The sequence below is a fragment of the Patescibacteria group bacterium genome (genome assembly GCA_028715115.1).
GTDB lineage: Bacteria > Patescibacteriota > Patescibacteriia > UBA2591 > UBA4787 > JAQUSN01.
The window spans coordinates 345,115-401,533 of the sequence record JAQUSN010000001.1; the positions used below are offsets into that span (position 1 = coordinate 345,115).

62 protein-coding genes and 3 tRNA genes (2 of these 65 running past the window's edge) are annotated in these 56,419 nt (G+C 39.6%); 52 read left to right on the plus strand and 13 right to left on the minus strand.

Annotation, left to right across the window (positions count from 1 at the left end):
* Positions 1-303 carry the end of a tRNA (adenosine(37)-N6)-threonylcarbamoyltransferase complex transferase subunit TsaD gene (gene tsaD, locus PHV78_01825; protein ID MDD5395969.1) on the plus strand. It extends 783 nt beyond the left edge of the window, so 303 of the gene's 1,086 nt are visible here — the last part of the coding sequence; the start codon falls outside the window, past its left edge; it ends in the stop codon at positions 301-303.
* Between the two features lie 19 nt (positions 304-322).
* Here the strand turns inward: tsaD and PHV78_01830 are convergent, their stop codons facing one another.
* Positions 323-1,927, minus strand: a complete 1,605-nt coding sequence (locus tag PHV78_01830; protein ID MDD5395970.1) for a hypothetical protein — start codon at positions 1,925-1,927, stop codon at positions 323-325.
* A 147-nt stretch (positions 1,928-2,074) separates the two neighbouring features.
* Between PHV78_01830 and tsaE the strand changes: the two genes are divergently transcribed.
* From tsaE to PHV78_01885, 11 genes are all read left to right on the plus strand, one after another.
* A complete protein-coding gene (tsaE, locus tag PHV78_01835; GenBank protein MDD5395971.1) occupies positions 2,075-2,521 on the plus strand; it encodes a tRNA (adenosine(37)-N6)-threonylcarbamoyltransferase complex ATPase subunit type 1 TsaE in 447 nt (148 codons plus the stop codon).
* Positions 2,522-2,536: 15 nt separating this feature from the next.
* Positions 2,537-4,882, plus strand: a complete 2,346-nt coding sequence (locus tag PHV78_01840; GenBank protein ID MDD5395972.1) for a valine--tRNA ligase — start codon at positions 2,537-2,539, stop codon at positions 4,880-4,882.
* The gene (gene ligA, locus PHV78_01845) at positions 4,875-6,932 is read left to right on the plus strand and encodes an NAD-dependent DNA ligase LigA (protein MDD5395973.1); all 2,058 of its coding nucleotides are present in this window, start codon (positions 4,875-4,877) and stop codon (positions 6,930-6,932) included. The genes PHV78_01840 and ligA overlap by 8 nt, the downstream gene beginning before the upstream one ends.
* A gap of 242 nt (positions 6,933-7,174) precedes the next feature.
* Positions 7,175-7,423 (plus strand): hypothetical protein, encoded by a 249-nt coding sequence (locus PHV78_01850; protein ID MDD5395974.1) that lies wholly within the window; start codon positions 7,175-7,177, stop codon positions 7,421-7,423.
* Between the two features lie 259 nt (positions 7,424-7,682).
* The gene (gatC, locus tag PHV78_01855) at positions 7,683-7,967 is read left to right on the plus strand and encodes an Asp-tRNA(Asn)/Glu-tRNA(Gln) amidotransferase subunit GatC (GenBank protein ID MDD5395975.1); all 285 of its coding nucleotides are present in this window, start codon (positions 7,683-7,685) and stop codon (positions 7,965-7,967) included.
* A 227-nt stretch (positions 7,968-8,194) separates the two neighbouring features.
* Entirely contained in the window at positions 8,195-9,622 is a 1,428-nt protein-coding gene (gene gatA, locus PHV78_01860; protein ID MDD5395976.1) for an Asp-tRNA(Asn)/Glu-tRNA(Gln) amidotransferase subunit GatA, read from the plus strand.
* Between the two features lie 68 nt (positions 9,623-9,690).
* Complete coding sequence (locus PHV78_01865) at positions 9,691-10,320, plus strand: thioredoxin family protein (GenBank protein ID MDD5395977.1); 630 nt, start codon at positions 9,691-9,693, stop codon at positions 10,318-10,320.
* 69 nt (positions 10,321-10,389) lie between these two features.
* On the plus strand, positions 10,390-11,208 hold the full coding sequence (gene lgt / locus PHV78_01870) for a prolipoprotein diacylglyceryl transferase (GenBank protein ID MDD5395978.1): 819 nt from the start codon (positions 10,390-10,392) through the stop codon (positions 11,206-11,208).
* A 167-nt stretch (positions 11,209-11,375) separates the two neighbouring features.
* Entirely contained in the window at positions 11,376-12,737 is a 1,362-nt protein-coding gene (gene dnaA / locus PHV78_01875) for a chromosomal replication initiator protein DnaA (GenBank protein ID MDD5395979.1), read from the plus strand.
* 5 nt (positions 12,738-12,742) lie between these two features.
* Positions 12,743-13,039, plus strand: a complete 297-nt coding sequence (locus PHV78_01880; GenBank protein ID MDD5395980.1) for a GIY-YIG nuclease family protein — start codon at positions 12,743-12,745, stop codon at positions 13,037-13,039.
* A 17-nt stretch (positions 13,040-13,056) separates the two neighbouring features.
* A complete protein-coding gene (locus tag PHV78_01885; protein MDD5395981.1) occupies positions 13,057-14,754 on the plus strand; it encodes a GspE/PulE family protein in 1,698 nt (565 codons plus the stop codon).
* A 52-nt stretch (positions 14,755-14,806) separates the two neighbouring features.
* On the opposite strand, the gene murD is transcribed toward PHV78_01885, so the two are convergent.
* The 10 genes from murD to PHV78_01935 all read right to left on the minus strand — a co-directional run bounded on the left by murD (position 14,807) and on the right by PHV78_01935 (position 23,735).
* Entirely contained in the window at positions 14,807-16,189 is a 1,383-nt protein-coding gene (murD, locus tag PHV78_01890; GenBank protein MDD5395982.1) for a UDP-N-acetylmuramoyl-L-alanine--D-glutamate ligase, read from the minus strand.
* 99 nt (positions 16,190-16,288) lie between these two features.
* A complete protein-coding gene (locus PHV78_01895) occupies positions 16,289-16,636 on the minus strand; it encodes an HPF/RaiA family ribosome-associated protein (protein ID MDD5395983.1) in 348 nt (115 codons plus the stop codon).
* A 71-nt stretch (positions 16,637-16,707) separates the two neighbouring features.
* Positions 16,708-17,982, minus strand: a complete 1,275-nt coding sequence (locus PHV78_01900) for a S1C family serine protease (protein MDD5395984.1) — start codon at positions 17,980-17,982, stop codon at positions 16,708-16,710.
* A complete protein-coding gene (locus PHV78_01905) occupies positions 17,925-18,641 on the minus strand; it encodes a hypothetical protein (protein MDD5395985.1) in 717 nt (238 codons plus the stop codon). Before PHV78_01905 ends, PHV78_01900 begins: the two co-directional genes overlap by 58 nt.
* A gap of 4 nt (positions 18,642-18,645) precedes the next feature.
* Positions 18,646-18,987, minus strand: coding sequence for a hypothetical protein (locus PHV78_01910; protein MDD5395986.1), 342 nt, complete (start codon positions 18,985-18,987; stop codon positions 18,646-18,648).
* A gap of 5 nt (positions 18,988-18,992) precedes the next feature.
* Positions 18,993-19,631: a DUF5667 domain-containing protein gene (locus PHV78_01915; protein MDD5395987.1), complete on the minus strand. Its 639-nt coding sequence runs from the start codon at positions 19,629-19,631 to the stop codon at positions 18,993-18,995.
* Positions 19,632-19,673: 42 nt separating this feature from the next.
* Positions 19,674-20,255 carry an epoxyqueuosine reductase QueH gene (locus PHV78_01920; GenBank protein ID MDD5395988.1) on the minus strand — a complete coding sequence of 194 codons (582 nt, stop codon included), beginning with the start codon at positions 20,253-20,255 and terminating at the stop codon, positions 19,674-19,676.
* A gap of 3 nt (positions 20,256-20,258) precedes the next feature.
* Positions 20,259-21,167, minus strand: a complete 909-nt coding sequence (locus tag PHV78_01925) for an EamA family transporter (GenBank protein ID MDD5395989.1) — start codon at positions 21,165-21,167, stop codon at positions 20,259-20,261.
* A gap of 2 nt (positions 21,168-21,169) precedes the next feature.
* A complete protein-coding gene (locus PHV78_01930) occupies positions 21,170-22,357 on the minus strand; it encodes an MFS transporter (protein MDD5395990.1) in 1,188 nt (395 codons plus the stop codon).
* Positions 22,358-22,451: 94 nt separating this feature from the next.
* Positions 22,452-23,735 carry a replication-associated recombination protein A gene (locus PHV78_01935; protein ID MDD5395991.1) on the minus strand — a complete coding sequence of 428 codons (1,284 nt, stop codon included), beginning with the start codon at positions 23,733-23,735 and terminating at the stop codon, positions 22,452-22,454.
* A gap of 144 nt (positions 23,736-23,879) precedes the next feature.
* Here PHV78_01935 and PHV78_01940 point away from each other — a divergent pair, with 144 nt between their 5' ends.
* From PHV78_01940 to PHV78_02080, 29 genes are all read left to right on the plus strand, one after another.
* Complete coding sequence (locus PHV78_01940; GenBank protein MDD5395992.1) at positions 23,880-25,187, plus strand: hypothetical protein; 1,308 nt, start codon at positions 23,880-23,882, stop codon at positions 25,185-25,187.
* A 128-nt stretch (positions 25,188-25,315) separates the two neighbouring features.
* Complete coding sequence (gene clpP, locus PHV78_01945; GenBank protein ID MDD5395993.1) at positions 25,316-25,894, plus strand: ATP-dependent Clp endopeptidase proteolytic subunit ClpP; 579 nt, start codon at positions 25,316-25,318, stop codon at positions 25,892-25,894.
* A gap of 155 nt (positions 25,895-26,049) precedes the next feature.
* The gene (gene rny, locus PHV78_01950; GenBank protein MDD5395994.1) at positions 26,050-27,567 is read left to right on the plus strand and encodes a ribonuclease Y; all 1,518 of its coding nucleotides are present in this window, start codon (positions 26,050-26,052) and stop codon (positions 27,565-27,567) included.
* 123 nt (positions 27,568-27,690) lie between these two features.
* Positions 27,691-28,554: a TIGR00282 family metallophosphoesterase gene (locus tag PHV78_01955; protein ID MDD5395995.1), complete on the plus strand. Its 864-nt coding sequence runs from the start codon at positions 27,691-27,693 to the stop codon at positions 28,552-28,554.
* 13 nt (positions 28,555-28,567) lie between these two features.
* Complete coding sequence (gene rpmH / locus PHV78_01960; protein MDD5395996.1) at positions 28,568-28,705, plus strand: 50S ribosomal protein L34; 138 nt, start codon at positions 28,568-28,570, stop codon at positions 28,703-28,705.
* Positions 28,706-28,805: 100 nt separating this feature from the next.
* Positions 28,806-29,144: a ribonuclease P protein component gene (rnpA, locus tag PHV78_01965; protein ID MDD5395997.1), complete on the plus strand. Its 339-nt coding sequence runs from the start codon at positions 28,806-28,808 to the stop codon at positions 29,142-29,144.
* A gap of 39 nt (positions 29,145-29,183) precedes the next feature.
* Positions 29,184-29,936, plus strand: coding sequence for a YidC/Oxa1 family membrane protein insertase (locus tag PHV78_01970; protein MDD5395998.1), 753 nt, complete (start codon positions 29,184-29,186; stop codon positions 29,934-29,936).
* Between the two features lie 3 nt (positions 29,937-29,939).
* Entirely contained in the window at positions 29,940-30,200 is a 261-nt protein-coding gene (locus tag PHV78_01975; GenBank protein ID MDD5395999.1) for a PRC-barrel domain-containing protein, read from the plus strand.
* A 76-nt stretch (positions 30,201-30,276) separates the two neighbouring features.
* The gene (gene lepA / locus PHV78_01980; GenBank protein ID MDD5396000.1) at positions 30,277-32,112 is read left to right on the plus strand and encodes a translation elongation factor 4; all 1,836 of its coding nucleotides are present in this window, start codon (positions 30,277-30,279) and stop codon (positions 32,110-32,112) included.
* A 55-nt stretch (positions 32,113-32,167) separates the two neighbouring features.
* Positions 32,168-32,749 carry a PH domain-containing protein gene (locus PHV78_01985; protein MDD5396001.1) on the plus strand — a complete coding sequence of 194 codons (582 nt, stop codon included), beginning with the start codon at positions 32,168-32,170 and terminating at the stop codon, positions 32,747-32,749.
* Between the two features lie 119 nt (positions 32,750-32,868).
* Positions 32,869-33,237 (plus strand): 50S ribosomal protein L21, encoded by a 369-nt coding sequence (rplU, locus tag PHV78_01990; GenBank protein MDD5396002.1) that lies wholly within the window; start codon positions 32,869-32,871, stop codon positions 33,235-33,237.
* A 1,265-nt stretch (positions 33,238-34,502) separates the two neighbouring features.
* Positions 34,503-35,345 (plus strand): DNA-formamidopyrimidine glycosylase, encoded by an 843-nt coding sequence (gene mutM / locus PHV78_01995; GenBank protein ID MDD5396003.1) that lies wholly within the window; start codon positions 34,503-34,505, stop codon positions 35,343-35,345.
* Positions 35,346-35,413: 68 nt separating this feature from the next.
* Positions 35,414-35,486 (plus strand) — tRNA-Pro (locus PHV78_02000).
* Positions 35,487-35,585: 99 nt separating this feature from the next.
* Positions 35,586-35,831: a hypothetical protein gene (locus PHV78_02005; GenBank protein ID MDD5396004.1), complete on the plus strand. Its 246-nt coding sequence runs from the start codon at positions 35,586-35,588 to the stop codon at positions 35,829-35,831.
* A 1-nt stretch (position 35,832) separates the two neighbouring features.
* Entirely contained in the window at positions 35,833-36,126 is a 294-nt protein-coding gene (locus PHV78_02010) for a hypothetical protein (GenBank protein MDD5396005.1), read from the plus strand.
* 19 nt (positions 36,127-36,145) lie between these two features.
* Positions 36,146-36,219, plus strand: a tRNA-Glu gene (locus PHV78_02015).
* A 16-nt stretch (positions 36,220-36,235) separates the two neighbouring features.
* Positions 36,236-36,781 carry a hypothetical protein gene (locus tag PHV78_02020; protein ID MDD5396006.1) on the plus strand — a complete coding sequence of 182 codons (546 nt, stop codon included), beginning with the start codon at positions 36,236-36,238 and terminating at the stop codon, positions 36,779-36,781.
* A gap of 520 nt (positions 36,782-37,301) precedes the next feature.
* A complete protein-coding gene (locus tag PHV78_02025; protein ID MDD5396007.1) occupies positions 37,302-37,964 on the plus strand; it encodes an HD domain-containing protein in 663 nt (220 codons plus the stop codon).
* Positions 37,961-38,512 carry an HDIG domain-containing protein gene (locus PHV78_02030; GenBank protein ID MDD5396008.1) on the plus strand — a complete coding sequence of 184 codons (552 nt, stop codon included), beginning with the start codon at positions 37,961-37,963 and terminating at the stop codon, positions 38,510-38,512. The genes PHV78_02025 and PHV78_02030 overlap by 4 nt, the downstream gene beginning before the upstream one ends.
* 1 nt (position 38,513) lies before the next feature.
* On the plus strand, positions 38,514-38,702 hold the full coding sequence (locus PHV78_02035; GenBank protein MDD5396009.1) for a hypothetical protein: 189 nt from the start codon (positions 38,514-38,516) through the stop codon (positions 38,700-38,702).
* Between the two features lie 23 nt (positions 38,703-38,725).
* Complete coding sequence (locus PHV78_02040; protein MDD5396010.1) at positions 38,726-39,019, plus strand: DUF5652 family protein; 294 nt, start codon at positions 38,726-38,728, stop codon at positions 39,017-39,019.
* A gap of 4 nt (positions 39,020-39,023) precedes the next feature.
* Positions 39,024-39,734, plus strand: coding sequence for an anaerobic ribonucleoside-triphosphate reductase activating protein (locus PHV78_02045; GenBank protein ID MDD5396011.1), 711 nt, complete (start codon positions 39,024-39,026; stop codon positions 39,732-39,734).
* A gap of 51 nt (positions 39,735-39,785) precedes the next feature.
* On the plus strand, positions 39,786-40,091 hold the full coding sequence (locus PHV78_02050) for an MGMT family protein (GenBank protein ID MDD5396012.1): 306 nt from the start codon (positions 39,786-39,788) through the stop codon (positions 40,089-40,091).
* A gap of 6 nt (positions 40,092-40,097) precedes the next feature.
* Positions 40,098-41,354 (plus strand): trypsin-like peptidase domain-containing protein, encoded by a 1,257-nt coding sequence (locus tag PHV78_02055; protein ID MDD5396013.1) that lies wholly within the window; start codon positions 40,098-40,100, stop codon positions 41,352-41,354.
* Positions 41,355-41,434: 80 nt separating this feature from the next.
* Complete coding sequence (gene prfB, locus PHV78_02060) at positions 41,435-42,199, plus strand: peptide chain release factor 2 (protein MDD5396014.1); 765 nt, start codon at positions 41,435-41,437, stop codon at positions 42,197-42,199.
* Positions 42,196-42,771: a hypothetical protein gene (locus tag PHV78_02065; protein MDD5396015.1), complete on the plus strand. Its 576-nt coding sequence runs from the start codon at positions 42,196-42,198 to the stop codon at positions 42,769-42,771. The genes prfB and PHV78_02065 overlap by 4 nt, the downstream gene beginning before the upstream one ends.
* Positions 42,772-42,781: 10 nt before the next feature.
* Positions 42,782-44,269: a ComEC/Rec2 family competence protein gene (locus PHV78_02070; protein ID MDD5396016.1), complete on the plus strand. Its 1,488-nt coding sequence runs from the start codon at positions 42,782-42,784 to the stop codon at positions 44,267-44,269.
* Positions 44,270-44,374: 105 nt separating this feature from the next.
* Positions 44,375-45,157, plus strand: a complete 783-nt coding sequence (locus PHV78_02075; protein ID MDD5396017.1) for an MBL fold metallo-hydrolase — start codon at positions 44,375-44,377, stop codon at positions 45,155-45,157.
* Between the two features lie 16 nt (positions 45,158-45,173).
* The gene (locus PHV78_02080) at positions 45,174-46,247 is read left to right on the plus strand and encodes an AAA family ATPase (protein ID MDD5396018.1); all 1,074 of its coding nucleotides are present in this window, start codon (positions 45,174-45,176) and stop codon (positions 46,245-46,247) included.
* 925 nt (positions 46,248-47,172) lie between these two features.
* Here the strand turns inward: PHV78_02080 and PHV78_02085 are convergent.
* Positions 47,173-47,243 (minus strand) — tRNA-Pro (locus PHV78_02085).
* A gap of 87 nt (positions 47,244-47,330) precedes the next feature.
* The gene (locus PHV78_02090; protein ID MDD5396019.1) at positions 47,331-47,510 is read right to left on the minus strand and encodes a L28 family ribosomal protein; all 180 of its coding nucleotides are present in this window, start codon (positions 47,508-47,510) and stop codon (positions 47,331-47,333) included.
* A gap of 103 nt (positions 47,511-47,613) precedes the next feature.
* On the opposite strand from PHV78_02090, the gene PHV78_02095 reads away from it, so the two are divergent.
* The 11 genes from PHV78_02095 to rpsS form a co-directional block, all read left to right on the plus strand.
* The gene (locus PHV78_02095) at positions 47,614-48,231 is read left to right on the plus strand and encodes a site-2 protease family protein (protein ID MDD5396020.1); all 618 of its coding nucleotides are present in this window, start codon (positions 47,614-47,616) and stop codon (positions 48,229-48,231) included.
* Between the two features lie 422 nt (positions 48,232-48,653).
* Positions 48,654-49,073 carry a 30S ribosomal protein S12 gene (rpsL, locus tag PHV78_02100; GenBank protein ID MDD5396021.1) on the plus strand — a complete coding sequence of 140 codons (420 nt, stop codon included), beginning with the start codon at positions 48,654-48,656 and terminating at the stop codon, positions 49,071-49,073.
* A gap of 30 nt (positions 49,074-49,103) precedes the next feature.
* The gene (rpsG, locus tag PHV78_02105) at positions 49,104-49,583 is read left to right on the plus strand and encodes a 30S ribosomal protein S7 (GenBank protein ID MDD5396022.1); all 480 of its coding nucleotides are present in this window, start codon (positions 49,104-49,106) and stop codon (positions 49,581-49,583) included.
* 28 nt (positions 49,584-49,611) lie between these two features.
* A complete protein-coding gene (gene fusA / locus PHV78_02110) occupies positions 49,612-51,702 on the plus strand; it encodes an elongation factor G (protein ID MDD5396023.1) in 2,091 nt (696 codons plus the stop codon).
* A gap of 155 nt (positions 51,703-51,857) precedes the next feature.
* Complete coding sequence (tuf, locus tag PHV78_02115) at positions 51,858-53,063, plus strand: elongation factor Tu (protein ID MDD5396024.1); 1,206 nt, start codon at positions 51,858-51,860, stop codon at positions 53,061-53,063.
* A 101-nt stretch (positions 53,064-53,164) separates the two neighbouring features.
* Entirely contained in the window at positions 53,165-53,536 is a 372-nt protein-coding gene (rpsJ, locus tag PHV78_02120) for a 30S ribosomal protein S10 (protein MDD5396025.1), read from the plus strand.
* A 208-nt stretch (positions 53,537-53,744) separates the two neighbouring features.
* Positions 53,745-54,335 carry a 50S ribosomal protein L3 gene (gene rplC, locus PHV78_02125; GenBank protein MDD5396026.1) on the plus strand — a complete coding sequence of 197 codons (591 nt, stop codon included), beginning with the start codon at positions 53,745-53,747 and terminating at the stop codon, positions 54,333-54,335.
* Positions 54,336-54,343: 8 nt separating this feature from the next.
* A complete protein-coding gene (rplD, locus tag PHV78_02130; protein ID MDD5396027.1) occupies positions 54,344-54,979 on the plus strand; it encodes a 50S ribosomal protein L4 in 636 nt (211 codons plus the stop codon).
* Between the two features lie 12 nt (positions 54,980-54,991).
* The gene (gene rplW / locus PHV78_02135; protein ID MDD5396028.1) at positions 54,992-55,384 is read left to right on the plus strand and encodes a 50S ribosomal protein L23; all 393 of its coding nucleotides are present in this window, start codon (positions 54,992-54,994) and stop codon (positions 55,382-55,384) included.
* A 2-nt stretch (positions 55,385-55,386) separates the two neighbouring features.
* A complete protein-coding gene (rplB, locus tag PHV78_02140; GenBank protein MDD5396029.1) occupies positions 55,387-56,217 on the plus strand; it encodes a 50S ribosomal protein L2 in 831 nt (276 codons plus the stop codon).
* A 109-nt stretch (positions 56,218-56,326) separates the two neighbouring features.
* A protein-coding gene (gene rpsS / locus PHV78_02145) for a 30S ribosomal protein S19 (protein ID MDD5396030.1) crosses the window boundary here: on the plus strand, positions 56,327-56,419 show its 5' end (the start). The gene runs 249 nt beyond the window's last position; 93 of the gene's 342 nt are visible here — the first part of the coding sequence; it begins with the start codon at positions 56,327-56,329; its stop codon lies beyond the right edge, outside the window.

The following is a 56,419-nucleotide window of genomic DNA, read 5'->3' on the forward strand; positions in this document are numbered from 1 at the left end:
ATTCAGCAAGCGGCGATTGACGTTTTGGTGGCAAAAGCCATTCGCGCAACGCAAGTTTTCGGCGCTCATTCAGTTATTTTAGCCGGTGGCGTGGCGGCCAATAAAGAATTAAGACAACAACTAGCCGCAGGTATCAACGATTTGGCAGCTAGGATTAATTTTTTTGTGCCGCCAATTGAATTTTGTACCGATAATGCCCTAATGATTGCCTTGGCGGGGTATTTTAAGTGGCAAAAGATTCCACAAAAACAAAAGTTGCCCGATTGGCAACGTTTAGAAATTGACCCTAATCAAGAAGCTTAAATTTTTTTGAAAGAAGAAGTTAGTAGATTTCTTCTTTTTTATGTTTTATAAATCCGCGCAGGTTTTCCAAAAAGGTTATAAACATCTGAAAGGGAGTTTCAATAGCTAGATCCAAGACTAAAACCAATACATTGATTTTTGTTAAACCGTAGGCCGCCCATCGACCAACGGTGACTAACGGCATAGAAAAAATATCAATAAGGAATGAAGAAAAGCTAGCCCCTTCTTGTTCTAAGCTTAATTCACGAGCGCGATTGTGGATTTTTACGCCCGTTACAGCGACCAATGAAGTAAAGAATAAAAAGATAACAGAGCTGGCCACGCTAAATTTTAAAGACAAAAGAGCCAAGGTTAATAGCCCAAAAGAAATAAAGAAACTAATAAGATAAAAAATTTGGACCGACGTTTCGCCGAACCATGATTTGGGCGGTGGAACCCTTAAAAGATATTTTTTTGCCTTATTCTGATAAACGACTGACTGCGATTCTTCAATGACTAGCTTAAGATTTTTTTCTGAAGGCATTCGTGCCGCGGCCACTATTAACATCATTAAAAACGGCGGGAAAAGGATGCTGACAATGGTATTAGGCACGGAAAAAGTATGGATTAAATATTTATCTAGCGGAACTTCGATTAGGAGGGCGATGATTATTTTTGATAAGAAAAAAGAGACGATACTTAAAAAAGCTAATCGCCCCAATTTACTTCTAGCTTTTTCAAATCTTTTGCGATATGCGCCCTTGATGGCCTTGTCGAGCAGCTCGGGATTATCGAAAATAGCGCCTGGGTCGGTAATATTTTTATCTTTAGTAAAAACAATATCGCCGATTAAATAAAAAATAGTGTTGTATTGGTTGCAAATAACAGAAAAATATTTTCCTAACGGATTTTTAAGATATTTTTTAATCTTTTGGTGTAAGGTTGGGATAATGTCGGCCGCCATGAGCATATTTTCACTACTTAAGTCGCTCCAGCTCGGGTATAAGAATTTTAAAAGGCGATAATTAAGCTGGGTTTCATCGGCTCGTAGGAGAGACTTTTGTATATTAATGAAGATTTCGATATTTTTATCTTCTTCAGAAAGTTGCGCGCCCTGAATAACTAGGCGACTTTTTATGATTTGATACATTAAATTAGCGGAAAGGTTGTCTTTTAGCGGCGGATCTATTTTTTCTTCGATTTCGCAAGAGCAATTCTTAAGCAGCCATTGTTTAAGGTTTTGGCGATTAGCTACGTGGTTAAGCGTTAGTCGTTGCATTAAAAAAACATATTTGTCGATGATTTTTTGTAAATCTTTAATACGCGCTTCGGGAATAGCGTTGTTGGGCAAATGGCCGGAGCGGATGATCTCTTTTAAAAATGGTTCGGCAATGTTTTGCCCTCTTTGAACTAGCGTTAAATAGCGCTTTAAAGTGCGCTCAATAATGCCCTTGCGCAACAGGTGCTCTTCGCGATATTCGATAATATTTCTGACATTATTATAAAAGCCAGCAATTCGGCTGGCTATTTCGTCAACATGAATCTTGGCTATAAGCTCGGAAGATGGCTTAGGGCTGGTTATTTCAGCGTAGTGTTCCAGGTATTCTTTTATAATGGGCGATAAATTGGGGTTAGTAAATGACATATAGATTATATATTAGCAGAAAATAAGAAAAAGTCAACCCCGCCTTTCTAGAAAAGTGAGGGTCAGTGGCCTTGAAAAACGATTAAAATTAGGCTATAATACTTTAATAAGTCCTCTATATCGGATGACAAATTTAATAAATTTGGCATGAAAACACATATTTCTCACTCTACTAACGAAACATTGTTATTTGGCCAGCTTTTAGCCAAAGATTTGCGCGGCGGCGAAACCCTAGCCTTGACTGGCGATTTAGGATCGGGCAAAACGGTTTTAACCAAAGGCCTGGCCATAGGCTTGGGTATAAAAAATATCATCAACAGCCCGACTTTTGTTTTAATGAAGGTTTATCAAAACAAAAAATCAATCCGTCGGCCGGCGGATAAAATAAAATATTTGATACACGTCGATGCTTATCGTTTAACTTCTAGTAAAGAATTAATGGATATTGGCCTAGGAGATTGGTTTAATAAAAAAAACGCGATCGTGGTCATTGAATGGGCGGACCGCGTTAAAAATATCTTGCCAAAAGGGGCAATTAAGATTAAAATTAAGATTAATCATAAAAAGAACCTTCGTAAGTTTACGATAGTTTAATAAAAATTTTTTAAAATGGAATCAGCCTACGAACCAAAAAAATACGAATCAGATATATATGGACGTTGGGAAGCGAGCGGTTTTTTTAATCCTGACAAACTGCCGGGAGCGCGAACAAAAAAATATTCTGTCGCTATTCCGCCGCCAAACATTACGGGTTCTCTTCATATGGGCCACGCCCTAAACAATACGATTCAAGACATTGCTGTCCGTTTTTACCGCATGCTTGGCTATAAAACTTTATGGGTACCAGGAACTGATCATGCCGGCATTGCTACGCAAAACGTGGTAGAAAAAGAGCTAGCCAAACAAGGCCTTAGTCGCCATCAATTGGGTCGGGAGAAATTTGTAGAACGAGTTTGGGAGTGGAAAGAAAAATATGGAGACCTTATTATTGATCAATTAAAAAAACTTGGCTGTTCTTGCGATTGGTCGCGGCTTAGATTTACCCTAGATGATGGCTATGTTAAGGCCGTGCAGACAGCTTTTGTCCATTATTTTAAAAAAGGTTATATTTATCGCGGTCCGCGGATTGTCAATTGGTGCCCGCGCTGCTCGACGGCTATTTCTGATATTGAGATAAAATATCAAGAAGAGAAAGCTAAATTATGGTATATTAAATATCCCTTGGAAAAAGACAGTCAAAAATTTTTAATCGTAGCCACTACTCGGCCGGAAACTATGTTGGGCGACAGCGCCATTGCGGTTAGTCCAAAAGATGAGCGTTATAAAAATTTAATCGGCCAGAAGGTAATTTTGCCCATTGTTAATCGGCCAATTCCCATAGTCAGTCATCGTTTAGTTGACTTGGCCTTTGGCACTGGCGCTTTAAAGATTACCCCGGCTCACGATGCGGTTGATTGGCAGATTGGCCAAGAAAATAATTTGCCCATTATTAATGTTATTGGTCCAGACGGCAAGATGAGTAAAGAAGCGGGGGAGTACGCAGGACTTAGAACCAAAGAAGCGCGCGAAAAAATCTTAGCTAAATTAAAAGAGCAAAATTTATTAGTTAAAGAAGAGGATTATCCGCATCAAATTTCTTTGTGCGATCGTTGCGGTACTGCCGTTGAGCCGCAGGTTTCTACTCAGTGGTTTGTCAAAATGGATAAATTAGCCACGCCAGCTTATAAGGCAGTAAGCGTAAATAAAATAAAAATTATTCCCGAGCGGTATCAAAAAGTATATTTAACCTGGCTTACTAATATAAAAGATTGGTGTGTTTCGCGGCAGTTGTGGTGGGGACATCGCGTTCCGGCTTGGTTTTGCAAAAACGATAACTCAAAGTTTATCGTCTCTATTGATAAGCCAAAAGCCTGTCCTTTTTGTAAAAATTGCGAGCTTAAGCAAAGCGATGATGTGCTTGATACCTGGTTTTCTTCGGCACTTTGGCCATTTGCCATTTTGGGCTGGCCAGAGAAGACAGCAGACTTGAAAGGTTATTACCCGACCAGCTTTCTTTCTACGGCCCGCGATATTTTATATTTATGGGTAGCGCGTATGGTTTTTTCCGGCCTGGAGTTCATTAATAAAATTCCATTCAAAGATGTTTATATCCACTCAACTATTTTAAATTTAGAAGGTCGCCGGATGAGCAAGTCTTTGGGTACCGGTATAGACCCGTTGGTTTTGATAGAAAAATACGGCACCGATGCGACCAGATTAGGTTTGATTATGCAGATTAATCGCGATCAGCAGGCGATTAAATTTGACGAACGAACGGTTTTGGCGTCGCGCAATTTTATTAATAAATTATGGAATGTTAGCCGTTTCATTTCCGGGCAAAAAGAAAAAATGGCTCATCCCGAGGCGGAAATAAAAATTAAACCGATTACCTTGGCTGATCAATGGATTTTAAGCAGATTTAGTTTTTTGGAAGAATCAATACAAAATAGAATTACTAAATATGAGTTTGGCGAAGCGGCTCGTGAACTTTATGATTTTACTTGGCACGAATTAGCTGATTGGTATTTGGAAATGAGTAAATCGCAAATTGACAACGAAAAAACCAGGGAAAACACCATAAATTGTTTGCGTTTTATTCTCAACAATTTATTAAAACTATGGCATCCGTTTATTCCTTTTGTAACAGAAGAAATTTATAAACAAATAAATCCCGAGCAAAATGATTTGTTAATCGTTACTTTGTGGCCAAAAACAAGTAAGAATTTGTTTAATATTTCGGCTGAGAAAAAGATAGAGACATTAAAACAAATAATAACGGAAATCAGAAATTACAAAGCTTCGCAAAAAATCCCTTTAAACCAAGCGATAGACTATAAAATAGACGATAAAATTAAACTAGACTCTACTCTTAAAGGATTGGCAGAAAAATTGGCCAAAGTAAAAATATATGAATAAATCAGAAGCCAAAAAAAGGATAGAGCAACTTAAAGAAGAGTTGTGGCGTCATGATTATTTATATTACGTTAAAGATGCGCCATCTATTTCCGACGCTGCCTATGACTCTCTAAAAAGGGAGTTATTAAATTTGGAGAAAAATTATCCGGAGTTTATTACACTCGATTCGCCCACACAGAGAGTAGGTGGTCGCCCTTTAGAAAAATTCGAAAAGTTCATCCATCGAATACCCATGCTTTCTCTACAAGACATAAAAGATGACAAAGAGTTTGATGATTGGGAGGTGCGTATTAAGAAATTGATTAATCGGCAGACAAAATTTGATTATTTTGCCGAACTGAAGATGGACGGCTTAGCCGTAGCTATTATTTATAAAGATGGCACGTTTTTTAAGGGCGCGACCAGAGGAGATGGCGTGATCGGCGAGGATATCACACAAAATCTTAAAACCATAAAATCAATTCCATTAAAGCTAAACATCGCTAACCTGGAAAAACGCTTAGGGCGAAAAATAAAGGAAGCGACCATTGAGGTCCGGGGCGAAGTTTTTATGGATAAAAAAGTTTTTTTAAAGTTAAACGAGGAGCAAAAGAAAAGAAACGAACAGGCTTTTGCTAATCCGCGCAATGCCGCCGCTGGTTCGCTTCGCCAGCTTGATCCAAAAATTACCGCCAGCCGGCAGTTGGATTTTTATGGCTATCAGATTATGACCGAGCTCGGGCAAATAACCCATCAAGAAGTGCATCAGTTTTTGGTTGTTTTGGGATTTCGCGACAACACTCACAATCAATTCTGCGAGAATTTAGATTGTTTTAAAAATTTTAAAAAGAAAATAGAACATTTGAGAAATAAATTACCATATGAAATTGATGGGGTGGTGGCTACGGTTAATGACAATAAACTTTTTCAAGAATTAGGCTCGGTAGGCAAAAATCCCCGCGGAGCCGTGGCCTATAAATTCCCCGGGCTTGAAGCAACGACTAAAATAAAAGATATTATCGTTCAGGTTGGCCGTACCGGCAGATTAACTCCGGTGGCTATTTTAGAACCTATAGTCCTAGGCGGTGTAACCATTTCTCGCGCTACTTTGCATAATCAAGACGAAATTGAACGTTTAGGTGTAAAAATAGGCGATACGGTGGTTGTTCAGCGCGCCGGCGACGTTATACCTGCTATTTTAAGTGTTTTAAAAAATTTGCGCACTGGACACGAAAAAACCTTTAAAATGCCGATTAAATGCCCAGTTTGCGGCTCTAAGGTTATCCATCGTCAGGGCGAAGTTGATTATTATTGTTCTAATGAAAATTGCTATCAAACATTGCGGCGTCAAATTTATCATTTTGTCTCTAAGGGCGCTTTTGACATAGAACATTTAGGGCCGAAAATTATCGATCAATTGCTTGGCGCTGGATTAATTCACGATCAGGCTGATATTTTCGCCCTAAGCAAAGATCAATTAATGGAAGTAGAAAGATTCGCCGATAAGTCAGCTGATAATTTAATTAAGTCAATCGAGCAGGTGAAAGAAGTTACTCTGGCGCGACTGCTTTATTCTTTGGGCATTCGTCATATTGGCGAAGAAACAGCCATTTTATTATTTAATAAAATTAGCGAATCGGATAAAATAATAAAAAACATTAACCAGGTAATTAATTTCTTTTCATCAAAATCAGTCGATGATTGGGAGCGCATTTCAACCATTGGTCCGGTTTCAGCTCGTAGCCTAGTTGAATGGTTTAGTAAAAAAGAAAATATAAATTTATTAAATAAGTTAGAAAGATTTGGCGTAGTTATTAAACCCGAAAAGCCGAGTACGGTCAGACAAAAATTGGCTGGTTTAAAATTTGTTTTAACCGGGACACTATCTTCAATGACTCGCGACGAGGCTAAGGCAAAAATTAGGGGATTGGGCGGCAGCACCTCCGAGAGCGTTGGCAAAAAAACAGACTTTGTCTTAGCTGGCACTGATTCTGGCTCAAAATACGATCAAGCTCGCCGTTTAAACGTAAAAGTTATTTCTGAGCAAGAATTTTTACGGATGATTAAGTAAATTTTTATTAAATTAACGTTAAAAATCGGACGGCCTTAAAATGCCGTTTTATTTTAGTTTCAACGCCCCATCGCGTGTTAAATAGAGCCAAAATGCCATCTTGCGAGTTTGCGAGCCGAAGGGTTGACTTTGTCTCCGTAGTTTTTCCAAGGCGGCTTGATTTTGCACAGTTTTTGCACCTTTAAATTGACAAATTCCTTAAAAGCGTTATAATGATTATGTAAATAATTTAGTTCTTTGCTATGAGAACAGAGAGACCAATCACCACCTTGGCCTATCCATCGCCAGAGCAGCTGGTTGACGAAAAAAGAGAGATTCTAGATGAACTCTATCGCAGAAAGAATGAAAAGGAAGAGGTGCAAGGCATCATCGATTGTCTCCCCGTAACCACGAGCGACAGAGAGCGCATTCTTTCACTCCAGGCGGAGCTAGCAAGAATTGACGCTGAAATAGTCGCTCTTCAGAACCGATTGAGAGAAGTTGGTGACTAAATGGCACGAATGGAATTTGCCGGACTAAAAGAGTTGATGGGCGGGCCTAAAATTAAGACAGGTCTCATTTCCATCAATGAGAATGAGCTTTATTGTATTCAATAAGGCTTTTTTGTTTTGTCGAAAGAAGGACAAAAGGAAAATGTGGTTTTACGTTTTCTTGAAGCGACTACAAAACACAGGGCATGGCCCTGTCTATTCTTTATGACTTTTGTTTCCTTGCCAACTTAAAATTAGTTAGTATAATATATCTATCAATATGTTAAACCAGGAACAAATAAAGCATTTGGCTAAATTGGCGCGGCTCGACTTGACCGAGGCCGAATTATTGAAATATCAAAAACAAATTTCTGATGTTTTAGAATTTGTTGGCCAATTACAGAAGATTGACGCGGCCAATTCAAAAGAGAGGCTAGTCAAAAATATTGCGCCCTTACGCGAAGATATTGGTGAAATTCGTTCCGACGAAGATCAAGAAAACCTATTAAACCAAGCGTCGCTAAGGGAGGGAAAATTCATTAAAACTAAGGGCGTTTTTGAATAAATATGCCCAGTAACAAAACTTCACCAGTCCGCTGAAGCGGACTGAAAGTTATGTTATGTGAGGCAAATAACCATCGAGATTATCTATATTAGATATATTTTAGATATTTTAAGATGCCGAATCGCTATATTTACAAAAATAATAATTATCTAATTTTACTACTTAATTAATTTAAATTAATGCTGATTGTTAAATCGGCATCTTAAGTGAAGTTATTGTTACTGGGTATGCTTAATAATCTAAGTATCAGCCAAGTTCATCAAGGCTTAAAGAATAAAGAATTTTCGGCTAAAAATTTAGTCGAAGATTATTTCAAAATTATTAAAGAAAAAGATGGAGAAATAAACAGCTTTATTACCTTAATGGAGAAAGAAGCTTTGGGACAAGCAAAAATAGTCGATCAAAAAATAAAACAAAAAAAATTTGGTAATAATTTACTGGAGGGAATTCCTTTAGTGATAAAAGACAATATTTTAATTAAGGGTGTTTTATGCACGGCCGCTTCAAAAATTTTAGCCAACTATCGGGCTACTTATGATGCGACAGTCATAAAAAAATTAAAAGAAATTAATTCAATTTTTTTGGGCAAAACCAATTTAGATGAATTTGCTATGGGCGCTTCGAGCGAAACTTCTTATTTTGGTCCGGTTAAAAATCCGCATAATCTATCCTGTGTGTCGGGTGGAAGTTCGGGCGGATCGGCCGCAGCCGTAGCCTCGGGAATGTGCTTGGGGGCGCTTGGTTCGGATACGGGCGGGTCTATTCGCCAGCCGGCTAGTTTTTGCGGCGTGGTCGGGCTAAAGCCGACTTATGGTCGCGTGTCACGTTATGGATTAATTGCTATGGCTTCTTCTTTAGACCAGATCGGTGCTTTAGCAAAAACAGTTGAAGACGCGTCTATTATTTTAAAGGGCATTGAAGGTGGCGATGCCAAAGATTCAACCAGCCGAACTCCTAATTTTCCGATAGAGCTGCCAAAAAATATTGACTGGCGTAATATAAAAGTTGGTTTGCCGAAAGAATTTTTTTCTCATGGTCTTGATCCGCAAATCAAAAAACTCATTGATAATTTAATAAAAAAAATATCTGATGCCGGTGCCAAAATAATTGAAGTAAGCTTACGCAACTTAGACTACGCTTTAGCGTCTTATTATATTTTAATGCCGGCCGAAGTTTCGGCTAATTTGGCTCGCTATGATGGCATTCGTTATGGCCACTGCGAACAAAAAGAAAGCTTATTAGAAGTTTATTTAAAGTCGCGCACCAATGGTTTTGGCGATGAAGCCCGAAGAAGAATTATTTTAGGCACCTTTGTTCTTTCGGCCGGTTATTATGAGGCCTATTATCATAAGGCCCAACAGGTCAGAGAGCTGATTACTGGGGATTTCGAAAAGATTTTTAAAGAAGTTGACTGCCTCATCACGCCGACTACTCCAACGACCGCCTTTAAAATAGGCGAAAAAATAGACAATCCTTTGGCTATGTATTTATCAGATATTTATACGGTTCCGGTTAATTTAGCTGGGCTGCCGGCTATTTCTTTGCCAATCGGCCAGGTGGATCGGCTGCCCGTTGGACTGCAGATTATCGGAGATCATTTTGAAGAAAATAAAATTTTAGATATTGCCAAAACCATAGAAAGCATGCTATTATAATTTGACATATATTTTAAATGTGTTTTAATATTTTTATTAATTAAATTTAATCTATTAATCAAATTTTTATGGAAGAAATACAAATGCAACCAACGCCATCTCCAAAAAAGAAACTTTGTTTTTTTCGGTCAACTAAATGTTCCTTTTGGACCGGACTAGTAGTTGGCATATTAGTTTTAGCGATAGTCTTTACTATTGCCATACTTACACACGCGATTAGTTTTAAATTCAATAAAGCTGCTGCGCCGAAAACAGAAGACCAGCAACAACAGGCGACCGGCATGGAAGCTAACGTCGTTGGTCAGGCTGGAACGTTCTTAGAGGTTAATGAGCCGGTTTGTAAAGAAAATGGCAAGGTGGCTATTTATGCGTTTTCAACCAGCTGGTGTCCTCACTGCCAATGGGCTAAGCCGATGTTTGAAAAGGTGGCCAAAGAATACATAGCTAAGGGTAAAATTGTAGCTCATAATTGGGAGCTAGATACCAATGACGACACTTTAACTACTGCCAAGGAAACGTCGATCCCAGCCGATGCGACTGCGCTTTACGAAAAGTATAACCCGCAAGGATCTATCCCGACCTTTATTTTTGGCTGCAAGTATTATCGTATTGGTACTGGTAACGAGAGAAGCGGCGATACGGCTGCCGAAGAAAAAGAGTTCAGAGATCTTATCGATAAATTATTGTTAGAAAAGTAAAGGATATTAAATTTTTTGTTGCCTCTCGCTCGTTTGACAATAAATTAAATAGAAAAATTTACTTTTTTCATGTCCGAATTAGTAAAAATTTTTCATAATTATCGACCCCAGCCGATTTTAGTTCAGTTGGGGCCGATTTTTATTTATTTTTATGGGGTTTTAATAGTTTTTGCTATTATTTTTGGTTTTTATTTGACCTGGAAACTAATTAAAAAGTATCGGATTAACATCAGCTTTGATGAATTAGTTAATTTAACTATTTATTTAATTATTTTTGGCCTGATCGGCGCTAGGCTCTATCATGTATTAACCGAAATTAATTATTATATCGCGAAGCCCTGGGAGATTTTTTATTTTTGGCAGGGGGGATTGGGAATTTTTGGCGCGCTGATAGCTAATTTTATTTTTCTATTTTTTTACGGACGGAAAAGGGGTTATTCCCTTTGGTTTATATTAGACCTTCTGGCGCCGGCGTTATTATTGGGAGAGGCGATTGGCCGTTTCGGTAATTGGTTTAATCAAGAAAATTTTGGCTACCCGACTTCATTGGCCTGGGGCATTCCTATTGAATTAATTTATCGGCCGATACAATATGTTTCTTTCGAGTATTTTCATCCGACCTTTTTTTATCAATTTATTTGGAATATTTTTGTCTTAATATTTTTAATATTTATTATTAAAAAAATAAAGATGGGCCGCGGTTTAATCTTTGGTTGGTATCTTGTTTTATACTCACTTGGCCGTTTTATAATAGAATTTTTGCGCGTTAATTATCAACCGATGATTTTAGATTTACGGCTTGCTCAATTGGTTTGTTTGTTGCTTTTCGCGTCGGGGCTTTATTTGATTTTTTTTAGAAAAACAAGGAAATTATCAACAATTAATTAACATTTTTTCCCCCCAAAAGTTTGTTTTTTGAAAGCGATTAACTATACTTACTAAGTGCTTTTTAATTAGTAAGTATAAGGGGCATTAAACCCCTTGTTGCCAGCGCTCACTCGGAAAAGAAAAAATAATTTTTTTCTTTTTACTTGCTCGCTTGCCAATAAAATATTATGTTAGACAAAGATAAGTTGTGGCAGTCAGTGTTGGCCGAACTGGAAATAGTTTTGCCGCGAGCCAGCTTTTTAACTTGGCTACAAAACACAAAAATAATGTTTTTAGACGAGGAGGTGGGAGAAATAATTGTCGGCGTTTCGAATAATTTCACTAAAGAATGGCTGGAAAAAAAGTATCATAAAATAATTTTGAATATTGTTCAAAATTTAACCGATCATAAAATAAAAAAAATAAAATATCAGGTTGAATCTGCCGGCGTGCCGATAAAAACTCCGACTGTCGATATCAAAAGAATTATTATTTCCACTAAAGAGGAACCGGAAGAAAAAAATGGCGTTGGCTTCAACTCGCGCTACACTTTCGACAATTTTGTGGTTGGCAAAAGTAATGAATTGGCTTATGCAGCTTCCCTGGCTTCCGCCGAAACGCCGGGTAAAAAATATAATCCTTTATTTATTTATGGGGGTGTTGGTTTGGGCAAGACCCATTTACTTCAAGCCATCGGCCATACCATTTTAAAAAAGAATCCTCGCGCGAAAATCCTTTACACCAATGCAGAAAAGTTTACTAATGAATTTGTTAATGCTTTGCGCAACAAAACTATCGACAAATTCAAAAATACCTATCGACAGATGGATTTGCTTTTGGTTGACGATGTGCAGTTTATGGCCGGCAAAGAGGGTACGCAAGAGGAGTTTTTTCATACTTTTAACGATTTATATCAGCACGATAAGCAGATAGTTTTAACTTCTGATCGTTTGCCTAAGGCTATTCCGGCCCTAGAGGAAAGGTTGGTTTCTCGGTTTAATAGCGGATTAATCGCCGATATTTCTTCACCTGATCTAGAAACTAGAATTGCTATTTTAAAAAGCAAGGCCATGGAAAAACGATATAATATTGATCCGGAATTAATTCAATACTTGGCGGTTCATATTCAGAAGAATGTGCGAGAGCTCGAAGGCGCTTTGGCAAAAGTTATGGCTTATCATGAGCTTAATAAAACTGCGCCGACTTTAGAATCGGTCAAACAAATTGTGAGTGGACTAAGCCACCAAAATAAAAAATCACTCATTACCATTAAAGATATTATTAACGCGACGGCAGATTTTTATGGGATCAAAGTCTCTGATTTAGTTGGTACGTCGCGCCGTCGAGAATTAGTTAATCCCCGACAGGTGGCTATGTTTTTAATGAGAGAAGAATTAAACTCCTCGTTTCCTTTGATTGGTCAAGAAATGGGAGGAAGAGATCACACTACGGCTATTCATTCGTACAATAAAGTGAAAAGGGAAGTAGAAAATGAAAAGCGCATTAAGCAAGAAGTTGATTATATTAAGCAAAGATTATACGCGCAATAATTTGTATGCCCAGTAACAAAACTTCACAGGTGTTCTTCACTTATGTGCTTCGTAGCCTAAAAGATGATTATGCCTACGTAGGCTATACCGATAATCTAAAGAAACGTTTAGAAGAACACCAGAAGGGCAAAAGTTTTGCTACCAGGCTTAGACGCCCATTTAAGTTAATCTATTTTGAGGCATGCTTGAATGAACAAGATGCCAAACAAAGAGAAAAATATTTAAAAACTACCAATGGTCGACGATTTTTAATTAAAAGATTAAAACACTATCGTGCCAAAACAGTTTGGCATCTTTGGTGAAGTTATTGTTACTGGGTATGTCTATTTTTAAATCAAACTCCAAGCCAACCTTGGCCAGCGACGAAACAGCAGAAAAGCTTCAGAACCGGCTGGAAGATATTCAGGGCAAAGAACTTGAAGAGCAAACTAACCAACGGGCCTTTACTCTAGGATTGCCTTATATTAATTTAACCGCCTTCCCAATAGCGCCCGAAGCGTTAGCTTTAGTTTCCGAAGAAGACGCTAAGCAATATCACATTATTTGTTTTTATAAAAATGATCGCGAAGCTAAATTGGCCACCATTGATCCCGAAAGCCACTCTATGGCTGAATTTCGCGCTAATTTTGGCCACGCTCATGATCTTAAAACTGAGCTATATTTAATTTCATCGCTCAGCTTTAATCATGCTTATAAATTATATGCTGCTTTACCCAAGGTCAGCAAAATAATTCAGGGCGTTGAGATTAAAGAAGAAGATTTGAAAAAATTTCAAGCGCAGATTTCTAATTTTTCCGACTTAAATCAGCAAATTCAAAAAGTTTCTATTTCTGATTTATTAACCCTGCTTATTGCCAGCGCCATTCAATCGCGGAGTTCTGATGTCCACATTGAAGCCGAAGAAAATGAGATAAAAATAAGGTTTAGAATCGATGGCGTGTTAATTGAAGTTGCCGCTTTGGCCAAAAAACTTTGGCCACAGGTAATTTCTCGTTTAAAATTAATTTCCGGTCTGAAGATTAATGTCACAGATCGGCCGCAAGACGGCAGATTTACTATTTATTTAACTGACGACAAGGTTGATGTGCGTGTTTCTTGTTTACCAACTGCTTTTGGTGAAAGCGTGGTTATGCGTTTGCTTCGCTCCGCGTCGGTCGGTTTGGGCTTTGAAGATTTAGGGCTTCGTTCGCCAGCTTTTGACCAATTGTCCAAGCAAATCGTCCGGCCAAATGGCATGGTTATTACAACCGGCCCAACCGGCAGCGGTAAAACGACTACTTTATATGCAATTTTGAATAAATTAAATAATCCCGAAACTAAAATTATCACCCTCGAAGATCCGATCGAATACAAACTAAACGGTATTAATCAAAGTCAAGTTGATTATGCCAAGGATTATACTTTTGCCAAAGGATTAAAATCGATTTTGCGCCAAGATCCGGACATAGTTATGGTCGGCGAAATACGCGACTTGGAAACAGCGGAGACTGCCATCCAGGCGGCCTTAACTGGCCACTTAGTCGTTTCTACTTTACATACCAATGATGCGGCTGGCGCCATTCCAAGATTTTTATCCATCGGCGTTAAACCATATCTTTTATCGCCGGCCTTAAATGCCATTATGGGACAACGGCTGGTGCGAAAAATTTGTTTAAGCTGTAAAAAAGAAATTACACTTGATCAAGAAGTTTTAGAAAAAGTTAAAAAATTACTAACCGACTTACCGGCAGATAAAAAGCAAGCCATTGGTTTCAATGAAAACTGGCAGCCCAAGTTTTTTACTGGTAGTGGCTGTCCGTCTTGCCATGGCCTTGGCTATCAGGGTCGCCTTGGTATTTATGAAGTTTTATTAATGTCGCCGGAAATAGAAAAGGTAATTTTGTCTGGCCAAGTTTCGGAATATCAAATGCGCGACTTAGCTAAACAGCAGGGTATGATTACTATGGCTCAGGATGGTTTGCTTAAAGCGCTTGATGGACTAACTACGGTTGACGAAGTGTTTAGGGTGGCGGAATAGAAAAATATAAATAAAAAAAATAACACTCTTTAAAGTGCTATTTTTTATTAAATTATAGATTTTTTACTAGTTTAATAAATTGCTTACCGCGGTCGAATTCGTTTTTAAACATTCCGAAACTGGCGCAAGCAGGGGAGAGTAAAACGATTTGGCCCGGCTTGGCTATTTCTTTAGCCGCTTTAATTGCTTGATTAAAATTATCAAATTCAATGATATCCTTAACCGGATATTTATTTTTTTTAAGCGTTTGGATGAATTTTGGCGTAGCCGTGCCTGAAAGCATTATAATTCTTTGGCAGGTTTTTTTTATTTTTGGCGCCAGTTCATCAAAGGAAAGATTTTTATCCGCCCCGCCGGCAATTAAAATAATATTTTTATTCTTGCCCAAGGCAGCAAGAGCGGCGACGGTTGCTCCGGGATTCGTAGCAGTTGTGTCGTTATAATATTTGACACCATTAACAGTGCGAATTAGCTCTAAGCGGTTAGCTACGCCCGAGAAGCTGTTAACGGCCCTTTGAATAATCGTCGGTTTAATACTCGTCAAAAAAGCCGTAGCTACGGCGGCTAAAATATTTTCTAAATTATGTTGACCTGGCAATTTTGTTTTACTTAAAGATATCAGGCGGCGGATTGATTTTTTATCGTCGACAATAATGGAATTATTTTTAAGGCTGAAAAATATTTGGCAATTTTTTGGCCGAAGATTAGTCTTGGCAGAAAAAAAGACCAAGCTGGCCGGAACTTCATTTCCCAGGCGGCGGCAAATCAGATTGTCATAATTTAAAACAGTAAATTGGTTGCGACACTGGCCTTTAAAGATATTAGCTTTAATCGCTACATACTTGGCCATAGTTTTGTGGCGGTTTAAGTGATCGGGGAAGATATTAGTGATAATGGAAATATCTGGTGAAATTTTTAGATTCTCCAACTGAAAAGACGATAGTTCCAAAATAAAAACATTATTTTTATTCAAAGATAGGAGTGGAGTAGCGCCGATATTGCCGCCCAATTCAACAGATTGCTTAGCGGTTTCTAAAATGTGCTTTATTAAATGAACCGTAGTTGATTTGCCCTTGGTGCCGGTTAAAGCGATTGTTCTGCCGTTAAAACGTTGTCCGAACAGTTCGATATCACTGGTAACAGGAACATGAGCTTGGCGGGCTATTTTAAGATATGGCGATTCGATCGGCACCGCTGGATTTTTAATAATTAAATCAGCCTGGCGGAAATCGCTAGCCCGATGTTGGCCTAAGATGCATTTAATTTTTAATCCAGCCAATTTTTTCAAGGTTGGCAAAAGAGTTTTGCGGTCGCGTAAATCAGTGACAGTAATTTTTGCGCCTTGATGACTAAGCCATTTTATCACGCCTAAACCGCCGCCGACTAGGCCGAGCCCCATAACCAGAACTTTTTTGTCTTTAAGATGATTAGTCATAAGACGATTATAGCTAAATTAAGCATAAAAATCAACCCCCACTTTCTTAGAAAGTGGGAGTTGAGATTAGAATTAAGGCCAAAATTTAAATACTTTAATTTAAATACTTTTGCTCTCTCTAATGACCCGGCGAGTTATTTTTTTCTTAACTTCTCGTTTTTGTTTATTTTTTTCTAATTGTTTCTTAATTTTAGCGACGACGATATCGGCCGCTTCCAGAATGTTGCTTGCCATAGCGCTGGCCATAATTTTTCTTTTGGTCATAATCAGGCAGACTTCGAGTTGCGTTGATTCTTCTTTAGCGCGAACCGGATGATATTTTAAATCTACATTTATTTCTTTAGATTCTGGCGCAAGATGAATCAGTTTTTCAATTTTTTCTTCAAAAGAATCCTTAATTTGTCCGATTAGATTAATGTGTTTAATGAAATAATTGATTCGTTCCATAAAAAAATATAAATTAATTAATGCCGATTATTGCTAGACAAATGAGTGCCGGCAGTAAAGGGCTTAATCCTTTATTTTTCGCCTAATATTATTTTTAAGGTTTTTTCTACTCCTTGGCGGGCGATAACCAATTCAATCGTATCGCCGGGTTTATGTCCCTGGACAATATCAGTTAGGTTGTAATATTGATTAATGGGCATACCATCTGCCTTCACAATCAAGTCCTTATCTTTAATGGCCGCTTTATTGGCCGGGCTATCTTTAATCGGGGTGCCCCAAACCAAAGCATTTTGATTAAGGTTTTTATATTCAGGCAAGGTAGTATTGATTTCGGCTAAACTTAAGTAATTAATGCCCAAGAAAGGATGGGTAATTTTTTTATTATTTAGAACCTGATTAACGCTCGCATTAAATTGCCAACATGGCTTGATGGAGTTTTTGTCGGCCACTATACCGATAATTGAGCGATCAAGGCTGACCACTGGCGCGCCGACATATTTTTGATCAACAGGAGAGGATAGAAGAATATAATTCGAAAATTGGTCTGTTGAGTGAATTAAATCGGTCGGTTGTTTAACAATATGCCAATTAGGGTTGCTGATAGAATTAATAATTAAACTATTATCCGGAGCAAAAATAATCACTTCTTGCCCAGGAGTAATGTCTTGTTGAGCGGTCATTTTCATGGCAGTTAAGTCTTTTAATGAAGACTTAACAAAGACTACGCCATTGGCTTGGTCGAAAATTATTTTTTCCGCCGGAGCTATCGATTGGCCGTTAATAACAGAATATTTTTTTTGCCAATCGTTAAAAATTTGTTTACCAAACACTAGCCAACCGTCACTTGTTAGCGCAAAGCCGCGTCCGGCAGCCCCTTGGTTATAATATGATTGATCTAAAATAGAATTACTGTCGGTAGTTTTGGTGGCAAAAATATTCACCAATTGGGCGTTAAAATCCTTGGCCAGCTCGTCAACGCGAGAATCTTGGGTAACGGTGATCTTTTTTTCAGTGGTTAGGTTAACCTGATTGGCTGGTAAATATTTAGAGAGATTAATTTCTTGCCCGAAAGGAATTTTTATTTTTCCGTTTGCTAAAATATAAATTCCTCCACCCAGACCTGCCAGCGCGCCGAATATTATTGCTAAAATTATTATTAACCACAAAGAACGTGTTCGCCCTGGTCGATAGAAATTATCATTTTGGGCAGAATAAATCTGCTCGATTTTTTCTGCTGATTGTTTTCTCTCTTGGTCTTGCGCCATAGATCTTTCGTTTTCTTTTATTTTTACAGTGGTTGGTCGTTCTTGATTATCGGTAACGGTAACCCTTGATCCTTGAGCCATAATTGTAAAATTATTAAATTAAAAATAGATGAAATTAAACCGTTAATATGGAAGTTAACGGGCAAAAAACTGATGCTTAAATATAATTCAGCTAAAACAAGGCTCACTATAAGAATTTGCCATTTATTCTTTTTTAATTCATCGGCCTTGGTGGCTCTAATAAAATAAAAGTAAACCCATAGATTAATGGCCCACGAAGGGATAATGGTCAGCCAAGGCGAAATGCCTAAAAATAAAGACAAAGCGCTTAATTCAGCCAGAAAACAAAAAATGGTGACAAAAATTATCCAACGCGAAGACCTCTCTAGGCTATAGGGCTGGTAAAGCCGTGGTTGGTAAAAATAATAAAATATAGTCGAAAGAATATACCAATAAAATAAACTAGCGGCAATAAGATATAGGTGGTAGAAAAAACCATGTGATAGAAATAAAGAAAAAAGAGAGCTGGTTAAAATCAGAATTATTAGCTGGATATAGGTTGGCCAAATGGCGCGAATTTTTTCTTTTAATAGAATATAGAGCAAAACAGCGCTAACAGTTAGAAGCAAGCTCAGGCCTATTAATAAAAAGTAGGGACCAGGCACAAAAAATAAAACTTCGAACAATAAAAAAATAAATGCCGGTAAAATAATTGGTATTTTTCGAGTAAAAAAATTCATGTTTTTAGATTATGTTTTTGATTTCTATCCAATTTCCGGCCGCATCGTCAAAACGGTAGAAGTTGACGCGCTCACTCACTTCGTTATCTGAAAAAACATAATCAATCACCGCCTTGCCGCCGATTCTTTTATTGGATAGAACTTTTTTATCAACTAATTTTGGTTGTGAAATTTTTTCAATTCTCGTTTTACCCATCGGGCCCGTAAATTCAACAACCTCTTTTCGTCCAGTAATCTTTCTGCCGTCGTGGGTTTCTTCGACCAAAAAATCTTCTTCGCTTTTTGCATCAATACCAAATTTTTCTTCAATTAGATAAATTATTTCTTCCCATTTATTAGTATTCATATATTTTATGGCCAAAGAGTATTGAATATTTTTTTTGTCCAACTGTCGGCTTTTTTGCCAGCGCTTTTTGCCTTATCTTGCAGCGCTTCTTTTTGTTCACCGGCAATTAAAATTTTTAAAACTTGATAAGCACGTTGGTTGGCGCTGAAGGCCGCGCTAAATTTTTCTTCTACCGCCGCCGGAACATTATTTTTATAAAGAGCGGTTAAAAATGTTAGTTGTTGTTGCAGTTTTAACAATAGGATTTGTCCGTCTTGATCTAAGGAACGGTTTTCTTTGCGAACTTCTTCTAGGTTATTAATGGCCAGATTTAATTCAGTCAAATACATGTCAAAAGCGCGCAAAGCCAATTCGTCTTTACCTTGTTGTTTCAATGCCTGATATTCTTTTAATCTTTCTTGGGCAAACCTTAAAGCAATCTTGGCTTTATTCTTGGCGCCAAAAGTAGTGAAATATTCTATTTTTTCTTTGGTGGTTTTTAAAAAATAAAAAGTTTGTCCGGGCAGAACATTAAGAGAGTCAGTTAGGCCTTTAAGTTGGGGTTGATTGGTTACATCGCTGTTAGTGGTTTGGGTCTGCGCTATTAGGGGTTGAAGTGGGGCCAGAAGGATTAAAAGGCCGAGTACGACAAGAAGTGTTTTCATAAAAGATATTTAATTGTTATCTTTCAATGTCTTTATTATACTTTATTTGGTAAATTTTGGGAAGGATTGGATAGTGTTGGCGAATGAGCAACCACAATATTTTTGTCGGTAAAAGTTATATTTTTTTGATAGTTCGCGCTCCCGTTGAGTGGTTAAGTTTTTGTCGGCCTGAAATCGATAATATTTTATGCCTTTTTCTTTGGCTAATACTTGACCAAATTCATCAATTAAGGTGGTATTTTTAAAACGGCTTAAGCCAAGGGTAGTAGCAAATCCGCCGTTCGCCAACTGGCGAAGCGGACCAAAATTGTTTTTATGCGCTATGGAAGCGGTTCTGTTTAGGCGGAATTTAAAACAAGCGTCGCAGCGGTGGCCGTTTTCCGGTTCTTGCTCTAGTCCTTTAACTGCTTCGCGCCATTCTTTGTTATCGTAATCGTCGACAATCAGCGGTAGCTGATAAATTTCAGCTAATTTTTTAACGTCAACTAAACGCCGTTCGTATTCTTCTTTTGGTTCAATGTTCGGGTTATACCAGAATAAGGTTAGAGAAAATTTATTTTTTAATAATTCGATAGGTATTATTCCGCAACTGGCGCAACAAACATGTAATAAAAGTTTTGGCATATTTTAGGCTAAGGTAATAATTAAAATACTAGCGACAATTAAGACAATGGCAAACGTTTTAATCAGAATGGTTTTAATACTTAATGATTCTTTTAAAATTTTTGGTCTGAACATGCTTAAAATAAGAGTCAGAATAAAAACAAAGACCGGCTGGATAACGCTGACCGTAGCAACGTAAGTGATTTTAGTAAATGGTACGGCTAAAAGAAATAATAGGTTGCCGAAGAAGTAAATTAAATGTGCGAAAATAATAATTTTAAGAGTTGGACGATTGGTTTTAAAGAATTGCCATGTTTGCTGGCGAGCCGAGGCGGAAAAGACCAGAAAGCTGATAGCCATAATAGAAAATCCAATAGCATTGAGGGCTAGTAATGGCCAGGGAGAAATTTGGCTTAAAACATATTTGTCAATAATCTCAACTCCAGGTTCAAAAATAGCGGCTCCAAGCAATATTAACAAAAAGGCGCCACATATTCTGATTGGCGCTTTAATCGACTCTTTTTTAAGCGAAATAATAATTGTACCACTGATGGCAAAAAAGATGGCCAGCCATTTAATTGGCGAGATGGATTCATGGAGTAATAACCAGGCCCAAATAGCCACAAAAATAGGAAAAATATAAAAAATAGTAATAACGCGTGAAACATCTTCTTTGGTCAGAGCTTTATAAAAAATAAGCCAATTAAGGCCCATTAACAATCCGCTTAAAATTGATAAACCGATAATCGGCCAAGACAAATGGAGTGGCGGAAGAAAAGCAAATACTATTAACCCAAAAATTAACCAAGCTATACCGCCAATAATAAAATAAATCAAAAAATTATTTATTCTTTTTTCTAAAATAAATTTGTCGAAGACGTTACAAATACTGAAAATCAAAGTAGACAGGACAATAAAAAGCAACCAGACCATATTTATAACAGATTAATTAATAGACTAAATAGCGCAGCTAGGATAAAAATTATTTTAAATCCGCCGATCCAAAGTAATCCCAAGATTAACAGGCCCATTAAGATTCTTCCCAAGATATCGCTAATTTCCATCAGTACGGTATATTCATCAACATATGATCCGCGATCGGCTGCTTTCTCATACATTAGAGCCGAAAATGGCGTGTTTAACAGAACGGCGGTAAAGGAATGTATGGTGCCGATAACGAAAATCTGAAAAGCAGTTGAAATAATGGTTTTTAATAGCCAACCAACAGAATAGATAAATGAACCGTAACGTAAAATTTTTTTCTTGTTGAATTTATCGGTGTATTGGCCGGTGAAAAGGTACAAAAGGATGGTTCCGCCGATAATTAGGGCTGAGACGGCGCCTACGGCTAAGTATTGTTTTTCTAATAATTGATAAATAAAAATAGGCCAAATAATGGCGCCAACTAAATCTTGCGCGCCGTTAGAAATGTAGGCAATTCGCAGATTGGCATTTTCTTTTTTTGCCCACTCTTTGAAGGTTTGCCAGAAAGAAAATTCAAATTTTACCGGCACGGGCGTTAAAAAGAAAAGGGGTATGACCGATAAGCCGACGATAATTATACCTAGGATAAACATGAAATTAAAACCATATTGGTAAAGGACAAAACCAGCGAGAAGAGGCGCGGCCATGCTGGTGATGTATCCAACTATGGCCACATAGGCAACTTGTTTTCCTCGGGAATCACGATGGGTAATATGGGTAAAATTAGTATGGTAGGGAGTCCAGTAAAGCATTCTGAAAATCGTCAAAACAGCGATAGCTAAAATAGAAAAGACTAATGGATTGTTTTTAAAATAGAACAGAAAGAGATAAAATAACACCGAAATTAATCTAGCACTAATCATTGATTGCTTTAGGCCAATTTTTGACATAATAATTGCTCCCAACGGAACGAGCAATCCGAAAAGCGTATAACCGATGATGTAAAAAATAATTACCAGAGAAAGTGATTGATGATATGCTTCTAAAAGAAAAATAGGCAAAAATAAGCCTATCATGCCGTCAATGATTTTTAAGATCAGCTGATAGCAGCAAATTATTTTAAAATCCTTAGAAAAATAAGAGATGTTTAATAATTGAGAAAGGCCTTTTCTGGAACGGATGGCTGTTAATTCTTCCATAAAATTTATTTTTTGTTTTTGGGTTGATAATATTTTTTACCTTTTAGGCGGGTGGCGTAAACCCGCCCACCTAATATTAAAATATAAATTTTTATTATTTTTTATTTTCATTTTGTTTTTTTTGAGGTTTGTAATATTTTCTGTCTTTTAGGTGGGTGGGTAAATATTCTTGTTCAATTTTGGCGCCAGGATAATTATGCGGATAAAGATAATCTTCACCATAACCTAACTCTTTCATTAATTGTGTGGGCGCGTTACGCAAATGAAGTGGTACCGGTAGATTTAAAGTTTTTTTTACGTCAGCTTCGGCCGCCAAAAGACCCGCGTAAGAAGCGTTGGATTTTGGCGCGGTTGCCAGATAAGTCACTACGTGCGCTAGATTAATTTTTGCTTCGGGCAAGCCAACGTATTCCACGGCCCGGCTCGCAGCATTGGCCATTAAAAGGGCCATGGGATCTGCATTAGAAATATCTTCAGAGGCGAAAATAATCATGCGTCGGGCGATAAAGCGCGGATCTTCACCGGCTTCTAGCATTCGTGCTAGCCAATATAAAGCTGCGTCAGGATTTGACCCGCGCATTGATTTAATAAAAGCCGAGACAACATTATAATGTTCTTCGCCGCCCTTATCGTAAATTAGGGCTTGGCGTTGTAAAATGTTGGCGAAAATAATTTTGGTCAAATGATACGTATCACTCGCATCGGACCTAGCTACATTAAGGGCGATTTCTAAAATATTAAGCGGTAAGCGCGCATCGCCATTAGAGGCTTGAATTAAAAATTCGAGCGCATCTTTGGTGATTTTTATTTTATTATTTCCCAAGCCATTATTTTTATCTGATAAGGCGCGCTTAATGATCAGAGAAATATCCTTTGGTCTCAGGGGCTCAAGAACGAAAATCCGACAGCGCGACAAAAGAGGGGAGATAACTTCAAAAGAAGGATTTTCGGTGGTGGCGCCGATTAAAATTATCGAACCTTCTTCGACGTAGGGCAAGAAAATCGCTTGCTGCGATTTATTAAAACGGTGGATTTCGTCTATAAAAACGATCGGCGCTGATTTTTCCCTCATACTTATTTGTCGGGAGTTGGAAAAATTAGCTCGCGCCTGTTCTAAAAATTTTTTTATATCTTTAGTACTTGCTTCGACGGCCGAATATTGGATGAATCCCAATCCGGTTTGGCTGGCAATGATACGAGCTAAAGTGGTTTTGCCTGAACCGGGCGGACCCCAAAAAATCATCGAAGGAATTTGTTTTTGTTCGATAAGTGGCCGTAGGGGTCCGTTTGGACCGACGATTCTTTCTTGGCCAACAAAATCGGCCAAGCTGGTCGGCCTTAATTTCTCTGCTAATGGTCGTTGATTTTTTTCGTTCATAATATATTTATCTAATTATTATAACATAAAGTCGCCACTTGACAAAGGGGTAAATTTTGAGAGAATTATCAAATAGGAGGTGCCATGATAAAGCACTTTTTCGTTTTAGGGCTCGTGTTTGCGACGTCCTGGGCTAACTGGCCGATGTTTCGGCATGACAGTCAGCATTCAGGGCGAAGCAATTTTGACTTAGGACCGTCGCTGATTTGGCAACGTCAACTCGGCGATTCGGTTTCGGTCAAAACCTGTCCGCTCGTGGTTGAGCGCGAGAGCGGAGATGCGGTTCTTATTGGTAGTCAATCAGGCTTACATGCTTTTTCGTCAAGTGGCGAGAGCTTGTGGGTCAGTTTGATCGGCTTGATTGAGTATGCGCCACTTGTAGTTAGCGGCGATACCGGCATCTGGCTTGTGGCTAGTGAAACTCTTTTCGGCCTATCTTGGTCGGGAGAGATAAGGTCGCGGCTAAGAGTCGGCGTATCAGGCGGCCACTTAAGCGGTTTTGGCAATCGGTTTTACGTCTTAGCCGACGATCGGCTTTGGGCGTTAGACCGTACCGGTCGCTTGTTGTGGCAAACCGAAGATCTGGGTCCGGGCTTTGAGAACACGTCGGCGGTAGTCGATACGGCCACGGGTAATGTCTATGTGATAACGTTGGGCAATACCCTGGCTTATTACGATTACCGTCTCTACGGGTTTGATTCGCTTGGCGGGCAGTTTTTCCCGCGCAAAGAAGAGCTTCTCTTCTGGCCGGGCGGCTGCCAATTGTCGCCGGTTATTTCTAGCGACACGTTGTACTTTGGTCTGGTCTACAGCTTCGGCTGGCAATCGGGCCTACTCATCTACGATCTCGCAGGCAATCTGCTACACGCGCTGTCAGAAGATGATGGATTGGGCTATATTACTCCGGTTGTACATGACAGTACCATCGTGTTGTCTAGCATCGGGTTCAACAACAGACTCAAGTCCTATCAGTCTTGCCAACTGCAGTGGCTGTACGCGCTTGAACCGGGTTACTCATCGCCGGTAGTTGATGACAGCGGGAATTTGGCCGTTGGTACGATCGGCGGTCAGTTCCTTGTTTTCAATTCTAACGGCGGAATCGGTTTCGAATATGACAGTTTGGCGGGTCAAGTTAGTTCGCCGGCTGTCGATGACTCGGGCGCCATTTACGTGGCCACTGACGCTGGTTGGCTGTATAAGTTTGCCGCCGAACCAACGGGCGCGACAGAACCGGAAGTTCATCCGCAAGTACAAACCGCGATCGTTAGCTCAAATCCGTTCGCCGAACAGGTTAGCATCGTTAGCCAGCGACCCTTTAAGATTTACGATCTGACGGGTCGTCTGGTTTTCGCTGGCCAGCCTGGTCGTCTTAACTGGGGAAGGGACGTTACTAGAGGAATCTACTTTGTCGAGACGGGCAAAGCAGTCCTCAAGCTCGCAAAAGTGCAATAGGGGCTGGACAACCAGCCCCTTTGTATTATTTTTTTCTCTTGTGGATAAGTAGGTCTATTGACAATCCCTTTTATTTGTTTTATACTCTCATCAAAGGTTTTAATATAGTAATTGGTTTAATATAAATTATGCAACTTATTCCGACGGTTATAGAAAAATCGTCACAGGGAGAAAGGGCATATGATATTTATTCTCGGCTTCTAAAAGAGAGAATCATTTTCTTGGGTGATGTTATCGATGATAATGTCGCCAATACTGTTATTGCTCAGCTACTTTTTTTGGAAAGCGAAGATAAGGAAAAAGACATTAAACTTTATATTAATACTCCCGGAGGATCCGTAACAGCTGGTTTAGCAATTTATGACACGATGCAGTATGTAAAACCAGATGTGTCTACCATTTGTGTTGGCACCGCTGCTTCAATGGGCGCGGTTCTGCTCGCTAGTGGAGCAAAGAAAAAAAGATTTGCTCTGCCCAACGCTGAAATCATGATTCACCAAGTCATGGGCGGCGCCGAAGGTCCGGCCATTGATGTAAAAATCAGAGCCGAACATATTTTACGCGTGCGAGACCGCATTAACAAAATTTTAGCCAAGCATACCAATCAGACTCTGGTTAAAATAGAGCACGACACGGATCGCGATTATTTTATGAGCGCCGAAGAGGCCCTCAAATACGGGGTTATTGATAAAATCATCAACAAATAGCTGATCAACAACTTAGATTTTCTTTTTTAAAAGCCGAGTCAAGGTCTCGGTCTTTTGTTTCTTCGCAAGGCATTGCGGTTAGAAACAAAAGACCCTGTAAGGGTAACATTAATTAAGTTATAATTATTATTTTAACGTAACGTATAAGAGGACTTATGATTTATACTGCATATTTATTAATTGCTTTAGTAGTTGGCGTGGTGATTGGTTATGTGGCACGCAAGGTCATTGCTCAAAAAAGAACTGCTTCGGCAGAAGCCAAGGCAGAAGAATTAATTCGCAATGCCAAAACTAAACAGCAAGAATTGTTTTTTAAAGCGCGCGAGGAAGCGCTAAAAATCATCGAAGAAGCGAAAAAAGAAGAACAATCTCACCGGCAGGAATTAAAATCAGCCGAAGAGCGGTTTGAGAGACGCCAATCGATGTTTGACAAAAAATTATTGGAGCTCGAAGAGAATCAAAAAGAACTAACTGATCGAGCGGCTCGTTTAGAGGAAGCGAAGGTTAAGATTAAAAAAATCTACGAAGACGCTAAAGTAAAATTAGAAGAAATTTCTGGTTATAGCAAAGAACAGGCGCAGCAAGTTTTGTTTGAACAAATCGAAAAAGACAATCAGGATATTGTTTTAGAACGAATAAAAAAACTCGAGAAATTTGGTTCAGATCAAATCGACAAAAAAGCCAAACAAATGCTTTCCACTGCCATGGAACGCTTAGCTTCATCTGTTTCAACCGAACGTACGACCAGCTCCGTTAACCTTCCTTCAGATGATATGAAGGGTAGAATTATCGGGCGCGAAGGCAGAAACATTAAAGTCATCGAGCAATTAACAGGCGTAGAAATCGTAGTTGATGATACGCCAGAAGTTATTTTTGCTTCAAGTTTTAATCCGATTCGTCGGCAATTAGCTAAAAGAACCCTGGAAAAATTAATTGCCGATGGTCGCATTCAGCCGGCGCGTATTGAAAAATACGTCGAAGAAGCTAAAACAGAATTAATTCAAGAAATTAAATCGGCTGGTGAAGACGCGGTTTATCAACTTGGCATCGCCGGACTCGATCCCAAATTGGTGCAATTACTTGGTCGATTAAAATATCGAACTAGTTATGGCCAAAATGTTTTACAGCACTCAATAGAAACAGCTAATCTTGCCGCAATTTTGGCTTCTGATTTGGGGGTCAATGTGGCCATGGCTAAAAAGGCAGGCTTATTGCATGATATCGGCAAGGCCATTGATCATGAAACCGAAGGCACTCACCCGGAGATTGGCCGTGACTTAGCTAAAAAATATAATTTGCCAGAAGAAATAATCACTGCTATTGGCACGCACCACGAAGATCATCCGCCAATCATCGAAGCGGTTATCGTTAAAGTGGCCGACGCCTTATCAGGCGCTCGACCTGGCGCGCGACGTGATAGTTACGAAGATTATATTAAGCGTCTAGACGATTTGGAACAAGTTGCCAAAACATTTAAAGGTGTGGACAAAGTTTATGCTATTCAGGCTGGTCGAGAAATCAGAGTGTTTGTACTGCCGCAAGAAGTTGATGATTTGGCTGCAGCTAAATTAGCGCGAGCCGTTGCTGATAAAATAGAAGCTGATTTAAAATATCCAGGCGAAATAAAAGTAACGGTTATTCGCGAAAGCAAAGTGGTAGAGTTCGCCAGGTAGTCCTGCCTGCCGGTAGGTAGGGAGGTTTGACCGTCATAAAATTGCGACCATAAACCAAAAACTTTAAATTAAACGAGGCAAAACCATTGGTAATTAATATTAATCAGGTCAGAGGCTGGAGCAATGTCAAATTTCTACCAACCTGGTTCGCCAGATAAAACAACAACAATGAAAATACTTTTTTTTGGAGACGTATTCGGCAAGATGGGGCGATTAGCCCTGGTTAAAGAGTTGCCTAAGATTAAAAAAAAATGGCGACCCGACTTAACCTTAGCTAATGTTGAAAACATGGCCCACGGTAAGGGCGTGACCATCAAAACACTTCGACAATTAAGCGAGGCTGGCATTGACGCTTTTACATCTGGAGATCACTTCTGGTCAAAGAAGGAAGAACTTGATAAAATTAAGAAATTAGAGATACCTATTATTAGGCCTGACAATTTTAAAGGTAAATTGGCCGGTCGCGGCCACTTGGTCATAAAATGCAATAAAAAAAATGTTTTACTCGTTAATTTAATGGGTCGGACATTCTCCAAATATCAAGACGAACGCGGAGTCAGTACTTTAGCTAATCCTTTTAAGGTGGCCGACAAGATATTAAAAAAGTATCCGCGCGTTAAAATTAAAATAGTTGATTTTCACGGCGAAGCTACTTCGGAAAAAGTCAGCCTGGGTCATTATTTGAATGGGCGAGTATCGGCGATTTTAGGCACTCATACGCACATACCGACGGCCGATGAACAAACTTTATCTAGAGGCACCGCCTATATCACTGACGTCGGCATGGTTGGCCCAAAAGATTCGGTCATTGGTGTGGAAAAAACTGTTATTTTGGATAGATTTTTACATGACATTTTTACTGGACCGATTAAAATGGAAATTCCTGAAACAGGCTCGGCTGTCATTAATGGAGTTGTTGTTGAGATTGACGATAAAACGGGCCAAGCTAAAAAAATTAGCAGAATAAATCAAGAAACATTAATTTAGTAATTGATATCTTATGCCAAAGAGAACCTATCAACCTAAAAAAAGAAAGAGAACTCGCTGCCATGGTTTCTTAAAAAGAATGAGAAGCCGCACTGGTTGCCAAGTGATTAAACGCCGCCGAGCCAAAGGACGCAAAAAATTAACCGTTTAGCCACTACTAATTTACAAATCTTTTACCCTTTAGTCCGTCCCGTTTACTGAACGAACGGGTCCAGGACGAATATACAAATTACGAATTGATTTTTAATTTTATGTTAGACAGAGCTCATCGTTTAACAAAAGACATTGATTTTGAGAAGCTGGCGAAGAGTGGGCGAGCGGTCTATGGTGGCGAACTTGCCTTGAAGTGGCGTAAAAATGATTTAGCGCAATCGCGCTTTGGCTTTGTCATTTCGACCAAGGTTTCAAAAAAAGCAGTCGTGCGCAATAAAATCAAGCGCCGAATGCGCGCCATAGTTCGTTTAAGTTTAAGCAAAATTAAGCCCGGTTATGATATAATGATTTTAACCAGGACCGAAATCGTAAAATTATCTTACGCCGAGCTAAAGTCGAAACTAGAATTATTATTAAAACAAGCTAGTTTACTATAGTTAGTAAAATAACTTCATTAATTTTTTAACAATTTTGGCATGATACAAATATATAAAACAGTACTTTATCAACCATTGTTAAATCTTTTAGTTTTCTTGCACAATATTTTACCCGGGCATGACTTGGGTTTAGCTATTATTATTGTGACGATTATTATTCGTTTAATCCTATGGCCGTTGTCGCAAAAATCAGTCCGCTCGCAAAAGGCACTGCAAGACCTTCAGCCCAAACTAAAAAGTTTACAGGAAAAATATAAACAAGATAAACAGAAATTAGCCGCGGCTATGATGGAGCTTTATCGAGAGAATAAAATTAATCCTTTTTCGTCATTTTTGCCGTTATTGATTCAATTTCCGATTTTAATCGCCGTCTACCAGGTTTTTTTAAACGGCCTAAAGTCTACTCAGTTGGTTCTTTATTCGTTTATTCATAATCCAGGCGCGCTTAATAATGTTGCTTTTGGATTTTTGAATTTATCCAAACCGAACTTAATTTTGGCGGTTATTACTGGTGCGATTCAGTATTGGCAGACCAAAATGCTGGTTAAGTCTACGCCGCCAGCTGCAGTGGCGGGTAAAACTGGCGCCAAAGACGAAGGCGTGATGGCGATTATGAATAAACAGATGTCGGTGATGATGCCTCTTTTAACGGTTTTTATCGGCATTGCTTTGCCGAGCGGTTTAATGATTTATTGGTTAGTAGGTTTGCTTTTGACCGTTTTGCAGCAAAAATTGGTTTTCAAACAGTCTACCAACGCTCAGTCAACATCAAATACGACACCAAATAAATAATTTATGTTGGTTAAAGAAAAAATAATCGGCTTGCCGGTTTACACTCAATCAGGAAAGCTTTTAGGCAAAGTTATCGATTTAGAATCGGCGCCACAAAGCGAGTTGGTGATAAGGTACATTGTCGAACCCGATGGTTTAATAAAAAATATCATCGGCGTCCAATTATCAATTTCTCCCCAGCAGATAATTTCTTTAACCGAAGAAAAAATGATCGTTGAAGATAATTGTCAAAAAATTAAAAGCCAGGCAACGCTTTCGGCTTAAATTTCTCAATTTTTTATTTAAGTGATAAGAATATAGGGGTCCCGACTCAGGTCGGGAGAAAATTAAAAATTTCCGTATGTCATTTCTGATTAGAAATTTTTGCATTATCGCGCACGTTGATCACGGTAAGTCAACCCTGGCTGACCGTTTTTTAGAATTGACTAAAACTATTCCACAAAACAAAATGCAGCCGCAATATCTTGACCGCATGCCCTTGGAGCGTGAACGGGGGATTACTATTAAATTGCAGCCGGTGACTATGGAATATGCGTCAAAGGGCGTTTCATATATGTTGAACTTAATTGATACACCCGGTCATGTGGATTTTTCTTATGAGGTTTCGCGGTCTTTAGCTGCGGTGGAAGGTGCGATTTTATTGGTTGATGCCGGCCAGGGCGTGCAAGCGCAAACCTTGGCTAATTTGTATTTAGCAAGGCAGCAAGATTTGGCCGTCATCCCGGTGATTAATAAAATAGACTTGCCTAACATAGATCTTGAAACCAGTAAGCGCGATTTGAGCAATCTATTAAAAATTTCGCCGGAGGAAATAATTTTGACTTCAGCTAAAACCGGAGTTGGCGTAGAGAAAATTTTGGAAGAAGTGGTAAAAAAAGTTCCACCGCCGCAAGGCAATCCTTACCAGCCCCTGCGCGCTTTGATTTTTGATTCGGTTTACGATGAATATCGAGGAGTAATAATTTTTGTCCGCGTTTTCGACGGCCAAATTAAAGCCGGCGAAAAAATAAAAATGTTAGCCAACGCCGCCGAAGCAGAGGTGCTCGAAGTCGGCATCTTTGCTCCAGAATTAAAAAAACAAGACAATCTATCGGTTGGACAAATCGGCTATATTGTCACTAGCTTAAAAGAAATCGACAAGACTCGTGTCGGCGACACGGTCACGGACTTAAAATTTTCGACCTTGCCGGAAATTTTAGCCGGTTATCAAGAAGCGAGGCCAATGGTTTTTGCAGGTCTTTACCCGCAACAAGGCGCTTACATTAATAAGTTGCGCGCCGCGTTGCAAAAATTAAAATTAAACGATGCTAGTTTGTTTTTCGAGCCCGAACGTTCATCGGCCTTGGGCTTTGGTTTTCGCGCTGGATTTTTAGGATTGCTTCATTTAGACATCATCAAAGAGCGGTTGAAACGGGAATTTAATATCGACCTTGTTATTACTACGCCTTCAGTCGCTTATCAAATCATTTATAAAAACGGGGAAGAAGAGACCATGCATCGGGCGCAAGAAATGCCTGATCCTTCGCAAGTAGAGAAGATCCTTGAACCCTGGGCAAAAGTGGAAATTTTGTCGCCGACTAAACATGTGGGCGCGATTATGGAGCTCGTTAACGAATATAAAGGAAGGTTTGTCTCTATAGAATATCTTGGCGATCCATCAGTAGACGGACCAGTCAATGGACCGACTGGCGGACAGCGCGCCTTGATTCATTATCATATTCCTTTTGCGCTTCTCTTGGCTGATTTTTATGATAAACTTAAGAGCGTCAGTTCAGGCTATGCTTCGATGTCTTATGATTTTTTGGATTATGAGTCGGCTGACGTGATTAAACTTGATATTTTGGTAGCCGAAGAGCCGGTCGAAGCCTTTGCTTCTATTGTTTATCGCGATGACGCTTATTTTCACGGCCGCCGCATTGTTGAAAAATTAAAAAAAGTTTTGCCCAAGCAAATGTTTGAAGTAAAAATCCAAGCGGCTTTAGGCGGCAAGATAGTGGCTGCGGAACGGTTGCCGGCGATACGCAAAGATGTGACGGCAAAATTATATGGCGGCGACGTGACGCGAAAAATGAAATTATTAAATAAGCAAAAAAAGGGTAAGAAAAAAATGATGCAAAGAGGGGTGGGCAAGGTTGATATTCCGCCCGAAGCCTATTTAGCAGTGTTAAAGAAATAATATCCCAATATTCTATAGAATGTTAGAATGTCGTAAATTTTTTAATAATTTTGGTATGGAATTTCAGCATAACGAGAAAATAATTAAGGTGGTTTATCGCTCCTGGTTGGCATACTTTCTGGCCATATTTTTTGCTTTACTTCTTGTTGTCGCGGCGTGTTTTTTTATCGTGCCGCTTTTTAATTTTGGCTGGTGGGGCAAAGCCATTTTCTGGCTGGTCATTGTCTTGGGCGTGTTTTTGGGCCTGCGCACCATTATTGTCGCTTTTACTAGCCGATTAATTATTACTAATCAACGCTTAATTTTCTATTGGCGCCAGGGCTTGTTTAACCAAAGCATCGTTAAAATCGACTTCGAACAAATTAAAAATATCAGTTTAGTGGTTAAAGGATTCTTAACGACTATTTTTAAATTCGGCGTCTTAACTATTAGTCTAAATAATCAACCGGAAATTATTAATTTTTCGCCAATCAGTCAGCCTTATCAAATTCAGGAGCTTTTATTGCAATTGCAATCTAAAAAAAGAAAAGCCAACGTCGAAGAAATGGACGATTATGAACTGATCGACCTGGCGCGCCAGATCCGCCATCGCTTGGGGCGAGATGTCTTGCGCCGCGTGGCCGATGAACAAGAATAGGCGAGAAAAGTCTTGACAAAAAAGTAGTGACATGTTATCTTATTTAAATAATAAATAATAGCTCGTAAATTTCGACCGTAATTAATGTTACTCCTCCTTACGTCGGAGTGCTCAAAATTATGGAAGAAACTTACGAACTTCGTTCTAAATTTTTTAATAATTTTGGTATGAATTTCGCGATTATCAAAACTGGCGGCAAACAATATTTAGTCAAAGTTGGCCAAACTTTATTTTTTGAAAAATTAGCCGGCGCTAAAGATAAAAATTATTCTTTTGACCAGGTTCTTCTCGTTGGCGATGAGAAGGGCGAAGTGGTTAAAATCGGCAAGCCATATTTATCCGGCGCGAGCGTGGATGCCGAAATTTTAGGCCAGATCAAAGGACCCAAGGTTCACGTGATGAAATTTAAAAGCAAGGTTCGCTATCATCGTAATGTCGGCCATCGCCAACAGCTGACTAAGGCAAAAATCACCAAGATTACTGCATAAAATAAAATTTATTTTTCGATAAAAAACGGGCGTTAATGCGCCCGTTTTTGTTATAGTGGATAATTTGTGTATAAGGAAAATTGACAATTTTTATAAAATATAATAATATTATAATTGTCTCAGAGACACCCTCCATTTCTGCGCCTCTGAGATGGTCAGGATTAAAACTCCTGATTCGCCGGAAGAGGCTAGAGCATCGAAATTCACTCACACAGTGGTTTCGGGAGAAACTTCCTCAAGAAGCGGAGGGTCACCACGTCGGGCGGGCTTGTTTTGAGCCGGCATCCAAATACCTCGTGCGGCAGGTCTACTGTCCAACCACGAGAACATCGGCCGGCCTGCGCCCATACGTCCTCTGGAGGTGTGAGAAGGGTGTTTCATCTCTCTCTTGTGCCCGAGGATGGGTGCCCGACGATACAGCGTGGCCGCTTTATGCGCGCCACATCGCAACCGCGGATCATGCGCCCTCGGAATGTGGGGCGCATTACAACGGGAGCTAAGAGCTCGGCTTCTCAAACCGGCTCGGTCAAAGCCGGCTCAGAATGCTCCGCTTTCATAACCGCGGTTTCTACACACGCATCGCCGCTGTTCCGGCTGCGAGACGAGTCTGGAGTTCGGCGGAGTCTCAACCCCGCGAATATCCGATAGTCTCGGGATTTGCTCGACCTCGGGCATCCCCACATATGCCTTGAACATCCCGGCGATTGCAAGGCGACCAGCCCACTAGGCGGTCGCAAAACCCCCGATCAGGAATGTTGCTGACCCCTCTAAGTAGTGGCGAGCGAATGTGGAGAGGGCAGAACTTCCGCCGGGGACCAACGCAGAGCTCAGACATAGGCCGCTATCGGGTGCGAACGCCTTCGCATTCGGAGCCAGCCTTTCTGGCATCTGCACGTCCGACATGCGGGCGGCCCCTTGGCCGCCCGCTCTTCTTTGTTTTAATTAGAAATTAATGCACAGGCAAAAACCTTGACTATATTCTAAAAAACATTATTAATATATATTGATCGAATCTCAATCACCGAGCGGCTATATAGCACTCATGGAGGTAGCTAGCCGTAAAGCTGGGTAAAGGGCGACTACTTTTGCGCTTAGCCAGTTGTCCCTAGCATCGGTGAACACGCTTTGTGCGTGAGTACCCCCTGGGGCCGGGCAGCTATGCTGTTCGGCCCTTTTCTTTTATATTAGCCCTTGAAATATTTTAGCGAATAAGCTATACTTTAATAATTAATATTTTACTTCATGAATTTTATTAAAAAATTTTTATGCCCGAATTACCAGAGGTCGAAACAATAAAAACTCAGCTTAATAAAAAAATTCGTGACAAAAAAATAAAATTAGTCGAAATTCATTTGGGTAAAATACTGCAGGGCGTTTCTGAAGAAAAATTCAAAAAAATTGTCACCGATAAAAAAATAAAAAACATCGAACGCCGAGCCAAGTTAATAATTATAAATTTATCGGGAGGATTTTCGATAGTAGTTCATCTTAAAATGACGGGCCAACTTTTGTACTTTAAAAATCAACAGACCTTCGAAAATTATCAAAATAAAAAAGGCGCGCACTTTGTTTATAATTTTACCGATGGGAGCTTAATAGCACACCTTGATACGCGCCAATTCGGTTACGTAAAAATTTTAAAAACCAAAGACTTGGATAATCTTTTTAAAAAAGAAGCGTTCGGTCCGGAACCCTTGGCAAAAAATTTTACTTTAAAAGTTTTCAAAAATTTATTAACTAAAAGACCCAGGACAAAAATTAAACCGCTTTTAATGGATCAGGCTTTTATCGCCGGCGTAGGCAATATTTACGCTCAAGAAGCTTGTTGGGCGGCTAAAATTTTTCCCACTCGCACAGCGCAAAGTTTGACTTCGCAAGAAGTTCGCGCTCTTTATCTAAATTTAATTAAAATATTATGCTTGGCGGTCAGTTGCCGCGGATCGTCGGTCGATAATTATCTTGATACTGAAGGTAAGCAAGGTGAGTATGTGCCGCGCTTAAAGGTTTATAATCGTGAAGGAGAAAGGTGTTATCGCGGAGACGGCGTGGTAAAAAAAATGACCTTAGCCGGACGAGGAACCTATTATTGTCCAAATTGTCAAAAATAAAAATAAATTATAAGTTGGTATAATCTTTAATCTCACTTCAGGTTTGGCCAGCCCGCCATAGTCTGAGCCGGGGTATAGCGTAACGGCTAACGCGCTCGCTTCGGGTGCGAGAGACTCTGGGTTCAAATCCCAGTACCCCGATTTAGGCGATGGCAGGCCTGTCTATTGGCAGGCAGGCGGGGACCGTGATCCGTCCGCCATTCGCCAACTGGCGAAGGCGGACTCGTCCCCGATAAAATTATGAAAAGAAAAAGAGTAGACTTATTCGTGAATATTTGTATTCCTGTCCTAACGGTTTTGGCTTATATTATTATCGGGCTAAAATTGCCGCAGTGGGGATTAGTCGTGAATTTGGCGGCGCAGCCGTTTTGGTTTTATGCCGCCTGGAAGGCCTACAAAGAGGCGAATCAAGTCGGTATTTTAATCACCAGTACGATCATAAGCTTGGCGTTAATTTTTGGCATTTTAAACTATTGGGTATTTTAATATGAGAAGAACAATCTTTACGATTTTAATCGTTACCGTTATAGTTTTAGTCGGCCTTTTTTTGGCCTATAGAATATTAAAGAAAGGCTTTGATGAAGTTGAAACGAGCAAGGTTCCGATTATGAGCCAATGTAAAAATAAAATAGTTTATACGCTTGATATGGATGCCGATAAGATGCTTTTACAAGAGGATTGTTTAAGTCGTCGCGGTTATTTTAATCTTTGCGGTAGTGTTTGTTCGGCCAAGGGGCGGCCAACAATTACCGTTTGTGCTTATACTTGTGAGCTTAAATAAAAAAGTAGTTGTTTAATAGGGCGCGTTCGTCTAGTGGTAGGACGCCAGGCTTTCACTCTGGCAACAAGGGTTCGATTCCCTTACGCGCTACCAATTTATATCCGTGATTATGTTTAAAAAAATTACCTTCATCGTTATTTTCTTAATTATTATTGTCAGCATCGGTTATTTGCTGTTTTATTTTTCGTCCAGGCCGGCCGAATTAAGCGAGAGAGAAAATATTACTTTTGATCCGCGCAATTGCACATATATGATTGACGAAAAAGTCATTGTTCTTAAAAATGGTTATTCAGAGGAGATAATCCCAGGGTCGTCGGCAAAGCTTATTACAAAATATTTTGGCAATACAGTGTCGGGAGATTTTAACGGAGACGGCTTAACGGATGAGGCTTTTCTTCTTACCCAGGAATCCGGCGGAAGCGGAGTTTTTTATTATGTTGCCGTGGCCCTAAGAGTGCAAAATGGTCCTTCAGGTCTTAATGCGATTTTTCTCGGCGATCGCATTGCCCCGCAGACCACTAATTTTCAAGACAACGAAATTATAGTTAATTATGCTGATCGCCAATCAGGAGAACCAATGACCACGTCGCCGTCGGTTGGAATTTCTAGATATTTTAAAGTTGACAGCGATCGTTTAGTCGAAATCAAAAAATAAATTATTTATTAGTGTAGAATAAAAAAATACGGGAACGGCAACGGGGTTGTCCCCGTGTTTTTTATTCCCGCCCAAAAGTATTTTTATAAAAAAAGAAAACACCCCGGCATATTTCAGCTGGGGCGTTGCATGGGCGTGCACTCGGGCCTCCATGGTGAATTGCGAGCGCCGTGCATGGCTCGAAGAGCCTACTTTTGGCAGCGGAGGTATATGACCTCGGGCATTCCCCGCACTGCGACGACCTCGCCGCTGCTTGTCCGGAGTAGTCCGGGCACAAAACAGATCACAGGCCCTGCCGGTGGCGGAATCTGTCTTGCCGCGGAGGTAGATGCGGGGTCCTTGGTATCTTTCGATTTCATGTTCATTCCTTTCTTGAGTCTTCTTCGAACTTAATTAGATATTAGCATATTTTGGACCTTTTGTCAATCCTTGCATAAAAATTTTGGTATGAAGGCTAATATTAGTGTTCACTTATTTTTTAGCTGTGGTATAATTTTTTCATTATTATGTTTCTTTGTTTATGTTTACTTTAAATGAAGTTAAGAAAAATCCGCAAATTATAGAGTTTATCAACCAAACTGTAGCTTCGTTAAAGGCTTTAGCTTATACTGAACATGGCCCTCGCCACTTAGGCTTGGTTTCGGACCGCGCTAGAAATTTAGCTAAATGCATTGGTTTAAATAAGATAGAGCAAGAATTAGTTGCCATTGCGGCTTATTGCCACGACATCGGTAATTTCTTGGGCCGAACAGAGCATCATTATTGGGGAGCGTTGTTGTTTCATCAAATTTTTCAACAAAATTTTTCCGCTCGCGACCTATCACAAATCATTCAAGCCATTACTAATCACGATAAAGAAGAGATGAAGTTTTCTAGTAAAATTTCCGCGGTCTTGGTCATTGCTGACAAATCGGACGTTCACCGCTCGCGAGTCATTGATAATTCGCCAGACAATATCGCCAAAGACATTCATGACCGTGTTAACTACGCCACGACCGACAGTAAATTAAGAATTGATAAAAAAAATAAAAAAATCATTTTGACTCTAAAGATTGACACCAAGTTCGTGCCGATTATGGAGTACTTTGAAATTTTTACTGGAAGAATGACTTATTGCCGCACCGCTGCTGATTATCTAGGTTATAAATTTAATTTAGTGATAAATAATATTAAATTATTATGATGCGGGCTGAAGCTTTAAAATTAGTCGAAGAAAAGATTCAAAATAAAAATTTAATCAAACATTGCCTGGCCGTGGAAGCAGTCATGGCTGCTTTGGCGCAAAAATTCGGCCAAAATAAAGAACAATGGGCGCTAGCTGGTTTGCTTCATGACATTGATTATGAACAAACCAAAGACAAACCAGAACAACATAGCCTAATCGGCGCGCAGATGCTGACGGAGTTAAACATTGATTCTGAAATCATCCAGGCCATTAAGGTTCATAACGATATGCATCAATTGCCGCGACAAACCTTGATAGATAAGTCCTTGTTTTGTGCCGATCCGATAACCGGACTAATCGTGGCCTCAACGCTAGTTTTACCTAATAAAAAAATTATTGAATTGACGCCGGAAAATGTTTTGAATCGTTTCAAAGAAAAAGGCTTTGCTAAGGGTGCCAATCGCGAGCATATTGCCATGTGTTCGGAAATAGCCTTAAGCCTGGAAGAATTTGTCAGAATTAGTTTAGGGGCTATGCAAGCCATTAATAATGAAATTGGGCTATAATATGGAATGTCGGCAAAAAAATAACATTAAAAATTGCCCGTGCACTTGGCCTAACTGTGAAAACAAGGGAATCTGTTGCCTTTGTTTAAAATATCATCGCGATAAAAAAGAGTTGCCGGCTTGTTGTTTTTCGCCCGAAGTGGAGAAGACGTTTGATCGCTCGATAAAAAAATTTTTAGCAGAACAATAATCTTAATTCGTAAATTTTAAATTATGACCAATTATTTGGGGCTCTATTATGGCTCAACCGCTTATTCTGTGGTTATGGCCTTACTTTTACTCTGGTCTTTACCTTGGAAGGGCGTAGCCTTATGGCGAGCTGCTAAAAAAAATCATACGGTTTGGTTTATCGTATTCTTAATCCTGAATACCATTGGTATTTTGGAAATTTTATACATCTTTGTTTTTTCGAAGATGAAAGAAGGCGAAATAACCGTTGAAGAAAAAAATTGGTTAACCAAATTGTGGGAGAAAATTTTACGCTTTTTAGGAATTAAAAAGTCTTAAGACGATGATTTTTCGCGGCTGGCAAAAAAATTCGCTCATTGAGTGGCCTGATAAGATTTCAACCGTTGTTTTTGTCGGCGGTTGTACTTTTGCTTGTCCGTGGTGCCATAATCGCGATTTAGTATTTTCTCCGGAAAAATTCGAAGCCATTGACGGACAAACAGTTCTAGATTATTTAGCGGAAAATAGAAAATTTCTTGATGGCGTCATGATCAGCGGGGGAGAGCCGCTCGCAGGACTAGAGGTAAAAAGCAAAGCGGACGATTTTCTCGGTTTTGTTGAAAAAATCAAAGAATTAGGCCTGGGCGTGGGCATTGAGACTAATGGTTCTAACCCCGACTTTTTAGAATATCTGTTGAAGAATGACTTGATTGATTATGTGGCCATGGACATTAAGGCGCCACTCGTGCCGGAAAAATATAAAACCTTAAGCGGAGTAGACGTTGATTTAGAAAAAATAAAAAAGAGCATTGAGCTCATAAAAAATCTGGCACTTGATTATGAGTTTAGAACTACCGTAGTGCCTGGTATGTTGACAGAAAAAGATTTAATAGATGTTGCCGAGGCAATTAAAGGCGCAAAGAGATTTTATCTACAGGAGTTTAAACCAGAATTAGTGCCGCATTGGCCGCATAAACCATTTTTAAGGCAGGTGAGCGCACGGCTAAAAGAAAAATTAAAAGATTATTTTGAAATATTTGACATTAGATTATAAAAATATGTAAAACCAAAGATTGAATATAATGTTCAATCTTTGATATTATTTATGTTAACTAAATTTCAACAAAAAGTTTATGATGCCGTTAGAAAAATACCTCGTGGCAAAGTGGCTAGTTATCAGCAAGTCGCAATCTTTTTGGGCAAAAAATATGCGACAAGAGCAGTCGGTCAAGCTTTAAACAAAAACCCCTTTGCACCAAAAACGCCTTGCCACCGCGTAGTATATAAGAACGGACAATTGGGCGGTTATAAATTTGGTTGCCGAAATAAGCGACAAATGCTTTTAAAAGAGGGCATTAAATTTAATAAAAATAACCGAGTTTTGTCAAAATATTTTTTAAAGATTAAATAAATTAATATGAAGTTTCAAATCAATAAATTTTTTATTTTAGTCATCGTTTTGGCTTTAGTCGGCGGAGGAGCGGCCGGAACCATTACCAGTTATTATATGGCGAAAACGTCTTTAGATCAGATAAAGATCGCGAGCTATGATCAAAATTTGCGGGCTCCTATTCTTAATCAGCCGACCAACGGAAGTAATGATAAAAATACCAATAATCAGGATGTTGACACAGAGCAGTCGGTCGTGACGGCTGTTCAAAAGGTTAGCCCAGCCGTAGTAAGCATTGTTGTTAGTCGTCAGGTGGCACAAAATTCAATAAGTTTTTCCCCGCAAGATTTTTTTGATTTAAATTGGCCGTTTGGCAATTCACAAAATCCTAATCAGCAACAGCCAAGCACCAGCTTACGAGAGGTTGGCGGGGGAACGGGCTTTATCGTCTCGGCGGCTAATGGTTTAATTTTGACCAATAAGCACGTAGCGCCTGACAATCAATCGGTTTACGAGGTTTTGACTAGCGATGGACAAAAAATACCAGCAACGTTTGTGGCTAGCGATCCAGTCAATGATGTTGCTTTTTTGAAGATTAACAAAAAAGGATTAACCGAAGTCTCGCTGGGCGACTCTGATAAATTACAAATCGGCGAAAGCGTCATCGCTATTGGTAACGCCTTGGGTGAATATCGCAACACCGTGACTCGCGGCATTGTTTCTGGCGTGGGTCGAAACGTAGTGGCCGGCAATGGTCTCGGGCAAGCTGAATCGTTGGAAAATATTATTCAAACCGACGCGGCTATTAATCCGGGAAATTCCGGCGGACCATTAATTAATTTGAATGGGCAGGTTATTGGTGTTAACGTAGCCACGAGTCAAGCTGGCCAGTTAATCGGTTTTGCTATTCCGATTAATCAGGTTAAGTCGGCTATTAGTAGCGTAAGGTTATCGGGAACAATAGTGCGGCCATATTTAGGCATAAGATATATTTTAATCAATGACGAAATTGCTAAAGAAAATAATTTAAGCGTAAATTATGGCGCCCTACTTACACGAGGTCAAAGCGTTACAGAGTTAGCCGTGGTTCCTGGCGGACCGGCCGACAAAGCAGGACTAGTGGAAAACGACATTATTTTAGAAGTGAATGGACAGAAAGTTGATCAAAATCATTCATTAGCGCAATTAGTCCAACAGCATAAAGTCGGCGACGTTTTGACGCTAAAGATTTTGCATGATGGCGCGCAAAGAACAATCAGAGTAACATTAGAACAATTTAAATAAAATAGTCACCTCTATTAATAAAAGAGGGGCCGCTTAGGCGGCCCCCTTTCTTTTTCACTTATTTTTGTTATTATTTGATTATGGAAAATGTTTATCAATTTTTAAACGGCGAATACGATAAAAATAGCGTAGTGATTTCTTTTCACGCCGGCGTTGGCGGCACCGATGCGCAAGATTGGACAGAGATGCTGCGGCGCATGTATTGGCGTTACGCCGAAAAGAAAAAATGGAAAGTTTATTTACTCGATGAATCGTGGGGAAGCGAAGCTGGCCTTAAAAGTTCGACACTTGAAATCGTCGGTTCTTATGCTTACGGACATTTAAAAAAAGAAGCCGGAGTGCATCGCTTAGTGCGCATTTCTCCTTTTGATGCGGAAAAAATGCGCCATACTTCTTTTGCTTTAGTTGATGTTTTGCCGGAAATTCCCAACCTCAAAATCGATATAAAAGATAAAGATCTAAAAATAGAATTTTATCGTGCTTCGGGTCATGGCGGTCAGAACGTGCAAAAAGTCGAATCGGCTGTGCGCCTTACCCACTTACCGACGAAAATTACAGTTAATTGTCAGGTGGAACGTTCACAGGCGCAGAATAAAGAACGAGCCATGAAAATTTTAGCTTCAAAATTATATCAATTTCATCAAGCCAAGCGCGAAGAAGAAAAAGAATTGCTTCGCGGCCGCGTCTTGCCGGCCTCTTGGGGCCATCAAGCGCGGTCTTATGTTTTGCATCCGTATAAAATGATTAAAGATCATCGCAGTAATTGGGAAACGAGTGACGTTGACCGGATTTTAGACGGAAATTTAGACGATTTTGTTTTAGCCGAATTAAAACCAAAACAATGAAGGATGTTAAGCCTCGCGTTACCATGTTCAAAAATTTTACCCTAACCAAAAAGTTGGTACTTTTTCTTTTTATTTGTTTGCTATTAGATTTTTTTCTAGTGCCGCAAATAAATATCATTTGCCGAGATAGGCAGGGCTTTGGTTTTAGCTATCAAACCGGCGAATCGCAGCAACGACTTAGTTTAATTAAATACGGTAGCGCGAGAATTATTTATAATTTTAGGCATTTTTTCGTTTTCTGGTCGAAAGCGCCATTTGGCAAAACATATCACAACTTAAATGAATTTTTGCATTTAGATAACAGCGCATTGTCATTTAATATTCTTCATTTTTTTGCCTTTCTTATTTTCGCTCTTGTTTTATTTTATTTTTTCCAGCTTAAAATATGGCAAGTTTTTCTTATCGGTTTGGGTTTTAATGTTTTTCACGAATTTATTGCCGAAGGAATTTGTATAGATCCATCCTTTAATGATTTGTGGGTTAATATGATCGGATTACTGGTTGGCATAATGGCTTGGGAAATTTTCAATTTAATTCGGCAACATATTAGGTTTAAAAAATCGGCGGTTTAATTTGCGCTTTATGGCCAAATTTTCCAAGGCCAAAGTTTTCACTTATCTTTTAATTGCTTTTATAGTCGGCGTCGGTTTGTCGTCCCTATTTCACCTATCGGTCTATTGGTTATGTTGGCCGACTCTAATCACGCTTTGGTTGATTATTTTCATTAAGTCGCGTTTAGTTAAAATTATCAGTTTGATAATTTTATTTTTTATTTTCGGGATTTGGCGCGCTCAATTGGCCTGGCCGAAAGTAAACGACCAGAACGTAGTTTTTTATAATGATCAAGAAGTTGTTTTAAAAGGCCTAATCAGCCAGGAGCCAATTCAACAAAGCAAACAAACCGTCATTATTGTTAGTGTAAAACAGGTCAACGATCGGCCGGTTTTCGGGAAAATTTTAGTTAAGGTTCCCTTATTTGCGCCTTATCAATATGGCCAGGAATTACAAATCGATTGTAGGTTAATCACGCCGGAAAATTTTGGCCAATTTAATTATCAAAATTATTTAGCTAAAGATAATATTTGGTCGCTTTGCCAGAATCCGAAAGAAATAAAAATTTTAAGCCAAAATAGAGGTAATTGGCTATTAGTTAGAATTTACAATTTTAAACACGCGGCGCAAAAAATGATTAACGAGAATATGACTGAACCGCAGGGCGGGCTCTTTTCTTCACTCTTGCTCGGCGCTGGCGGTTATCTGCCGCAAGATTTTCGTGACGCCTTAAGTAAAACCGGTACTTCACACATCGTGGCCGTTTCGGGCTTGCATATCGTGATCATGATCAGTTTAGTCGAGATAATTATTTTTTCGGTTTTTGGCATAAAAAGAAAACATGCCTTTTATTTAACCGCGTTTTTTATTATTATTTACGTTATTCTCACCGGCTTGGCCGCCTCAGCTGTTCGCGCCGGCATTATGGGTATACTGTTATTATTTGCCAAAAAAATTGGCCGTGACTATCAGGCCGGTAACGCGATTTTTTTAGTCGCGGCCTTAATGTTAATTTTTAATCCTTTCCTGTTGCTCTGGGACGTGGGTTGGCAATTGTCGTTTTTATCAATTTTAGGTTTGATTTATTTATCACCGCGCTTCCAGGTTTTATTGATTAAAATTCCTGATTTTAAAATTTGGCCGATTCGCTCGTATCTAGTGGCGACGTTTAGCGCTTATTTATTCACCCTACCTTTAATACTTTATTATTTTGGCAATTTATCTTTAAGCGCGCCCTTAGCAAATTCTTTGGTTTTGGGATTTTTCCCGTGGGTTATGATGAGCGGTTTTATTTTCATTTTAACCGGTCTAGCTTGGCCGTTTTTGATAAAAATTTTAGTTTGGCCGATTTGGCTTATTCTGACTTATGTGATAAAGATTATAGACTTTTTTGCGCAAGTGACATGGTTATCTTGGCATTTGGGAGGATTCTCTTTGGTTTGGATTATTTTTTATTTTATCGTTTTAATTATTATTTTAAAATCTTTCCTTAAAAAACAAAATGCCCCTACCGGTTGAACAAAAAATTAATAAAAAATTATTAGGCGCGATTCTGATTTTAGCCGGAGTTTTATTTGTCGACATTTTATTAATAATTATTTTTTTTTACCCGACCATCAAGCCTTGCCTCAAACGGGCGATGATAAAATTATTTTTCTTGATGTCGGGCAGGGCGATTCAATTTTAATTGAATCTGCTCAAGGCCATAATATTTTGATTGACGGTGGGCCAAGTAAAGAAATTAGTTATAAATTAGATCAATATTTGCCGCTGACTAATAGAAAAATTGATATCATGATTTTAACCCACCCCGATCCTGACCATTTAAATGGGTTAGTAGAGGTTATAAAAAGATATCAAGTTAATCAGATTTATAGTAACGGCGTTTATGATCCGGATTTAAATTATCTAGAGTGGCAAGGGGTAATTATAGAAAAAAACATTCCGTTTAGTTATATTACGCATCCCATGCAGTTGGCGATAGACAGTCGGGTTTTTGTTGATTTTTTATGGCCGCGGCAAAACTATATTAATCAATCTCTTAAAGATGATAACATTGCTTCCGTTGTAACCAAATTTGACATTAACGGTCATAAATTTTTATTAACCGGCGATTTGCCCAGCGAAGAAGAGGGTGAATTACTGGCGACCAAAACTGACCCAATAGCTGAAGTTTTAAAAATTGCGCATCACGGTTCGAAATATTCGACTAGCAATAATTTTTTAGCATTAGTTAAGCCCAGTTATGCAGTAATTTCTGTCGGCAAAAATAGTTTCGGCCATCCCAGTTTTCGCGTTTTGAATTCTCTGCAAAAAATCAACACTTCTCCCTTGCGCACTGACGAGAAGGGTGATATAATCTTTTTCATTAATCAAAGTGGTCTGCGAGTACAGACCGCTAAATAATTTAATAAAATTTTTTATGAAAGGAATAGAGTTTCCCTTATTTAAAACTAAGGTAGTCGGCGTAAGTGAAAAATTTATGCTCGAAGATCCGGCTGAACGACGTAAATATTTTCAAGCTAAGGCCGGTGCGGAAATTAATAAGATTAAAGAGTATTTGGCAAACAATACTTTTGTGGCCTTTTTGTTGGGTAAAAAAAATTCTGGTAAAGGTACTTATTCAAAATTATTCATTGAAGCCGTTGGTTCTGATCGGGTGGCTCATTTATCGGTCGGAGATATTGTTCGCAGCGCCGACCAAGCCCTTCGTGATGAAAAAAGCAAACAAGAGTTGACGGAATACTTAAAGAAAAATTATCGCGGTTTTATTACCGTTGAAGAAGTGGTAGAGAGAATCTTGGGCCGTTCGACGTCTGGGCTTTTGCCAACCGAAGCGATTTTGGCACTTATTGAGCGCGAGATTGATCATTTAGGGCGCAAGGCAGTCTTTATTGATGGCTTTCCTCGTAATCTTGATCAGATTTCTTATTCAATATTTTTTAGAACATTAATGGGCTATCGAGATGATCCTGACTTTTTCGTTTTCATCGATTTGCCCGAATCGGTCATCGACGAGAGATTAAAATATCGCGTCATTTGCCCGAAGTGCAAAACGCCGCGCAACATTAAATTATTACGTACTAAAAATATCGGTTATGATGTTGGGAATAATAGTTTTTATTTAATGTGTGATAATCCTAATTGCGGTGGTGTGCGCATGGTTCCGAAAGAAGGAGACGAGCTTGGTATCGAAGCTATTCGTGACCGCATGGAAATCGACGATAAGGTTATGAGAATGTTGACCGACTTACAGGGCGTACCGAAGGTTTATCTTCGCAATTCCATTCCGGTCGATGAAGCAAAAAACTACGTCGACGATTATGAAATCACTCCAGCTTATCGTTTCGAGTGCGATAAGGCCAGTGGCGGCGTAAAAGTAATAGAAGAGCCATGGACAACCAAAGACGATAATGGAAAATTGTCTTATAGCTTATTGCCTGCGCCGGTAGCCGTGGCTATGATTAAACAAATAGTTCAAGTCCTGGGATTATAAATATTATTAGTTAACTTAATAAACTAAAATCCACTCGATATGAGTGGATTTTAGTATTGACCCACACAAAATTTTTGGTGTGGGGAGTTGACAAAACAACAATCTTTGTTATAATTATTTTGGTCAGTAGACGCTGGCCACAATAGGAGGTTAGCTGAACTGACGAATTCAGAACAAACCCAGATTTACATCATCGGAGGTGCAAATGATTGTGTCGGCGGTAAACGTTTTCCGTCCCGGTGGTCCGCCCTGGACCGCGGCAGAAGCCAGGCGGCTGGCAAGAGCCTTAAATCGCGCAAGATACGTGCTTCGTGATACCGGAGCAGTGGTGATCGAAACCACCCAGAGTGGATGCGTGGTCAGTGGGGTTCTTAAGAGTCTGGAGTTACCCGGACGAGCCGAGATGATAGATCTAGCCGGCGAGGAGTACAAGGACCTTTTTGGCCCGAAGTATACCTCGACGCACATTCGGCGCGACCATGGCGATTGGTCTCTGGAAGAGCTGTCTGAACTTCGGAGACTGTTTGAGTGCCGCGCGGAGATCCACCCCACAGACCCGACGATAGCAGTCCTAAATAGGCTCGTTTGGCCGATGGCGGCCTGCAGAGCCTTAATCAAGGTGGGACTCGGCGTTGCAGATCCTATCACCGAAGCCGTAAGGCGGCTTTTTCTCCCCGAGCTTCACACTCAGCTCTTTCCGCCCTTTCCGCTCCAACCCGAAGCCTGATTCAGTTCGGCACACAGCCGGTCCACCTCCGTGGATCGGCTCTGCCTTTCAAAAAGATGTTTGAATAACTTAATAACAAAAGTAGGCGAGAGGCCTACTTTTAAATATAAATCAAAGTAATTTTATATCGGGGTGCGGATCCGCCTTCGCCAGTTGGCGAATGGCGGACGACCATACCCCCGCCTGCCATCGCCTTAATCGGGGTACTGGGAATTGAACCCAGGCTACACCCACCCCAAGGGTGCGGACTACCGTTATCCGATACCCCGGCTCAGGCAATGGCGGGCAGGTATCTCAGGGGTACGCCTGCCTGCCGGTAGGCAGGTACTACCGTTATACTACACCCCGACAACGATTTACTTTTTGTTTTTTTTCTTCAGGGTTTTAAGGCAGGAATTGCAGGCGGTAATCTTTTTGCCGTTGATTGTAGCGGTTTGTAAATTTAAAAGCTGTCGTCTTTTTGAAGCGATCATTGAATGTGAACGAGAAAAACTGGCTTTCGGCCCGCGGCCGCAGATAGGACATGTTTTAGACATAAAATGATAGAATTATTAATTAGACATTAATTAAGATTGATTTAAATTATAATAGGTTTATAATAATTTGACAAGAGCTATTATTGCATTTTAAAATGAATATATGACCACAACAGGAATTTTTATTTCATTTTTTGTTATTGTTGTTCCTTCGGCAATTTTACACGAATTTTCACATGCGTGGATGGCTTATTATTTAGGAGATGACACGGCCAAGCGCGCTGGACGATTAACGCTTAATCCTTTGCCGCATATTGATTTATTCGGGACGATTCTTCTGCCGATTGTTTTTTTATTAAGCGGCATTCCGTTTATTTTTGCTTATGCCAAGCCGGTTCCTTATAATCCCTATAATCTTCGCAATCAGCGGATCGGTCCGGCTTTAGTAGGCCTAGCCGGCCCTTTGTCTAATTTGTTGGTGGCAGTTATTTTTGGTATTTTACTTAGATTTTTACCGGTCGGCAGTTTCGTCGCTCTTTATTACATAATTTATATTAATATTTTATTGGCCGTTTTCAATTTAGTGCCGATTCCGCCACTTGACGGTTCAAAGGTTTTATATGCTTTAATGCCGGATAGTTGGATGAAGGTAAAAATATTTTTGGAACGATACGGAATTATTTTAGTTTTAATTTTTATCTTTTTTGCTTTTCAAATTATTCAGCCGATTATTTCCTTTCTATACCACTTGATTGTTGGAAGTTTTCCCCAGGGCCTTTAAGAAATTAAGACAAAGCCCTTGACTTTAAAATTGGTTTAGTTATAATAATTATCGCCTAATATTTAGTTAATAATGCTAATCTTAAAAATTATTATGCTAACCCGCCTGCCAAAGCCACCCTTTGGAAAAATGGGTGGTTTATTAAATAAATTTGAAAATATTAGAACTTAAAATTTATTGCAGATTGGCAATTGGCGGGGCAGGTCTACAGATTGCTAATAAGCTAGATTCGTGATTCGCATTATTAGCATAAGCAAGTGGATTAGCATTTTATATTTTATGCCAGGCAGTAGAAGTTTGATAGTACCTTGGTTTCGCACTACTCGGACTAATCTATTTTAAAATCATTTAAATTATTTATTTCTTAATTTGCGCCCTTAAAATCGCACTAATTAAGAAGCATTAAGCTTTCGCTATTCGGTATGCCGACAATTCATCAACTTATTAAAAAGCAACGCAGAAGTTTACGTTCAAAGTCTAAGGCCCCGGCTTTTCAGACGACTTTTAACGTTTTACGACGTAAGAGATTCCAGTTGGCCAGCGGTCGTCCTTTTTTGCGCGGTGTTTGTCTTAAGGTTACGACCATGACACCGAAAAAACCGAATTCGGCTCTGCGAAAAATCGCCCGTGTCAGATTGTCAAATGGCATGGAAGTTACTGCTTATATTCCCGGTATCGGTCATAATTTACAAGAACACTCTATTGTCATGTTGCGCGGTGGCAGAGTAAAAGACTTGCCCGGCGTGCGCTATCATGTGGTTCGTGGAGTTTACGATACAAGTGGCGTCGAAGGTAGAAAGCAGGCGAGAAGTTTGTATGGCGCCAAGCGAGGCAAAAAATAAAACAATTTTAAAATAATTAATAATTTTTGCATGCGAGGTCATCCACACATTGCCAGAAAAAAAATTCATCCCGATTCAAAATATAATAACGACAAGATCGCCAAATTTATAAATTATTTAATGGAGCGCGGCAAAAAAGTAGCAGCGCAAAAAATAGTTTATGGCGCCTTGGATATTATTAAAGAGAAGACCAAGCAAGATCCAGTTAAAATTTTTGAAAAAGCTATCACTAATATTTCGCCGATCGTCGAGGTTAAGCCCCGCCGAATCGGAGGTGCTAATTATCAGGTGCCATTTCCAGTACCCGAAAATCGCCAATTTACCTTGGCTTCCCGCTGGTTGATTAATGCGGCCGGCAATAAAAAGGGCAGGCCAATGGCTCAGAAATTAGCCGAAGAGCTTTTGGCCGCTTTAGATAATCAAGGCGACGCTATTAAAAAGAAAGAAGATATGCATCGCATGGCTGAATCTAATCGCGCTTTTGCTCACTTTGCCCGTTTTACGCGCTAATCTTAATCTCTAAATTTATTATCCTAAAATGCCCAGACAATATCCTTTAGAAAAAACTCGCAATATCGGCATTATTGCTCACATCGATGCCGGCAAAACAACCGTTAGCGAGCGCATTCTTTTTTATACCGGCAAAAAGCACAAAATAGGCGAGGTCCACTATGGCGAAGCCGAGATGGACTGGATGCCGCAAGAAAAAGAAAGAGGCATTACCATTACTGCTGCAGCCACGACTTGTTTTTGGACTACGTCGGATGGTAATCAGTGCCGAATCAATATTATTGATACACCCGGGCACATTGACTTTACTGCTGAAGTACAGCGATCGCTACGCGTCCTTGATGGCGGCGTGGTAGTTTTTGACGGTGTGGCCGGAGTGGAACCGCAATCAGAAACAGTTTTTCATCAAGCCGAAAAATTTAGAGTGCCACTCATCGCTTTCATCAATAAGATGGATCGTTTGGGTGCCAATTTTTATAATGACTTAAATTCTATTCACGAACGATTAACTCCCAATGCTCATCCGTTGCAGTTACCGATAGGCGCGGAAGCAGACTTTAAGGGAGTTATTGATTTATTTAAAAGAAAAGCTTATTTATATTTAGATGATTTAGGCAAAGAAATGAAAGAAGGAGACGTGCCGGCTGATATGAAAGAAAAAGTTGAAGAGTTTCGCCACAAATTAATCGAAGCTATTGTCGAGCAAGACGATACTTTAATGCACCAATATTTAGAGGGCACTGAACCGTCGATTGCTGATTTAAAAAAAGTTTTGCGACAAGCTGTTATTACTAATAAAATCATGCCGGTTTTAGTTGGTAGCGCTTTAAAAAATAAAGGCGTCCAATTATTATTGGACGGAGTTTGCGATTATTTACCATCTCCGGTTGACATTGCTCCAGCAGAAGGAACCGATCCGGACAGCGGCGAAAAGCTTACTCGCAAGCCCAGCGACGACGAACCGTTTTCCGCTTTAGCTTTTAAGGTTGCCACTGATCCATTCGTTGGTAAATTATGTTATTTTAGAGTTTACTCCGGTCATTTAGAATCCGGTTCTTATGTTTTTAATACTAAGTCCGGCGAAAAAGAAAGAGTAGGCCGTATCGTGCAAATGCATGCTAATCACAGAGCTGAGATACAAGATGTTTACGCCGGAGATATTGCCGCTATCGTTGGCTTGAAGTCAACCAGCACTGGCGATACACTTTGCGACCCCGACCATCCAATAGTTTTAGAATCTTTAACCTTTCCAGAGCCGGTTATTCATATGGCCGTTGAGCCAAAAACTAAAGTTGACCAAGAAAAGTTAGGTATGTCTTTGGCTAAATTAATGGAAGAAGACCCGACTTTTAGGGTTAGAACCGATGAAGAAACGGGCCAAACTATTATTGCCGGTATGGGCGAATTACATTTGGATATTATTATTGATCGTTTAAAAAGAGAATTTAAAGTAGAAGCCAACATTGGCAAGCCGCAAGTCGCTTATAAAGAAGCGATTACTAGGCCGATTGAGATCGAAGGAAAATATGTTCATCAATCCGGCGGTCGCGGGCAATATGGTCACTGCTGGTTAAGACTAACGCCGCGTGAAAGAGGCAAGGGATTTGAATTCTTGGATGAAATTAAAGGCGGCACTATTCCTCGCGAATATGTTCCGGCGGTAAAGAAGGGTGTGGAAGAGGCGATGTCTAATGGCGTTATTGCTGGTTATCCTTTAGTTGATATGGAGGTCGCCGTTTACGATGGTTCATATCACGAAGTTGACTCTTCGGAAATGGCTTTCAAAATCGCCGCACAGCGCGCTATTAAAGATGGTGTGCAGCAAGCTGGTCCTGTTTTGCTCGAACCGGTCATGAAGATAGAAGTTGTCGTGCCTGATCAATTCATGGGAGAAGTTATTGGTGACTTAAATTCTCGCCGAGCGCAAATAAATGAAACTCGCACTCGTGGACAAGTAAAATTAATAGATGCTTTTGTTCCGCTGGCTGAGATGTTCGGCTACGCCACGATTTTAAGATCGGTTACCGAAGGCCGTGGCTCATATTCCATGGAATTTTCTCATTACAATGAAGTGCCGAGAAATGTTCAGGAAAAAATCATTGGCGACAAGAAAATTTAGAGATATTAGTTATTAACAATTAAATAACATCAGCATTGACAATTAATTTTTATTGTGTATAATTTTAGGATTATTTTACATTTAATTTACTAACAAAAATTTAATCAAGACAATCGAAATATCAAGGATGTTTCGAAAGTAAAAAGAGGTTATTTATGGCAGAAAAAGCTAAATTTAATCGTAGTAAAACCCACGTTAACGTTGGTACTATTGGCCACGTTGACCACGGTAAAACTACTTTGACAGCTGCGATTTTAAAATGTTTAGGCGCGGCCGGTAAGGTTGCCGACCAGAAAGGCGTTGACCAAATTGATAATGCCCCAGAAGAAAAGGAAAGAGGTATTACTATTAATTTGGCTCACGTTGAGTATGAATCGGAAAAACGACACTATGCTCACATTGATTGTCCCGGCCATGCTGACTATATTAAGAACATGATTACTGGTGCGGCCCAGATGGACGGCACGATTTTGGTCGTGTCTGCTCCAGACGGTCCAATGCCTCAGACCAGAGAGCACATTATTTTGGCTCGTCAGGTCGGTGTGCCAGCTATCGTCGTTTTCTTAAATAAGGTTGATATGGTTGAAGATAAAGAATTGTTGGACTTAGTTAAAGAAGAAGTCCGCGATTTGTTAAAAAAATATGAATTCCCTGGCGACGAAATACCGATCATCGAGGGCTCAGCTCTTAAAGCTTTGGAGTGCGGTTGCGGCAAAGCTGACTGCAAGTGGTGTGGTCCGATTTTGAAATTAATCGAGGCCTTAGATAGCTATGTTCCAGAGCCAAAGAGAGATACCGATAAACCGTTTATTATGCCTATCGAAGACATTTTCTCCATCGAAGGCAGAGGCACAGTGGTTACCGGTAAAATCGAACGAGGTATTATTAAGGTAAACGAAGAAGTTGAGATCGTCGGCTTAAAACCAACGACCAAAACTGTCGTTACTGGCATTGAAATGTTTAGAAAGACCCTTGATGAAGGTCAAGCGGGCGACAATGCCGGTATCTTATTGCGCGGTACCAAGAAAGAAGATATTGAACGGGGTCAGGTTATTGCCAAGCCCGGTTCTATCACTCCTCACACCGATTTTGAAAGTCAAATTTACGTTCTTTCAAAAGAGGAAGGCGGCCGTCACACCCCATTCTTTAATGGTTACAAGCCGCAGTTTTATATCAGAACTACTGATGTAACCGGCGACGTGACCTTGCCGCAAGGAACTGAAATGGCTATGCCTGGTGATACTTTAAACGTCAATATTAAATTAATTAAACCAATCGCCCTTGAAGAGAAACAGAAATTCGCTATTCGTGAAGGTGGCAAGACGGTTGGCGCAGGTGTGGTCACTAAAATTAATAAGTAGTTTTGATTGCTATCTCTGCCATTCGTCATTCGCCAACCGGCGAAGGCGAAGGTGGATTGCTAAAGATTTTTATTCTTTAGCTACCTAAGCTCGCTCTTTTTATGGTTAACGAAGAAAAGACCAAAAAGAAAATCCAGATAGTTCAACCCACTAAAGAGGCTAATTATAAGCCGAGGATTCGCATTAAAGTAAAATCGTATGACCACAGGGTTATTGATGAAGCCATAAAAAATATTGTGGAAACAATAAAACGATCAGGAGCGAGCGTAGTTGGACCAATACCTTTGCCAACGGAAATAAGAAAATATACAGTATTGCGTTCGACTTTCGTCCATAAAGATTCACGCGATCAATTCGAAACCAGAGTTCACAAGCGTTTAATAGATATCGTTGACTTTACTCCAAAGACAATCGAACTCATCACGAGCTTGAATTTGCCTGCTGGAGTCGACATCGAGATTAAATCTCTATAACCTTATAATATAGTTCTTAACCAATGCGCTGGTGAAGATGATAGTTATAATTTCGGTTCGCCGAAGAATGTAGCTATCGTATCACTATGCCGAGAGGTTATTTGTAGGTCAGAAAAATTTAAGATTTAGATTCGACTTGTTCGAAAGTGATTTGTTAATCTAAATAATAAAAATCTGGCCTAAAAACCAGATTTTTGTTTATTATAATATGGCCTTTTTACTAGGTAAAAAAATTGGTTTAACGCAGATTTTTAGAAACGATGAAGTCGTTCCGGTTACTATACTTCAAGCCGGGCCGTGTTATGTTTTACAGATAAAGAACAAAGAAAAAGACGGTTATGAGGCGATTCAGATTGGTTATCAGAAGATTACTAAAGCCAAAAGAATCACCAAAGCAATGAAAGGCAAAGAATATCGCTTTATTAAGGAATTTAAACCGCAAGGAGTAGAATATAAGGTGGGCGATGAAATTAAAGTTGATATTTTCAAAACAGATCAAAAAATAAATATTAGCGGAATAACCAAGGGCCATGGATTCACGGGCGTAGTTGCTCGCCATGGCTTTCATGGTCATAATACGACTCACGGTACCAAAGATCAAGAAAGAATGCCCGGTTCAATCGGTTCAACTGCAGCTCAGCGCGTCCTCAAGGGCAGACGCATGGCTGGACGCATGGGCGCCGAGAGAGCAACAATTAAAAATTTACAAATTATCGAAATTCAGCCTGACAAAAATTTATTGCTAGTTAAAGGCGCCGTGCCGGGAGCTAATCATGGCCTTATTGAAATTAAAGCTTAAAATTTTATATGTCAATCAAAGTCGCGATTTACAGCCAAACCGGAGAAAAGACAGGGGAGATGGATTTATCTTCTGAGGTTTTTGGTGTTGAACCGAAAGCAGAATTAATTCAGCGATCGGTTGTAGCCAGCCAGGCTAATATACGCCAAGCGACCGCTCACACCAAACATAGGGGCGAGGTTCGTGGCGGCGGTAAAAAACCGTGGCAGCAAAAGGGTACAGGTCGCGCTCGAGCCGGCTCTTCCCGTTCACCACTTTGGCGCGGTGGCGGCGTAGTTTTTGGCCCGCGCAATGATAAAAATTATACGCAAAAAATCAACAAGAAAGTCCAGCGGCAGATTTTATTGATGACCTTGTCCGATAAGGTAAAAAATGATCATTTAATTATCGTTGATAATTTAGATTTTTCAAATTTAAAAACCAAAGAATTTTCTCAATTTATAAAAAAGTTGCCGATCAAAGATAAAAAATGTTTATTCTTATATCGTTCGGCCGAAAAAAACACCCATCGCATTGCTAAAAATATTAAAAATGTGCTTTCGACGGCGGTTAACAATATTAGCTTCATGAATATTTTAAATAATAATTATTTATTAGCGAGTCAGGAGGCCATTAAAGAGGTTGAAAAAAATTTAAAAAAATAGACGTAGTTTTATATGTTATTTAATAAAAAGCAAAAAAAGACAGATGCGAAGCCAAAAGAGGTTAAAGAGCAACCTCAAGAAGTTGGTGTTTCTTCGAAACAGGCCGGCCAAGTAAAGACAGCCAAGAATGTTTATAGGGTATTAATGAAGCCCATTATCACCGAAAAAGCGACTACTTTGAGCGCTTTTAATAAATATATTTTCGAGGTTGCGCCACAAACGACCAAATCAGAAGTTTATAAGGCCGTTAAAGAATTATATAATTTTAAGCCGATTGACATAAATATGCTTAAAGTAAAAGGTAAAAACGTCCGTTACGGCCGCTCGACTGGTCGAACGAAAAACTGGAAAAAAGCAATCGTGACCTTAAAAAAGGGAGATAAAATTAATTTTACCACTCACTAAAAATTATGTTAAAGTTTTATAAGCCAACTACGCCAGGACGAAGACAGACCAGTATTGTTGACACTTCGTCTTTAACCAAAAAAAGACCAGAAAAAAGTCTAACGGTTTATCTTAAAGAAAAATCAGGTCGCAATAATCAAGGGCAGGTTACTCTTCGTCATCAGGGCGGCGGTATGAAAAAACTTTATCGCCAAATAGATTTTAAACAAAATAAGTTTGATTTAGTCGCTAAAGTTATTGCAATTGAATATGATCCGAATCGCACCGCCTGGATTGCTTTGATTTGCTTTCCAGATGGAGAAAAACGATATGTCTTAGCTCCGCATGGGCTTAAAGTTGGAGATAAAATCGTCTCTTCTTTAAATAAACTAGAAGCCAAGCCGGGCAATCGCATGCCGTTAAAATATATCCCGACTAGTTATTTGGTTCACAGTATCGAATTAACGCCTGGCGAAGGAGCAAAAATAGTTCGTTCAGCTGGTTCGGGTGCTTCATTAATGACCGTTGAAGGCGGCCATGCCCAGTTAAAATTACCTTCGGGTGAAGTTCGTTTGGTCTCAGAAAATTGTTGCGCCAGCGTTGGTCAATTAAGTAATGTTGATTGGCATTTAGTTCGCTGGGGCAAGGCCGGACGCATGAGACTAAGAGGTATTCGTCCTTCGGTGCGCGGTAAGGCTATGAATCCAGTCGATCATCCGCACGGTGGCGGTGAAGGCCACCAGCCAATCGGTTTAGTCCATCCCAAGACTCCATGGGGCAAGCCAGCTTTGGGCGTAAAAACCAGAAATAGAAAGAAATGGACCAATAAATTCATTTTAAAACGACGTAAATAAAGAGTTCTTAACTTTTTTACTCGCTTCACTTGGCAATAAAAAAATAACACAAATAAAAAATTAAATTGGTAAAATTCGTTAATAATTTGTAATAAATTTACACAATACTATGAGCCGAAGTTTAAAAAAGGGCCCTTGGGTTGATCCAAAGTTGCTCAAAAAAATATCTAATAGTAAGCCGGGTACAGTCATTAACACCTGG

What these genes read in the sequence shown, in the direction of transcription:
- PHV78_01830 (MDD5395970.1), bottom strand. Translation starts at nt 1,927, where the DNA reads ATGTCATTTACTAACCCCAATTTATCGCCCATTATAAAAGAATACCTG.
- tsaE (MDD5395971.1), top strand. Translation starts at nt 2,075, where the DNA reads ATGAAAACACATATTTCTCACTCTACTAACGAAACATTGTTATTTGGC.
- PHV78_01840 (MDD5395972.1), top strand. Translation starts at nt 2,537, where the DNA reads ATGGAATCAGCCTACGAACCAAAAAAATACGAATCAGATATATATGGA.
- ligA (MDD5395973.1), top strand. Translation starts at nt 4,875, where the DNA reads ATGAATAAATCAGAAGCCAAAAAAAGGATAGAGCAACTTAAAGAAGAG.
- PHV78_01850 (MDD5395974.1), top strand. Translation starts at nt 7,175, where the DNA reads ATGAGAACAGAGAGACCAATCACCACCTTGGCCTATCCATCGCCAGAG.
- gatC (MDD5395975.1), top strand. Translation starts at nt 7,683, where the DNA reads ATGTTAAACCAGGAACAAATAAAGCATTTGGCTAAATTGGCGCGGCTC.
- gatA (MDD5395976.1), top strand. Translation starts at nt 8,195, where the DNA reads ATGCTTAATAATCTAAGTATCAGCCAAGTTCATCAAGGCTTAAAGAAT.
- PHV78_01865 (MDD5395977.1), top strand. Translation starts at nt 9,691, where the DNA reads ATGGAAGAAATACAAATGCAACCAACGCCATCTCCAAAAAAGAAACTT.
- lgt (MDD5395978.1), top strand. Translation starts at nt 10,390, where the DNA reads ATGTCCGAATTAGTAAAAATTTTTCATAATTATCGACCCCAGCCGATT.
- dnaA (MDD5395979.1), top strand. Translation starts at nt 11,376, where the DNA reads ATGTTAGACAAAGATAAGTTGTGGCAGTCAGTGTTGGCCGAACTGGAA.
- PHV78_01880 (MDD5395980.1), top strand. Translation starts at nt 12,743, where the DNA reads ATGCCCAGTAACAAAACTTCACAGGTGTTCTTCACTTATGTGCTTCGT.
- PHV78_01885 (MDD5395981.1), top strand. Translation starts at nt 13,057, where the DNA reads ATGTCTATTTTTAAATCAAACTCCAAGCCAACCTTGGCCAGCGACGAA.
- murD (MDD5395982.1), bottom strand. Translation starts at nt 16,189, where the DNA reads ATGACTAATCATCTTAAAGACAAAAAAGTTCTGGTTATGGGGCTCGGC.
- PHV78_01895 (MDD5395983.1), bottom strand. Translation starts at nt 16,636, where the DNA reads ATGGAACGAATCAATTATTTCATTAAACACATTAATCTAATCGGACAA.
- PHV78_01900 (MDD5395984.1), bottom strand. Translation starts at nt 17,982, where the DNA reads ATGGCTCAAGGATCAAGGGTTACCGTTACCGATAATCAAGAACGACCA.
- PHV78_01905 (MDD5395985.1), bottom strand. Translation starts at nt 18,641, where the DNA reads ATGAATTTTTTTACTCGAAAAATACCAATTATTTTACCGGCATTTATT.
- PHV78_01910 (MDD5395986.1), bottom strand. Translation starts at nt 18,987, where the DNA reads ATGAATACTAATAAATGGGAAGAAATAATTTATCTAATTGAAGAAAAA.
- PHV78_01915 (MDD5395987.1), bottom strand. Translation starts at nt 19,631, where the DNA reads ATGAAAACACTTCTTGTCGTACTCGGCCTTTTAATCCTTCTGGCCCCA.
- PHV78_01920 (MDD5395988.1), bottom strand. Translation starts at nt 20,255, where the DNA reads ATGCCAAAACTTTTATTACATGTTTGTTGCGCCAGTTGCGGAATAATA.
- PHV78_01925 (MDD5395989.1), bottom strand. Translation starts at nt 21,167, where the DNA reads ATGGTCTGGTTGCTTTTTATTGTCCTGTCTACTTTGATTTTCAGTATT.
- PHV78_01930 (MDD5395990.1), bottom strand. Translation starts at nt 22,357, where the DNA reads ATGGAAGAATTAACAGCCATCCGTTCCAGAAAAGGCCTTTCTCAATTA.
- PHV78_01935 (MDD5395991.1), bottom strand. Translation starts at nt 23,735, where the DNA reads ATGAACGAAAAAAATCAACGACCATTAGCAGAGAAATTAAGGCCGACC.
- PHV78_01940 (MDD5395992.1), top strand. Translation starts at nt 23,880, where the DNA reads ATGTTTCGGCATGACAGTCAGCATTCAGGGCGAAGCAATTTTGACTTA.
- clpP (MDD5395993.1), top strand. Translation starts at nt 25,316, where the DNA reads ATGCAACTTATTCCGACGGTTATAGAAAAATCGTCACAGGGAGAAAGG.
- rny (MDD5395994.1), top strand. Translation starts at nt 26,050, where the DNA reads ATGATTTATACTGCATATTTATTAATTGCTTTAGTAGTTGGCGTGGTG.
- PHV78_01955 (MDD5395995.1), top strand. Translation starts at nt 27,691, where the DNA reads ATGTCAAATTTCTACCAACCTGGTTCGCCAGATAAAACAACAACAATG.
- rpmH (MDD5395996.1), top strand. Translation starts at nt 28,568, where the DNA reads ATGCCAAAGAGAACCTATCAACCTAAAAAAAGAAAGAGAACTCGCTGC.
- rnpA (MDD5395997.1), top strand. Translation starts at nt 28,806, where the DNA reads ATGTTAGACAGAGCTCATCGTTTAACAAAAGACATTGATTTTGAGAAG.
- PHV78_01970 (MDD5395998.1), top strand. Translation starts at nt 29,184, where the DNA reads ATGATACAAATATATAAAACAGTACTTTATCAACCATTGTTAAATCTT.
- PHV78_01975 (MDD5395999.1), top strand. Translation starts at nt 29,940, where the DNA reads ATGTTGGTTAAAGAAAAAATAATCGGCTTGCCGGTTTACACTCAATCA.
- lepA (MDD5396000.1), top strand. Translation starts at nt 30,277, where the DNA reads ATGTCATTTCTGATTAGAAATTTTTGCATTATCGCGCACGTTGATCAC.
- PHV78_01985 (MDD5396001.1), top strand. Translation starts at nt 32,168, where the DNA reads ATGGAATTTCAGCATAACGAGAAAATAATTAAGGTGGTTTATCGCTCC.
- rplU (MDD5396002.1), top strand. Translation starts at nt 32,869, where the DNA reads ATGGAAGAAACTTACGAACTTCGTTCTAAATTTTTTAATAATTTTGGT.
- mutM (MDD5396003.1), top strand. Translation starts at nt 34,503, where the DNA reads ATGCCCGAATTACCAGAGGTCGAAACAATAAAAACTCAGCTTAATAAA.
- PHV78_02005 (MDD5396004.1), top strand. Translation starts at nt 35,586, where the DNA reads ATGAAAAGAAAAAGAGTAGACTTATTCGTGAATATTTGTATTCCTGTC.
- PHV78_02010 (MDD5396005.1), top strand. Translation starts at nt 35,833, where the DNA reads ATGAGAAGAACAATCTTTACGATTTTAATCGTTACCGTTATAGTTTTA.
- PHV78_02020 (MDD5396006.1), top strand. Translation starts at nt 36,236, where the DNA reads ATGTTTAAAAAAATTACCTTCATCGTTATTTTCTTAATTATTATTGTC.
- PHV78_02025 (MDD5396007.1), top strand. Translation starts at nt 37,302, where the DNA reads ATGTTTACTTTAAATGAAGTTAAGAAAAATCCGCAAATTATAGAGTTT.
- PHV78_02030 (MDD5396008.1), top strand. Translation starts at nt 37,961, where the DNA reads ATGATGCGGGCTGAAGCTTTAAAATTAGTCGAAGAAAAGATTCAAAAT.
- PHV78_02035 (MDD5396009.1), top strand. Translation starts at nt 38,514, where the DNA reads ATGGAATGTCGGCAAAAAAATAACATTAAAAATTGCCCGTGCACTTGG.
- PHV78_02040 (MDD5396010.1), top strand. Translation starts at nt 38,726, where the DNA reads ATGACCAATTATTTGGGGCTCTATTATGGCTCAACCGCTTATTCTGTG.
- PHV78_02045 (MDD5396011.1), top strand. Translation starts at nt 39,024, where the DNA reads ATGATTTTTCGCGGCTGGCAAAAAAATTCGCTCATTGAGTGGCCTGAT.
- PHV78_02050 (MDD5396012.1), top strand. Translation starts at nt 39,786, where the DNA reads ATGTTAACTAAATTTCAACAAAAAGTTTATGATGCCGTTAGAAAAATA.
- PHV78_02055 (MDD5396013.1), top strand. Translation starts at nt 40,098, where the DNA reads ATGAAGTTTCAAATCAATAAATTTTTTATTTTAGTCATCGTTTTGGCT.
- prfB (MDD5396014.1), top strand. Translation starts at nt 41,435, where the DNA reads ATGGAAAATGTTTATCAATTTTTAAACGGCGAATACGATAAAAATAGC.
- PHV78_02065 (MDD5396015.1), top strand. Translation starts at nt 42,196, where the DNA reads ATGAAGGATGTTAAGCCTCGCGTTACCATGTTCAAAAATTTTACCCTA.
- PHV78_02070 (MDD5396016.1), top strand. Translation starts at nt 42,782, where the DNA reads ATGGCCAAATTTTCCAAGGCCAAAGTTTTCACTTATCTTTTAATTGCT.
- PHV78_02080 (MDD5396018.1), top strand. Translation starts at nt 45,174, where the DNA reads ATGAAAGGAATAGAGTTTCCCTTATTTAAAACTAAGGTAGTCGGCGTA.
- PHV78_02090 (MDD5396019.1), bottom strand. Translation starts at nt 47,510, where the DNA reads ATGTCTAAAACATGTCCTATCTGCGGCCGCGGGCCGAAAGCCAGTTTT.
- PHV78_02095 (MDD5396020.1), top strand. Translation starts at nt 47,614, where the DNA reads ATGACCACAACAGGAATTTTTATTTCATTTTTTGTTATTGTTGTTCCT.
- rpsL (MDD5396021.1), top strand. Translation starts at nt 48,654, where the DNA reads ATGCCGACAATTCATCAACTTATTAAAAAGCAACGCAGAAGTTTACGT.
- rpsG (MDD5396022.1), top strand. Translation starts at nt 49,104, where the DNA reads ATGCGAGGTCATCCACACATTGCCAGAAAAAAAATTCATCCCGATTCA.
- fusA (MDD5396023.1), top strand. Translation starts at nt 49,612, where the DNA reads ATGCCCAGACAATATCCTTTAGAAAAAACTCGCAATATCGGCATTATT.
- tuf (MDD5396024.1), top strand. Translation starts at nt 51,858, where the DNA reads ATGGCAGAAAAAGCTAAATTTAATCGTAGTAAAACCCACGTTAACGTT.
- rpsJ (MDD5396025.1), top strand. Translation starts at nt 53,165, where the DNA reads ATGGTTAACGAAGAAAAGACCAAAAAGAAAATCCAGATAGTTCAACCC.
- rplC (MDD5396026.1), top strand. Translation starts at nt 53,745, where the DNA reads ATGGCCTTTTTACTAGGTAAAAAAATTGGTTTAACGCAGATTTTTAGA.
- rplD (MDD5396027.1), top strand. Translation starts at nt 54,344, where the DNA reads ATGTCAATCAAAGTCGCGATTTACAGCCAAACCGGAGAAAAGACAGGG.
- rplW (MDD5396028.1), top strand. Translation starts at nt 54,992, where the DNA reads ATGTTATTTAATAAAAAGCAAAAAAAGACAGATGCGAAGCCAAAAGAG.